Origin of the sequence: Methylomonas koyamae (assembly GCF_006483455.1) — a bacterium.
In the GTDB taxonomy this organism is placed as follows: domain Bacteria; phylum Pseudomonadota; class Gammaproteobacteria; order Methylococcales; family Methylomonadaceae; genus Methylomonas; species Methylomonas koyamae_B.
On the sequence record NZ_PPPU01000017.1, the window covers coordinates 1 to 57,282 of the forward strand.

At 55.9% G+C, this 57,282-nt stretch carries 58 protein-coding genes and 1 tRNA gene (1 of these 59 only partly in view); 31 read left to right on the forward strand and 28 right to left on the reverse strand.

Features of this window, described 5'->3' with window-relative positions:
• Nucleotides 1–129: 129 nt before the first annotated feature.
• Nucleotides 130–1,320: a tyrosine--tRNA ligase gene (gene tyrS / locus C2U68_RS10390; protein WP_409563850.1), complete on the reverse strand. Its 1,191-nt coding sequence runs from the start codon at nt 1,318–1,320 to the stop codon at nt 130–132.
• Between the two features lie 148 nt (nt 1,321–1,468).
• On the opposite strand from tyrS, the gene C2U68_RS10395 reads away from it, so the two are divergent.
• A complete protein-coding gene (locus tag C2U68_RS10395) occupies nt 1,469–2,764 on the forward strand; it encodes a peptidoglycan DD-metalloendopeptidase family protein (RefSeq protein ID WP_140912425.1) in 1,296 nt (431 codons plus the stop codon).
• 4 nt (nt 2,765–2,768) lie between these two features.
• A complete protein-coding gene (locus C2U68_RS10400) occupies nt 2,769–3,884 on the forward strand; it encodes an anhydro-N-acetylmuramic acid kinase (protein WP_140912426.1) in 1,116 nt (371 codons plus the stop codon).
• On the opposite strand, the gene erpA is transcribed toward C2U68_RS10400, so the two are convergent.
• A complete protein-coding gene (gene erpA, locus C2U68_RS10405; RefSeq protein ID WP_064020540.1) occupies nt 3,876–4,208 on the reverse strand; it encodes an iron-sulfur cluster insertion protein ErpA in 333 nt (110 codons plus the stop codon). The genes C2U68_RS10400 and erpA overlap by 9 nt on opposite strands.
• A 162-nt stretch (nt 4,209–4,370) precedes the next feature.
• On the opposite strand from erpA, the gene C2U68_RS10410 reads away from it, so the two are divergent.
• Entirely contained in the window at nt 4,371–4,856 is a 486-nt protein-coding gene (locus tag C2U68_RS10410; protein WP_140912427.1) for a SixA phosphatase family protein, read from the forward strand.
• On the opposite strand, the gene nirJ is transcribed toward C2U68_RS10410, so the two are convergent.
• The 9 genes from nirJ to C2U68_RS10450 form a co-directional block, all read right to left on the reverse strand.
• Nucleotides 4,816–6,027 (reverse strand): heme d1 biosynthesis radical SAM protein NirJ, encoded by a 1,212-nt coding sequence (nirJ, locus tag C2U68_RS10415; RefSeq protein WP_140912428.1) that lies wholly within the window; start codon nt 6,025–6,027, stop codon nt 4,816–4,818. The two genes, C2U68_RS10410 and nirJ, sit on opposite strands and share 41 nt — an antisense overlap.
• Nucleotides 6,028–6,029: 2 nt before the next feature.
• Nucleotides 6,030–6,509 carry an Lrp/AsnC family transcriptional regulator gene (locus C2U68_RS10420; RefSeq protein WP_140912429.1) on the reverse strand — a complete coding sequence of 160 codons (480 nt, stop codon included), beginning with the start codon at nt 6,507–6,509 and terminating at the stop codon, nt 6,030–6,032.
• Nucleotides 6,509–6,952, reverse strand: a complete 444-nt coding sequence (locus tag C2U68_RS10425; protein ID WP_140912524.1) for an Lrp/AsnC family transcriptional regulator — start codon at nt 6,950–6,952, stop codon at nt 6,509–6,511. The genes C2U68_RS10420 and C2U68_RS10425 overlap by 1 nt, the downstream gene beginning before the upstream one ends.
• Nucleotides 6,953–6,956: 4 nt before the next feature.
• Nucleotides 6,957–7,514, reverse strand: coding sequence for an AsnC family transcriptional regulator (locus C2U68_RS21195; RefSeq protein WP_186289577.1), 558 nt, complete (start codon nt 7,512–7,514; stop codon nt 6,957–6,959).
• Nucleotides 7,507–7,962 carry an Lrp/AsnC family transcriptional regulator gene (locus tag C2U68_RS21200; RefSeq protein WP_186289578.1) on the reverse strand — a complete coding sequence of 152 codons (456 nt, stop codon included), beginning with the start codon at nt 7,960–7,962 and terminating at the stop codon, nt 7,507–7,509. Before C2U68_RS21200 ends, C2U68_RS21195 begins: the two co-directional genes overlap by 8 nt.
• Nucleotides 7,963–7,964: 2 nt before the next feature.
• A complete protein-coding gene (locus C2U68_RS10435) occupies nt 7,965–9,137 on the reverse strand; it encodes a cytochrome D1 domain-containing protein (protein WP_140912430.1) in 1,173 nt (390 codons plus the stop codon).
• A gap of 73 nt (nt 9,138–9,210) precedes the next feature.
• A complete protein-coding gene (locus C2U68_RS10440; RefSeq protein ID WP_140912431.1) occupies nt 9,211–9,510 on the reverse strand; it encodes a c-type cytochrome in 300 nt (99 codons plus the stop codon).
• A gap of 3 nt (nt 9,511–9,513) precedes the next feature.
• Nucleotides 9,514–9,825, reverse strand: coding sequence for a c-type cytochrome (locus C2U68_RS10445; protein WP_140912432.1), 312 nt, complete (start codon nt 9,823–9,825; stop codon nt 9,514–9,516).
• Entirely contained in the window at nt 9,822–11,348 is a 1,527-nt protein-coding gene (locus C2U68_RS10450) for a cytochrome D1 domain-containing protein (RefSeq protein ID WP_409563851.1), read from the reverse strand. The genes C2U68_RS10445 and C2U68_RS10450 overlap by 4 nt, the downstream gene beginning before the upstream one ends.
• Nucleotides 11,349–11,613: 265 nt before the next feature.
• On the opposite strand from C2U68_RS10450, the gene C2U68_RS10455 reads away from it, so the two are divergent.
• The 4 genes from C2U68_RS10455 (at nt 11,614) to rsmA (ending at nt 15,926) form a co-directional block, all read left to right on the forward strand.
• Nucleotides 11,614–12,177, forward strand: coding sequence for a MarR family winged helix-turn-helix transcriptional regulator (locus tag C2U68_RS10455; protein ID WP_260839299.1), 564 nt, complete (start codon nt 11,614–11,616; stop codon nt 12,175–12,177).
• Nucleotides 12,178–12,240: 63 nt separating this feature from the next.
• Nucleotides 12,241–13,224, forward strand: coding sequence for a 4-hydroxythreonine-4-phosphate dehydrogenase PdxA (pdxA, locus tag C2U68_RS10460; RefSeq protein WP_140912435.1), 984 nt, complete (start codon nt 12,241–12,243; stop codon nt 13,222–13,224).
• Nucleotides 13,225–13,235: 11 nt separating this feature from the next.
• Entirely contained in the window at nt 13,236–15,101 is a 1,866-nt protein-coding gene (locus tag C2U68_RS10465; protein ID WP_140912436.1) for a tetratricopeptide repeat protein, read from the forward strand.
• A 39-nt stretch (nt 15,102–15,140) separates the two neighbouring features.
• Nucleotides 15,141–15,926, forward strand: coding sequence for a 16S rRNA (adenine(1518)-N(6)/adenine(1519)-N(6))-dimethyltransferase RsmA (gene rsmA, locus C2U68_RS10470; RefSeq protein WP_140912437.1), 786 nt, complete (start codon nt 15,141–15,143; stop codon nt 15,924–15,926).
• An 18-nt stretch (nt 15,927–15,944) separates the two neighbouring features.
• Here rsmA and C2U68_RS10475 read toward each other — a convergent pair whose 3' ends face one another.
• Nucleotides 15,945–18,980, reverse strand: coding sequence for an ABC transporter substrate-binding protein (locus C2U68_RS10475; RefSeq protein WP_140912438.1), 3,036 nt, complete (start codon nt 18,978–18,980; stop codon nt 15,945–15,947).
• 280 nt (nt 18,981–19,260) lie between these two features.
• Between C2U68_RS10475 and adk the strand changes: the two genes are divergently transcribed.
• From adk to C2U68_RS21730, 6 genes are all read left to right on the forward strand, one after another.
• Entirely contained in the window at nt 19,261–19,899 is a 639-nt protein-coding gene (gene adk / locus C2U68_RS10480) for an adenylate kinase (RefSeq protein WP_140912439.1), read from the forward strand.
• A 96-nt stretch (nt 19,900–19,995) separates the two neighbouring features.
• Nucleotides 19,996–21,402, forward strand: a complete 1,407-nt coding sequence (gene leuC, locus C2U68_RS10485; protein WP_140912440.1) for a 3-isopropylmalate dehydratase large subunit — start codon at nt 19,996–19,998, stop codon at nt 21,400–21,402.
• 3 nt (nt 21,403–21,405) lie between these two features.
• Nucleotides 21,406–22,044: a 3-isopropylmalate dehydratase small subunit gene (gene leuD, locus C2U68_RS10490; protein ID WP_140912441.1), complete on the forward strand. Its 639-nt coding sequence runs from the start codon at nt 21,406–21,408 to the stop codon at nt 22,042–22,044.
• A 22-nt stretch (nt 22,045–22,066) separates the two neighbouring features.
• Complete coding sequence (gene leuB / locus C2U68_RS10495) at nt 22,067–23,146, forward strand: 3-isopropylmalate dehydrogenase (RefSeq protein ID WP_140912442.1); 1,080 nt, start codon at nt 22,067–22,069, stop codon at nt 23,144–23,146.
• Nucleotides 23,147–23,152: 6 nt separating this feature from the next.
• Nucleotides 23,153–24,175 carry an aspartate-semialdehyde dehydrogenase gene (locus tag C2U68_RS10500; RefSeq protein ID WP_140912443.1) on the forward strand — a complete coding sequence of 341 codons (1,023 nt, stop codon included), beginning with the start codon at nt 23,153–23,155 and terminating at the stop codon, nt 24,173–24,175.
• Between the two features lie 65 nt (nt 24,176–24,240).
• Nucleotides 24,241–27,222 (forward strand): FimV/HubP family polar landmark protein, encoded by a 2,982-nt coding sequence (locus C2U68_RS21730; RefSeq protein ID WP_140912444.1) that lies wholly within the window; start codon nt 24,241–24,243, stop codon nt 27,220–27,222.
• 53 nt (nt 27,223–27,275) lie between these two features.
• Here C2U68_RS21730 and C2U68_RS10510 read toward each other — a convergent pair whose 3' ends face one another.
• The 3 genes from C2U68_RS10510 to groES all read right to left on the reverse strand — a co-directional run bounded on the left by C2U68_RS10510 (nt 27,276) and on the right by groES (nt 30,146).
• Complete coding sequence (locus tag C2U68_RS10510) at nt 27,276–28,007, reverse strand: response regulator (RefSeq protein ID WP_140912445.1); 732 nt, start codon at nt 28,005–28,007, stop codon at nt 27,276–27,278.
• Nucleotides 28,008–28,161: 154 nt separating this feature from the next.
• Nucleotides 28,162–29,802 (reverse strand): chaperonin GroEL, encoded by a 1,641-nt coding sequence (gene groL, locus C2U68_RS10515; RefSeq protein ID WP_140912446.1) that lies wholly within the window; start codon nt 29,800–29,802, stop codon nt 28,162–28,164.
• Nucleotides 29,803–29,858: 56 nt separating this feature from the next.
• Complete coding sequence (gene groES, locus C2U68_RS10520; RefSeq protein WP_054760220.1) at nt 29,859–30,146, reverse strand: co-chaperone GroES; 288 nt, start codon at nt 30,144–30,146, stop codon at nt 29,859–29,861.
• Nucleotides 30,147–30,348: 202 nt separating this feature from the next.
• On the opposite strand from groES, the gene C2U68_RS10525 reads away from it, so the two are divergent.
• Complete coding sequence (locus C2U68_RS10525; protein ID WP_140912447.1) at nt 30,349–31,110, forward strand: HesA/MoeB/ThiF family protein; 762 nt, start codon at nt 30,349–30,351, stop codon at nt 31,108–31,110.
• Between the two features lie 43 nt (nt 31,111–31,153).
• Here the strand turns inward: C2U68_RS10525 and C2U68_RS10530 are convergent, their stop codons facing one another.
• Nucleotides 31,154–31,360 carry a hypothetical protein gene (locus C2U68_RS10530; protein ID WP_140912448.1) on the reverse strand — a complete coding sequence of 69 codons (207 nt, stop codon included), beginning with the start codon at nt 31,358–31,360 and terminating at the stop codon, nt 31,154–31,156.
• A 189-nt stretch (nt 31,361–31,549) separates the two neighbouring features.
• On the opposite strand from C2U68_RS10530, the gene C2U68_RS10535 reads away from it, so the two are divergent.
• Nucleotides 31,550–34,243, forward strand: coding sequence for a cation-transporting P-type ATPase (locus C2U68_RS10535; RefSeq protein WP_140912449.1), 2,694 nt, complete (start codon nt 31,550–31,552; stop codon nt 34,241–34,243).
• Here the strand turns inward: C2U68_RS10535 and C2U68_RS10540 are convergent.
• Nucleotides 34,211–34,822 carry a TetR/AcrR family transcriptional regulator gene (locus tag C2U68_RS10540; RefSeq protein ID WP_140912450.1) on the reverse strand — a complete coding sequence of 204 codons (612 nt, stop codon included), beginning with the start codon at nt 34,820–34,822 and terminating at the stop codon, nt 34,211–34,213. The two genes, C2U68_RS10535 and C2U68_RS10540, sit on opposite strands and share 33 nt — an antisense overlap.
• A gap of 96 nt (nt 34,823–34,918) precedes the next feature.
• Here C2U68_RS10540 and C2U68_RS10545 point away from each other — a divergent pair, with 96 nt between their 5' ends.
• Nucleotides 34,919–35,386 (forward strand): DUF1348 family protein, encoded by a 468-nt coding sequence (locus tag C2U68_RS10545; RefSeq protein WP_140912451.1) that lies wholly within the window; start codon nt 34,919–34,921, stop codon nt 35,384–35,386.
• Between the two features lie 88 nt (nt 35,387–35,474).
• Here the strand turns inward: C2U68_RS10545 and C2U68_RS10550 are convergent, their stop codons facing one another.
• From C2U68_RS10550 to C2U68_RS10565, 4 genes are all read right to left on the reverse strand, one after another.
• Entirely contained in the window at nt 35,475–36,704 is a 1,230-nt protein-coding gene (locus C2U68_RS10550) for a pyrophosphate--fructose-6-phosphate 1-phosphotransferase (protein WP_140912452.1), read from the reverse strand.
• A gap of 41 nt (nt 36,705–36,745) precedes the next feature.
• Nucleotides 36,746–37,147 (reverse strand): hypothetical protein, encoded by a 402-nt coding sequence (locus C2U68_RS10555; protein WP_140912453.1) that lies wholly within the window; start codon nt 37,145–37,147, stop codon nt 36,746–36,748.
• Nucleotides 37,148–37,250: 103 nt separating this feature from the next.
• Nucleotides 37,251–38,027, reverse strand: coding sequence for an alpha/beta fold hydrolase (locus tag C2U68_RS10560; RefSeq protein WP_140912454.1), 777 nt, complete (start codon nt 38,025–38,027; stop codon nt 37,251–37,253).
• 2 nt (nt 38,028–38,029) lie between these two features.
• Nucleotides 38,030–38,752, reverse strand: a complete 723-nt coding sequence (locus C2U68_RS10565) for a DUF445 domain-containing protein (RefSeq protein ID WP_140912455.1) — start codon at nt 38,750–38,752, stop codon at nt 38,030–38,032.
• 199 nt (nt 38,753–38,951) lie between these two features.
• Between C2U68_RS10565 and C2U68_RS10570 the strand changes: the two genes are divergently transcribed.
• Complete coding sequence (locus C2U68_RS10570) at nt 38,952–40,475, forward strand: B12-binding domain-containing radical SAM protein (RefSeq protein WP_140912456.1); 1,524 nt, start codon at nt 38,952–38,954, stop codon at nt 40,473–40,475.
• On the opposite strand, the gene C2U68_RS10575 is transcribed toward C2U68_RS10570, so the two are convergent.
• Complete coding sequence (locus C2U68_RS10575) at nt 40,451–41,293, reverse strand: SDR family oxidoreductase (protein WP_140912457.1); 843 nt, start codon at nt 41,291–41,293, stop codon at nt 40,451–40,453. The two genes, C2U68_RS10570 and C2U68_RS10575, sit on opposite strands and share 25 nt — an antisense overlap.
• Before the next feature lie 119 nt (nt 41,294–41,412).
• Nucleotides 41,413–41,916: a hypothetical protein gene (locus C2U68_RS10580; RefSeq protein WP_140912458.1), complete on the reverse strand. Its 504-nt coding sequence runs from the start codon at nt 41,914–41,916 to the stop codon at nt 41,413–41,415.
• Nucleotides 41,917–42,627: 711 nt separating this feature from the next.
• Here C2U68_RS10580 and C2U68_RS10585 point away from each other — a divergent pair.
• Nucleotides 42,628–43,275 carry a hypothetical protein gene (locus C2U68_RS10585; protein ID WP_140912459.1) on the forward strand — a complete coding sequence of 216 codons (648 nt, stop codon included), beginning with the start codon at nt 42,628–42,630 and terminating at the stop codon, nt 43,273–43,275.
• Nucleotides 43,276–43,381: 106 nt separating this feature from the next.
• Here C2U68_RS10585 and C2U68_RS10590 read toward each other — a convergent pair.
• From C2U68_RS10590 to flgA, 5 genes are all read right to left on the reverse strand, one after another.
• Nucleotides 43,382–43,458 (reverse strand) — tRNA-Arg (locus C2U68_RS10590).
• A 39-nt stretch (nt 43,459–43,497) separates the two neighbouring features.
• Nucleotides 43,498–44,277, reverse strand: coding sequence for a flagellar brake protein (locus C2U68_RS10595; protein WP_140912460.1), 780 nt, complete (start codon nt 44,275–44,277; stop codon nt 43,498–43,500).
• A gap of 34 nt (nt 44,278–44,311) precedes the next feature.
• Nucleotides 44,312–44,806 carry a flagella synthesis protein FlgN gene (locus C2U68_RS10600; protein ID WP_140912461.1) on the reverse strand — a complete coding sequence of 165 codons (495 nt, stop codon included), beginning with the start codon at nt 44,804–44,806 and terminating at the stop codon, nt 44,312–44,314.
• Nucleotides 44,807–44,810: 4 nt separating this feature from the next.
• On the reverse strand, nt 44,811–45,113 hold the full coding sequence (gene flgM, locus C2U68_RS10605) for a flagellar biosynthesis anti-sigma factor FlgM (protein WP_140912462.1): 303 nt from the start codon (nt 45,111–45,113) through the stop codon (nt 44,811–44,813).
• Between the two features lie 69 nt (nt 45,114–45,182).
• Complete coding sequence (gene flgA / locus C2U68_RS10610; protein WP_140912463.1) at nt 45,183–45,872, reverse strand: flagellar basal body P-ring formation chaperone FlgA; 690 nt, start codon at nt 45,870–45,872, stop codon at nt 45,183–45,185.
• Between the two features lie 115 nt (nt 45,873–45,987).
• On the opposite strand from flgA, the gene C2U68_RS10615 reads away from it, so the two are divergent.
• The 13 genes from C2U68_RS10615 to flgL form a co-directional block, all read left to right on the forward strand.
• Entirely contained in the window at nt 45,988–46,920 is a 933-nt protein-coding gene (locus tag C2U68_RS10615) for a chemotaxis protein CheV (protein WP_140912464.1), read from the forward strand.
• 27 nt (nt 46,921–46,947) lie between these two features.
• Nucleotides 46,948–47,814, forward strand: a complete 867-nt coding sequence (locus tag C2U68_RS10620; protein WP_140912465.1) for a CheR family methyltransferase — start codon at nt 46,948–46,950, stop codon at nt 47,812–47,814.
• Between the two features lie 178 nt (nt 47,815–47,992).
• Nucleotides 47,993–48,388, forward strand: coding sequence for a flagellar basal body rod protein FlgB (gene flgB, locus C2U68_RS10625; RefSeq protein ID WP_140912466.1), 396 nt, complete (start codon nt 47,993–47,995; stop codon nt 48,386–48,388).
• A 2-nt stretch (nt 48,389–48,390) separates the two neighbouring features.
• Nucleotides 48,391–48,807 carry a flagellar basal body rod protein FlgC gene (gene flgC / locus C2U68_RS10630; RefSeq protein WP_140912467.1) on the forward strand — a complete coding sequence of 139 codons (417 nt, stop codon included), beginning with the start codon at nt 48,391–48,393 and terminating at the stop codon, nt 48,805–48,807.
• An 8-nt stretch (nt 48,808–48,815) separates the two neighbouring features.
• Entirely contained in the window at nt 48,816–49,499 is a 684-nt protein-coding gene (locus tag C2U68_RS10635) for a flagellar hook assembly protein FlgD (RefSeq protein ID WP_140912468.1), read from the forward strand.
• A gap of 10 nt (nt 49,500–49,509) precedes the next feature.
• Nucleotides 49,510–50,835, forward strand: a complete 1,326-nt coding sequence (flgE, locus tag C2U68_RS10640; protein WP_140912469.1) for a flagellar hook protein FlgE — start codon at nt 49,510–49,512, stop codon at nt 50,833–50,835.
• 16 nt (nt 50,836–50,851) lie between these two features.
• Complete coding sequence (gene flgF, locus C2U68_RS10645) at nt 50,852–51,595, forward strand: flagellar basal-body rod protein FlgF (protein ID WP_140912470.1); 744 nt, start codon at nt 50,852–50,854, stop codon at nt 51,593–51,595.
• Nucleotides 51,596–51,646: 51 nt separating this feature from the next.
• Nucleotides 51,647–52,435: a flagellar basal-body rod protein FlgG gene (gene flgG / locus C2U68_RS10650; protein WP_140912471.1), complete on the forward strand. Its 789-nt coding sequence runs from the start codon at nt 51,647–51,649 to the stop codon at nt 52,433–52,435.
• A 15-nt stretch (nt 52,436–52,450) separates the two neighbouring features.
• Complete coding sequence (flgH, locus tag C2U68_RS10655; RefSeq protein ID WP_140912472.1) at nt 52,451–53,164, forward strand: flagellar basal body L-ring protein FlgH; 714 nt, start codon at nt 52,451–52,453, stop codon at nt 53,162–53,164.
• A gap of 17 nt (nt 53,165–53,181) precedes the next feature.
• Nucleotides 53,182–54,267, forward strand: a complete 1,086-nt coding sequence (locus tag C2U68_RS10660; protein ID WP_140912473.1) for a flagellar basal body P-ring protein FlgI — start codon at nt 53,182–53,184, stop codon at nt 54,265–54,267.
• Nucleotides 54,268–54,310: 43 nt separating this feature from the next.
• Nucleotides 54,311–55,363, forward strand: coding sequence for a flagellar assembly peptidoglycan hydrolase FlgJ (gene flgJ, locus C2U68_RS10665; protein WP_140912474.1), 1,053 nt, complete (start codon nt 54,311–54,313; stop codon nt 55,361–55,363).
• A 9-nt stretch (nt 55,364–55,372) separates the two neighbouring features.
• Nucleotides 55,373–57,052, forward strand: coding sequence for a flagellar hook-associated protein FlgK (flgK, locus tag C2U68_RS10670; protein ID WP_140912475.1), 1,680 nt, complete (start codon nt 55,373–55,375; stop codon nt 57,050–57,052).
• Between the two features lie 9 nt (nt 57,053–57,061).
• Nucleotides 57,062–57,282: the start of a flagellar hook-associated protein FlgL gene (gene flgL, locus C2U68_RS10675; protein ID WP_140912476.1), read on the forward strand. 688 nt of this gene lie beyond the right edge of the window; only the first 221 of its 909 coding nucleotides appear in the window; it begins with the start codon at nt 57,062–57,064; the stop codon falls past the right edge of the window.

Below are 57,282 nucleotides of genomic sequence, written 5' to 3' on the forward strand. Positions count from 1 at the left end.
AAATCACCAGCTCACCAACTCCAAAACAACAGAGCCAGTAAAGCCACCGCCAAACCAGGATCCAACTTTCAAATCCCAAAACCGCCAGCAGTGAAGAGCCGCTCATTCTAGCCATAACTCTCCACTCTGTCAACATTTTAATTTCACTTTGGCAAATTTTCTTTTGCCGACCTGGTAAACATGCGAACCAGCACCGATCACTTTTTTCGCATCCTCAACCTTTTCGCCATCGATTTTCACAGCGCCTTGCTTGATTAAACGCAACGCCTCCGAAGTACTCTCAACCAGTCCAGCATTTTTCAGTAGATTAGCAATTGGCACACCTTCGCTCCCTGCATCCATCTCTATTTCAGCCAGATCTTCTGGTATAGCCCCTCTCTGAAACCGCGCTTCGAAATTTTCCAGCGCCGACTTGGCAGCAGCGAAACCATGAAACCGCTCGACGATTTCCTGCGCCAACGCGACTTTATAATTCCGCGGATTGTCTCCATTCTCGCACGCTTGCCGCCAACCCTCGATCTCGAGCATCGGCCGAAAACTCAATAGCTTGAAATAACGCCACATCAACTCGTCGGATATCGACATGATCTTGCCGAACATATCATCTGCCGCATCAGCAATACCTATATAGTTGTTCAGAGATTTCGACATCTTCTGCACCCCATCCAAGCCTTCCAGGATCGGCATGGTCAGGACTATCTGCGGCTTCTGACCATAAATCTCCTGCAATTGGCGCCCGACCAGCAAATTAAACTTTTGATCGGTTCCACCCAGCTCCACATCCGCCTTCATGACTACAGAATCGTAACCCTGAATCAGCGGATATAAAAATTCATGAATCGCAATCGGCTGACCACCTTTATAACGCTTGCTGAAATCGTCCCGCTCCAGCATCCTGGCCACCGTGTGTTTTGCAGCCAACTGAATCAATTCCGCACTGGTCATTACCCCCATCCACGCCGAATTGAATTTCACCTCGGTTTTTTCCGGATCCAATATTTTAAAAACCTGAGCTTGATAAGTCTTGGCATTCTCCAGCACCTCTTCCCTGCTCAACGGCTTCCGCGTGACATTTTTACCAGTCGGATCGCCTATCATCGCAGTGAAATCGCCGATCAAAAATTGAACGTTGTGGCCGGCATCTTGAAACTGCTTCAGCTTGTTGATCAGTACGGTATGCCCCAAATGTAAATCCGGAGCGGTCGGATCGAATCCGGCCTTGATCGTCAACGGTCGACTCTCTTCCAACTTCTTAACGAACTCGGATTCCAACAAGATTTCTTCAGCACCGTAACGCAGCTGAGCCAAGGTTTCTTGCAACAAAACACTCTCCTAATAGCCTTCAGTTTTAGGGCGCGCATTATAAGTGATGCAACTGTGTCAACGGATAAAAAATCCCCATTTGTTAGCCATGAACCATAAAATTGCCTACAATTGGGCATTCGACAAACAATGAAAAGTGATTGCTGTGAAGAACAGAATACTCAAGTCGGCGCTGTTAGGCGCTTGTACCGTTGTTGCCGCAAGTGCAAGTTACGGATTGATCCCGCACAAAGGCTTGGAAGACGCCAAAAGTCTGGAGCAAGACAAACTGATCTCTTCCAGGCTCGATCGATACACCAATTACAATCAAGCCAAACCCAAAATCGAACACCTCGACGTAACCGAGGAACTGGAACACACCGTCAAAACCGGCGAAAACCTTTCCAGCATTTTTTCGGACTTAAACCTGAACCGCGAGGATCTGCATAAAATCATCCACGCCAACCCAACCGGCAAGCAATTCGCAGCGGTCGAGCCCGGTCAAGACGTGGTTGCCACGCTGAACGCCTCGGGAGAACTTGAACGCCTAACCTACGCCAAAAACCCGTTCGAAACCCTGATTGCAACCCGTCACGACGATGGCTTCGATGTCGAATTGCTCAGCAAAAAAGTCGATTATCAAGTCGCCAGCGCCAAGGCTACGATCCATTCCTCGCTGTTCGAAGACGGCACACAAGCAGGATTGCCGGAAAAGATCATTCTAAAACTGGCCGACATCTTTGCCTGGGACATCGATTTTGCGTTGAATTTGCGCGACGGCGACGAGTTCACCGTGGTCTATGAAAAGCTGTTCGTAGAAGGCCGCGAATTCGACACCGGCGACATCTTATCGGTGGAATTCGTCAACCAAGGCAAGACTTACACCGCAGTACGCTTCGAAGACAATCAGGGCAATACCGGTTATTACACGCCGGACGGCAATGGATTACGCAAAGCCTTCCTGCAAACGCCGATGGACTTCGCCAAAATCAGTTCGCATTTCAACCTGCACCGCAAGCATCCGATATTGAACACCATTCGCGCTCACAAAGGCGTGGATTATTCCGCCGCCATCGGCACGCCTGTCAAAACCACCGGCGACGGCAAAATCGTGTTCCGCGGCGTCAGAAACGGTTACGGCAATGTGGTCGAAATCGAGCACGGTCAAAAATATTCGACGCTTTACGCCCATCTGTCGGGCTTCAAAACCGGCCAAAAAGTGGGTGCCAGCATCAAACAAGGCGACGTGATCGGTTACGTCGGCAAAACCGGCTTGGCCACCGGTCCGCATTTGCATTACGAATTCCGCATCGGCGGCCAACACGTCAATCCAGTCACGGTAAAGTTGCCTCATTCCATGCCGATGGACAAAGCCCTGCTGGCCAAATTCAAGGCCCAAACCCAACCGCTGGTCGCGCAACTCAAACAAGCCAAAGGCGACGCCCAGGTCGCGCAGAATTAAACCGATGGCCGAACTTTATATCGGCTTGATGTCCGGGACCAGCATCGATGGCATCGATGCCGGCCTGGTCGACTTCGCTGGTAACAAGATTACGCTTGTCGAGTTCCATTACCAACCCTTCCCGCCGGCACTGAGACAATCCATTCAGGCAATCAGCCAAGCCAATCAGGCAGTGCGATTGCTAGATTATGGACACCTGGACAGCCAAATCGGCCGTTTATTCGGCGAAGCCGCCAATGCATTACTAAAAAAAACAGGAATACCGGCGAGCGCGATCAAAGCCATCGGCAGCCACGGCCAAACCGTTTGCCATGCTCCGGACGGCAGCGACGGTTTCACCCTGCAAATTGGCGATCCAAACCGGATTGCGGAAATCACCGGCATCACTACGGTTGCCGACTTTCGCCGCCGCGACATCGCCGCCGGCGGCCAGGGCGCACCGCTGGTACCAGCGTTCCACCAAGCGCTATTTACCGATCCGAACCAGGCCAGAACGGTGGTCAATATTGGCGGCATCGCCAATATCACCGTACTCGACGACAAACCGGCCATCGGTTTCGATACCGGCCCAGGCAATGGCCTGATCGACTATTGGTATCAGCAACACCATTCCGGCATGTTCGATCAGTCTGGGGAGTGGGCGGCCGGAGGCCACACTAACCAAGAGCTACTGGCCTCACTCAAAGACGACCCTTATTTCGATTTAACGCCGCCGAAAAGCACCGGCAAAGAGTATTTTTCCGCAGCCTGGCTGAAGCGAAAAATCGAATCATTCGGCAACTTAACGGCTCAGGACGTTCAAGCGACGCTTTGCCAATTCAGCGCAGATACGATTTCCGATGCCATCAGCCGGCACGCACCGGAAACCAAGCAAGTGTTCATTTGCGGCGGCGGCGCACATAACCGGCATTTGCTGCAGCTGTTGGCGGAAAACTTAAGAGTTTCAATCGCATCGACAGCCGCCATCGGCGTCGATCCGGATCACGTCGAAGCGATTGCGTTCGCTTGGCTGGCCCGGCAAACTTTGAATCGCTTACCGGGTAACCTATGTAGTGTCACCGGCGCCAAGGCGCCGGTGATTTTGGGCGGAATATATCCTGGCCGAAACGGTTTAGGCTGAGAAAGACGAGCCGCAGCCGCAAGTGGTGGTGGCGTTGGGATTGCGGATCACGAATTGCGCACCCGACAAATCTTCCTTGTAGTCGATTTCTGCGCCGTTTAGATACTGGATGCTCATCGAATCAATCAATACCGTCACGCCGCCGTTGACGATCTGCGTATCGTCCTCGTTCACTTCTTCATCGAAAGTAAAGCCGTACTGGAAGCCGGAACAGCCGCCGCCACTGATATAAACCCGCAGTTTAAGATTGTCGTTACCCTCTTCTTGAATCAAACCCGCGACTTTTTGCGCAGCGCTATCGGTAAATACAATTGGATCGGCCATATAAAACTCTTAAGCAATTGAATGGGTAGGGAATTATGACTATCCCCAGTATTTTGGTCAACAATTATTGTGATACCTTGACCCGGCTGGCCTTTTAACCCACCGGCAACTCAAATCGCAGTAAAATCAGGGTCCGTTTCCGCTGCAATCGAGGAGATACCGATGCTGATCACGTTTCTGAGACATGCTACGGCGGAGGATCGCACCTTATCAAAAGCCGATAGCGATCGAGCGCTCACCGAAAAAGGCGCAAAACAGGTCAAACGGCTGGCGATCTTCTGTGAAAGAAATCGACTCTTGCCAAGCAAGCTATATTGCAGTCCGGTGCTACGGGCCCAACAGACCGCAACTTTACTGCATGACCACTTGCCCAACTGTCCCGCTGCGCTTAGCGCCGATTGGCTGACCATCGGCACCGAACCGCAACAACTGCTGGCACAACTTAAACGGCTGGCCGATCTCGGCGAAGACGATGTCTGGTTAGTGGGGCATGAACCCGATCTTTCCGAGGCTACCGCCTCACTCTTAAACATGTCGGCCACGGCATTGTGCATCAAGAAAGCGTCGTTAACCCGCCTCAATGCCGACTTCAGTAATCCGCAATCGGTCACGCTGCTGTGGAGTCTGCCGTGCGGCTTGATGCGTTGATCTGTTGTGACTGGGCTTGATTCGGTAACAAACGGCCGGCAATTTCCTCGTCTTCCAGGTAGCACCCCGGATCTTCGGCCCAAAAATCGCCGGTCAGTTGCTGCGCCCGAACCCGGGTGTTGCCGTTGCATATAGACTGGTAGCCGCAACTGCCGCACCGCCCCTGCAACGGCCGCGGCGAAGCTTTCAGGCCGGCCATTAGGGGATCGGACACATCCTGCCAGATTTCGGAAAACGGCCGCTGACGAACATTGCCCAAGCCGTAATGCCACCAAAACGTGTCGGGATGGACATTACCCAGGTTATCGATATTGGCGACATTGACACCGGAAGCGTTGCCGCCCCATTGCCGCAGTTTGGCCTGAATGTGCTCGGCCCGCTCCGGGAAGCGGCGTTTGACCCAGTGCAGGAAATAGACGGCGTCGGCGTCGTTGTTGCCGGTCACCACTTCCCGGTGCAGGCCTTGTTTTTCCCAGCTCAACGACTTTTCAAACAGGCTATCCATTACTTTGCGGGTCAACTGAAACTCGGCATCGTCCTTGCGATTCTTGTTACCTCGTCCGCCGTAATTCAAGTGCGACAGATAAAATTTGTCGATGTCCTCGTCGTCCATCAACTGCAACAAATTCTCGAAATCATGGGCGTTATCTTGGGTCAGCGTGAAGCGCACGCCAGCCTTGATACCGTGGTCGCGACATAAACGAATGCCGGCCAGCGAGGCATCGAACGAGCCCTGTTTCTGGCGAAATTTGTCGTGTGCGTCGCGCATGCCGTCGAGACTGACGCCGATGTACTGGTAATCGATCGCGGCTATTTGCTCGATATTGCTGGAGTTGATCAACGTGCCGTTGCTGGATAAGGCCACGTAAAAGCCCATGTCCCGCGCGCGTTGCGAAATCGGAAAAATATCGGGATGCAACAGCGGTTCGCCGCCCGACAAAATCAGCACCGGCACCTTAAAGGCCTTTAAATCGTCCATCACCGTGTAGATTTCCGGCGTCGACAATTCCCCGGGAAAGTTGATGTCGGCCGAAGTCGTATAACAGTGCTTGCAAGTCAGATTGCAGCGGCGAATCAGATTCCAGATCACCACCGGCCCGGAAGGCTTGCGCGCCGGTTTTAACGGTGTTGGCTCAAGTACCTCACGCATGTATTGGCTGAGTCTGAACATGCTTATCCCCCGATACGCAAACCGGTTTTTTTCAAAATTTTGCTGCTGTACAGTACCTCGTGCCCGCGCGCGTGATCGCCCAACAGCTCGGCAATGATGGCGACCTGGCGTTCGGCATCCTGCTCGGTCTTACCGTGTACCATCGCAAATAAGTTATACGGCCAGTCCGGTAAGTGGCGCGGGCGCTGGTAACAATGACTGACGAATGGCAACGCAGCAATCTGCCGGCCCAAGCGGTCGACATCATCATCGCCCACATCCCAAACGGTCATGCCGTTGTGGCGATAGCCCAGTTTGTAGTGGTTGGGCACCGCGGCGATCCGGCGGATGACGCCGGTCTGTTGCATTTCGGCCATGTGCAACATCACGACCTGGACAGACAAACCCAATTGCTCGGCGACGGCTTGATAGGGCTCGGCAACCAACGGTAAGCCGGCTTGGGTAACCTGGATAATTTGGCGGTCTATCTCATCAATACTCATCAAGCTTCCAATTGCAAACCGACGTAATATTCATTGATTTTCGGCATGTTATAGACGGTCAGACCGGTCAGCCGTTCGATCTCGGCAATCACGCTCGCCACCTGTTGCGGCTGTTCGGTGGCCAAGACAAACCACATGTTCAAGGCGTGGTTGCGAGCGTAGTTATGGGCGACCTCGGGAAAGGCGTTGACGATTTCGGCGACTTCGTCAAAACGTTCCTCCGGTACCTTGATGGCGGCCAGGGTCAACGCGCCGCCCATCTGCTCGGCGTGGTACATCGGCCCGAACCGCGACAACACGCCATCGGCCAGCAAGGCCCGCAGGCGCGCCAACAAGCACTCTTCGGTCAAACCCAGTTCTTCGGCGACCCCTCGATAGGGCGATTCGCAGATCGGAAAACCTTGCTGCAGGCGATTGACGATGCGTTTATCGATGGTATCCATGGCGTCAGACATTTTGCCATTCGCATGCAGCGGGAACGACCGCATCCCGTTCGACACGGTTTTGTGGGTCGTTGGCGGCCTCCGCTGGCGCCGAATAGCGCGCACCACGTTGTTTAAAGCAGCGCCGGCTAAACAATACTTCGTAGGGATAAGCCGCCAGCGCGCAATCATGTCTTAACACCGCCCATTGCTCCAACACCACTTCCCGGCTTTTGCCATGGATCATGCAATACAGATTGTAAGGCCAAACCTCGCCCTGGCGCGGCCGCTGATAGCAGAGATTGACGCAGGCTTGTTGACTGATCAGCGCGCCGACGTCGGCGACACGCTCGTCCGGAACATTCATCACGATCATTGCATTGGCCCGGTAGCCGAGTTGGCGATGCTTGACGACCACCCCCCAGCGCTTGATCAAACCTTGCGCACGCAAGCGCGATAGACGCTGGATCACGTCCTGTTCGGTCAAACCCAAATCCTCAGCAATTGCCGCATAAGGTCGTGCCGTGATCGGCAGACCGGCCTGGACGGCGGCAATCAAACGATGGTCAACGGCATCAATCATGCAAATTCAATTCAAAACCGAGATTGATGAAATAGTCGGCCAACATCGGCAATAACATCGCCGGATAACCGCTGCGGTTTTCGATATCCGCAATCACGGCGCGCAAATGCGCCTCGTCGTCGGCCACCGCTACAAACCACAAGTTAAAACGATTTTCCCGTTCGTAGTTATGATTGACTTCCGGACAAGCGCTGACCAAGTCGGCAACCCGCGCCAGATCGTGATCCGGCACCGCCATCGCCACCAGCGCGCTGCTGCCGATGCTGTTCGGCGCAATGACCGGACCGATGCGGCTGATCATCCGTTGCGCCGACAATTCTTCAAAAGCGTGCAGTACAACCTCTTCGCTGACGCCGAGTTGATCGGCAATATCGCGATACGGTGTGGGGCTGAGTGGAAAATCCTGCTGGTAATCGTTGAGCAGGCGTTTGTGCAAGGGTGCCAGCATCGTCACCAACCTATGCGATTGGCTCGGTCGGTGAAAAAAATGCCGCTGGGTTTTTGGGCGGGCAGACGGGCTATTTCGGCCAGGGTTTCCGTATCGTAAACCATCAGCCGATCGTCGTCGCGCACCGCCAGCCATACTGTTTCGCCGCGCGGACTGAATTCCATGTGCAACACCGCCTTGCCGGGTTGCAAGGTTTTGACGATGTTGAAATTCTTAACGTCGATGACCTGCACGGTCTGGTTATCGGGAAACGCGAAATTCACCCAGATTTGGCGGCCGTCGGGCCGAGCACTGACGAAAACCGGCTGGCCGGCCAGCGGAATGCGCTTGACCAGTTCCCAATCGGTTTTATCGATGACCAGCACCTCATGCTGCCCGATGGCCGGCACGAACAGCCAGTCGCCGGCCATCGTCCAGCCCTCCAGATGCGGCATTTTGTAGACTGGTAGTTGCTCGTCGTCCTTGCCGTAGTCTTCCAGTATGTGCTCGACGCCTTTTTCCGGCTGCCATAAATCCAGGAGCGCCAAACCTTTCTCGCCAAACAGGCCAGCCGCGTAAAAATGGCCGTCCGGGCTCAACAACGCATCGTAGGGCTGCTTACCGATGTCCTGGTATTTTTTGACGACTGGTTGACGCGGATTTTTGGCGTCGATCAGCCAGATTTCGTTGGCTTCGAACAAACTGCAAACAAAGCGCTGGCCCGGCGCATCGACCAGACCGACCACTTTGGACAACTTGCTATCGTCGCCGTAGACCGCCGGAATCTCGGCCAATTGTTCCAGAGTTTCGGCATCAAACAGCTTCACCCCGCCCGGCGTGTAATTGGAGACGGCAATCACTTTACCGTCCTGAGATATGGCGCCGCCGATACTGTTGCCGGCCTGCACGTTCCGTTTGTCGATTTTGTCCTGCAACAGATCGATTTTGCTTAATCCGCCGTCACGACCGAATACATAGGCGTAACGCTGATCGCGGGAAAATACCACCGAGGCATGCGACAAATCGCCCAGACCTTCGATTCGGCTCAGCATAGCTGGTTTGGTAGTATTGACGATTTGAATAGTGCCGGCTTCGCGCTCGATCACGACGCCCAAATCGCCGGTCGCCCGCAAATCGGCGCAAGCCGAGCCGGCAACGGCGAGAGCAGACAACAACACGGAAGCCAAAAGTTTCATGAAAACCCTGTTCTGAAAATTATTCCGTTCCAACAAATCCGCAACCGGCCGCTGCCCTTTAGCTAAGCCGACTTCAGCGTTGGCGCAGACGCGCAACCATCCAGCTGATCTCGGCATCGTTCAAAAACGGTTGCCACGCCGGCATAGCCGTGCCGGCCCGGCCGTTACGAATCGCGTCGAACAATAACGCATCGCTTTTGTCGGCCAAGGCGTCCGGCATCAACGAAGGCCCCAATCCACCCTTGGGCGGCAGGCCATGACAGGAACCGCAATCGTGCTTCAGCATATTGGTCAATTCCTGCTGGCGCCCGGCGCCCGGCTCTTCGGCGTACACGCCGAAACAAAACGCGCCGAGCAGCCAGACAATCCGCATCGCTTAAGGCTTGACGCTGCCGTAATAGGCGGCGATATCCGCAATCTCGCTATCGGTCAGCGAACCGGCTATCGCGTTCATGATGTCCGACTTGCGGGTCTTATCGCGGTATTGCTTGATCGCGGTTTTCAAATATTCCGGATCGCGCCCACCCAGCGGCGGGAACGGCGCATCGGCGCTGGGCATACGAATGCCATGGCATTGTGCGCAAACCATTCCGGCTTTATATTGACCGACATATAAACTGACCGCCTGGGCATTGCCGGCGACCAACATCGTCGCCAGCATTGCAGCACTGTAACGGGCTATTTTCATTTGTGTTGCTCCATTTCGTCAGGCGACAAACCGCGGGTCATGTATTTGACCCGGCCTCTGGAGAAAATCCCGGCCGGGCTTTCCATCGGAATGCTGGCGACTTTCTGCAGGCTGTTGGAATCGTAAACCACGACTTCGTCACCGTTATAGCCAGCCGAAATGTAAAGGAATTTACCGTCGGCGCTGTATTCCGGGAAATAGGCATGGCCGCCGACATCCAGGGTTTTGGCGACTTCCAGGGTTTTCTTGTCGATCAACTGCACGGTGCGGGCGCGCCGGTCTTTACTGATGATATCTACCGCGACATAAGGTGCGTTGGCATGAGCGGCCGGCGATTCGGTACCGCCGGAGACCGGCACTTGCTTGACGACTTCCATTTTGTCCAAGTCCCAAACGCTGACCACGGTTTTGTCGCAATCGCCGAAATTGGTACCAAAGCCCAAGGTACGACCGTCCACCACCACCGCCGAGCCGCCGCCAACGTGCGGCACGCAACCGGCCGGCAGTTGTTTGATCAATTCGCGTTTTTCCAGATCGATCGCGGCAACGATGCTGTCGTCATAGGACGCAATCATCAATTTTTTGCCGCCGTGGGTCAGGAAGGCATCGTGCAAGTGACGACCGACTTTCTCGATCTTGGTCACTGGAAAGCCGTCTTTTTTATAATCGACCACCCAGACTTGGCCGGCGTTTTCCAAGGCAATCGCGAAAATATCGGCGTACGGCGTACCGATGATCATGCCGGAATCCGAGGACACGTGTTTGCCGTCCGGATCGATACCTTCCAATTCGAAGGTTTTCAACGGCTCCAACGTGTCGGCGTCCAGGATCACGGCGTTATGCGGCACGAACGAGCCGGCCATGATGTATTTGCCGTCGCGCGATACGCCCATGCCGGGCCCGTTCCAGCCGGTTTTGATGCTGCGCACCGCTTTCATTGAGTACAAATCGACTTTAAAAATCTCGGCGGTGTCGGTTTTGACATAAGCCCAGCGCGGATTGGCCGGATTGAAATCGATAATGTGTGCTGCGGTGCCGGTCGCAACCTCACCAACTTTCTGGTGAGTCGCACTATTGATGAAGATGGCTTTAGAGCCTTCGCCACGGCCGTATTTGCCGCGGGCAGCGACGCCGATCAGGTTTTCGAATTTATCGTCGATCTGGAAGGTCGGCTTGGCTGGCAACGTGCTTTCGTCTTTGACATAGACTTTCAACGACTTTTTCATGTCGTCTATGGTCCAGGCCGGATTCGGTTGTTTCGGCGTCTCCTGCAAGTGCTTGATCAGGCCGCGGATCTCGTCGTCGCTCAATCGGCCGTAGAACGGCGGCATCAAAGTGTCGAAGCTGCCGGCCATGACGATGGTGCGCAACGCGGTCGGACTGCGGCCTTTCAACGTGGCCGAGTTCAACGCCGGCGCCAAATAGCCGCCGTGGTCGGAGCCGTGGCAGCTCGCGCAATTGTCCTGATACAACTGATGCATGTCTTCGGTCTTGGCTAACGCCACTCCGGACGACAAGAGCATGATGATGGAACTCGCCAGTAATTTTTTACCCATTATTGTTGTTTTTTTCATCTAAATTTCCTGCCATCCGCAAGTTAAAAAAAGAGCCAACTTGGTGCATTAAACCATAAAAGACCGCAACGGGCAGCGCAGCGGATTCCCATGATAAAATGACAGCTTGTTGACTCCAGGCCGAATGTTATAAGCTAAAGTTTCGATTCGCTATCAATTTACCGCTTGATAGACGCCCTTGTCAACCCGACGCGGCTCAAACAGAATGCAATTTATGCAAAAGACTGATATCTACGAACTTATCGAGTGCATGACCACGTTAATCCGCTCGGAAGAACGGAAAAAGTGCACCGAATTAGGCCTGCAACCGGTCCACTTCCAAGTATTGAACTACTTATCGCGCTGCAATAAGTACAGCAACACGCCGGCCGCGGTCGCCAATTATCTGGGCATGACCCGCGGTACGGTGTCGCAATCGCTGATCATTTTGGAAAAAAAGGGCTACATCGGCAAAACGCCGGACACTAACGACAAACGCGTCGTGCACTTGCACCTGCTGCCCGACGGCGCCGAAATCCTGAAGCAAGCCCGGCCCTCCGACCTGTTCACCAGCGCCACGGCGATTTTACAGCAAAGCGAGTCGCCGCCATCCGACGCCAACGTATTCCAACAAGCCCTGACCGCGCTGCAAAAAGCCAACCAGTCGCAATCCTTCGGCGTGTGTAAAACCTGCCGCAATTTCAGCGAGAAAGACGGCGGCTTTTTTTGCCTGCTGACCCAGGAAAAACTCAGCGTCGACGACAGCCAACAAATCTGCCAGGAACACAACCCGGTCTAAGACCAGGGAGCACGGCATCCCGGCTAGCGTGCGCACGGCAACACCCGATTCCGGGGAAAAATTATGACGATAGCCAGAATAGCGATAACGCCGGGCGAACCGGCCGGCATCGGCCCGGATTTAACCGTACAACTCGTGCAACGAGCGCTCCAATGCCAACCAGTGGCCGTCGCCGACCCGGAACTATTGGCGCAGCGGGCCGAAAAACTGGGACTGCCGTTAACCATCGAAGCGTTCGAGCCCGACCGGCCGGCCCTGCCGCATCGCTCCGGCACACTGTCGGTGTTACCGCTAAAGCTCAGCGCAGCGGCGGTCTGCGGCCGGCTGAATCCGGACAACAGCCACTACGTGCTGGAAACCATCCGCCAGGCCACATTAGGCTGCCTGAGCGGCACGTTCTCGGCCATGGTCACCGGGCCGGTACATAAAGCCGCGATCAACGATGCCGGCTTCCGCTTCAGCGGCCATACCGAATTCATCGCCGAACTGTGCGCCGCCGATCCGGTGATGATGCTGGCGACGCCGGGGCTGCGGGTCGCGCTGGCCACCACCCATCTGCCTTTGGCCCAGGTCAGCGCCGCGATCACGGCCGAGTCTTTGCGCCGAGTCATCAGAGTACTGGACCACGATTTGCGCCGGCGCTTCCGCATCGCGGAGCCGCGGATTCTGGTATGCGGGCTAAACCCGCACGCCGGCGAAAACGGCCACCTCGGCCACGAAGAAACCAAAATCATCGAACCGACGCTGGAGCGTCTGCGCAGCGAGGGCATCCATCTTTACGGCCCATTGCCCGCCGACACCCTGTTCACCCCCAAATACCTGGACCATGCCGACGCCGTACTGGCGATGTACCACGACCAAGGCCTGCCGGTGTTGAAATTCAAAGGCTTCGGCCAAGCCGTCAACGTCACCCTCGGCCTGCCCATCGTCCGCACCTCGGTCGACCACGGCACCGCACTGGAACTGGCCGGCACCGGCAAAGCGGAACTCGGCAGCTTGCAATTTGCATTGCAGACGGCGTTGGATATGAGCATAGGAACAAAATAAAGGAAGCGGCGATGACTGAATCGATACCGGAACCCGAGCACTGGAGTACCCAAAGTTTTCTGGCGCATTTCATGCGAGTTCACGATCAAATGCCCGATCGCTCGTTTGCTTTTATCCTCGGTGCCGGGGCATCGCGGGCTTCCGGCATTCCGACCGGCGGCGAGCTGGTGCAAAAATGGCTGGCAGAATTGCATCAACGCGCCGAGACGCAAGACGCGCTAACGGACTGGGCCAAGTCCGACAATCTGCAAATCCCAGGCTTCGATTACACCCGGAAAGCCGAGTTTTACCCGCAAATTTACGAACGCCGCTTTCGCCGCGATCCGGAAGAAGGCTATGCCGATTTGGAAGCGGTAATGGCGGACAGGGAACCCAGCTTCGGATACTCGGTACTCTCCAACATCCTCCACCAAACCCGGCATAAAGTGGTGGTTACCACCAACTTCGACAATCTGGTCGCCGAGGCCTTGTCGATTTATACCCGCTCTTATCCTTTGGTATGCGGCCACGAATCGCTGGCCGGCTTTGTTCGCACCCGTTTGCGTCGACCGTTAATCGCTAAAATCCATCGCGATCTGTTGTTCGCGCCGATCAACGACGGCGATGGCGTCAACCACTTGGCGGATGGTTGGGAACAGGCCTTAACCCGGCTGTTTTCCCACCACACCCCCATCGTGCTGGGCTACGGCGGCAACGACGGCAGCCTGATGGATTTTTTGCGCGCCATGCCGAGCGGAAGCATTCCCGGCGGCATTTTTTGGTGTTACCGCAAAAACGACGGCCTACCCAGTGATCGAATCCGGCTGTTAGTCGCCCAGCACAACGGCGCACTGGTGCCTGTGGTGGGTTTCGACGAATTCATGCTGCAATTACACAACCAATTTGAATATCAATTTTTGGCGGATGCGGTCAGACAACGCGCAGAGGATCGCGCCAAACACTATCAAACCCAAGTGGACGAGATTCAAAAACGACTGGATAGCGCCACCGGCGATCAATCGCCAGAAACCCAGGCCGTCAAACAAGCCTTGCACGACAGCGTTGCCCGGCAAAAACTCAACAACTGGTGGGATTGGGAACTGAAAGCCCGTCAGGAAATAGATCCAATAGAACGCGAACGGATTTATCGTGAGGGATTGGCCCAATTCCCAAACAGCGCGGAATTGACCGGCAATTTCGCTATCTTCATGAAAAAAAAATGCCGGGATTATGACGAAGCGGAACGCCTCTACCGTAAAGCCATAGAACTCGATCCGAATGACGCAGATTACGCCGGCAATTTCGCTAGTTTCATGGCGTATAGCCGCCAAGACTACGACGAGGCAGAGCGCTTGTACCGTAAGGCTTTGGAACTCTATCCGAATGGTCACGACCATACCGGCAATTTCGCTTTCTTCATGGCGAATATCCGCAAGGATTACGACGAAGCCGAACGCCTGTACCGCAAAGCCTTGCAACTCGATCCTAGTAATGCCGACCGCAACGGCAATTTCGCCTGTTTGAAGCTGATACAAAACCAATTGACTGAAGCGGAAACCTTGGCAAGGCAGGCCTGGCAACTCAACGCCGGCCAAAGCGAACAAATCGGCGCCGAAGCGGCGTTTTATCTGGGTTTGATTGCACGATTGCGACAAGGCGATGACAGCGCCGCCTTGGGCCGAGCGAAAACCTTGTTAAGCAATGGCTTTACCCGCAGCGATTGGTGTTTCGACGCACTCTTGGCGAGCGTGCAAGGCCGGTTGGCTAAAGGAGATTATTTACTATATACCGCGCTGAGCGCCGCGATTCTCAATGCCGACGAAGTTGCCGAACTGGAGCAAATTCCGCGTTGGCAAGCAATCGAGCCTATCGCACTCGACACGCCTTGGATCGATTAACGCGTTCCGTAGATTTCGAATTACCTAAACGGCAACATCATGACCCACACCGCCCGCAAACGCTTCGGCCAAAACTTTCTGCAAGATTACCGCATCATCCAAGACATTTTGGATTATGCCCACCCGCAAGCGGGCGAACACTGGGTCGAAATCGGCCCCGGCCTGGGCGCGCTGACCAAACCGCTGCTGGACAGCGGCGTGAAATTGGACGTGGTCGAGCTGGACCGGGACTTGGTGACGCGCTTGCAAAAGCAGTTTGCCGGCAACGCCAACATCAACATCCACAGCGCCGACGCGCTGAAGTTCGACTTCAGCGGCTTGGCCGGGGCCGGCGAAAAATTGCGGGTGATCGGCAACCTGCCCTACAACATCTCCACGCCGCTGATGTTTCATTTGCTGGAAACCACGAGCTGCATCGAAGACATGCATTTCATGCTGCAAAAAGAAGTGGTGGACCGGATTTGCGCGGAACCGGGCAGTAAAAAATACGGCCGGCTCAGCGTGATGATGCAGTACTACTGCGAGGCGGAGTGGATGTTCGACGTGCCGCCGGAAAGCTTCGATCCGGTACCGGCGGTGATGTCGGCCATCGTCCGACTAGCGCCGCATGCCGCGCCGCCGGCCGCCGTCGGCAACCTGGACGACTTCAACAGCTTGGTCAGCCAAGCGTTCTCGCAGCGGCGCAAGACCATTCGCAATTCCTTGAAAAACCTGGTCGAAGCGGAGCTCCTGGACGAGCTCGGCATCGACAGCAACTTGCGCGCCGAAGCCGTGACGCTGGAGCAATTTGCCGCGCTAAGCCGGCGCATTGCCTCTCCCCGCTAAGCAAAACAGCGGCAATGTTTAGGCCTGCCCGGCTATGCAGCGGCGGATCAAGCCGATCAACTCTGCGATATTGAACGGTTTAGTGACGTAGGCCTGGAATCCGGCCGCCATGTAGCGGGCTACATCCTCGCTCATGGCATCCGCACTGATCGCAATCACCGGAACGGCGGCGGTCGCCGGATCGCGGCGCAAATCGCGCAAGGCAGCCTCGCCGCTCATACCGGGCAAATTGATGTCCATCAACACCAAATCCGGTTGCAAGGCCCGGATCATGGGCAAGGCTTGCTCTGCGCTGGCGGCGACGTCAAGCTGCAACTCCGGCAGCCGCCGGAATACTTGGCGCATCACGTCGACGTTCACCGAGTTGTCCTCGACATACACCACCTTGCCGCAGACACCCGCGCCGACAACACCATTCACGCCGGCGTCTTCGGCGTCCACCGCCTCGGAAATGTACTCTGGCTCGGGCTCGGCCACGGCCAACTCCACCCAGAAATGGCTGCCGACGCCCTCCCGGCTTTCGCAGCCGATACGCCCGCCCATGACCTCGGCCAATTGTTTGCAAATCACCAAACCGATACCGGTACCTTCGATGGAGCTGCGCTCCGCACCCAGGCGCTGAAACGGCTTGAACAATTCGGACTGGTAGCGCTCCGGGATGCCTATTCCGGTGTCTGTCACATCGATTGTTACGGTCTTCCCTTGAATCCGATAATCCAAATCGACCGTGCCGCCGTCCCGGTTGTATTTGACGGCATTGGAGACCAGATTCAGCAACAACTGCCTGAGCTTGTCGAGATCGGCCTTGACCGCTAACGCCGGGCTCTGTGCCGCCGGCTGGCTTTCAGCGGCGGTATCGTCGCGACGGCACAGACGCAATTCAATGCCGCGGGCCGAAGCCATGGTCGACAACAACAGGATGACTTCCTTGAACACCGGCAGCAATGCCACCGGCACCAATTTGAGTTCGGTTTTACCGGACTCGATACGAACCAGATCCAGAATTTCGTTGACCAGTTTCAGCAAGTGCCGGCCGCTGCCGAGTATCATCCGCACCGAACCGAGCTGCCCTTCGGTCAAAGGTTCGTCTGTATCGGACTCCAGCAGCTGGCTGAATCCGATGACGGAATTCAAAGGCGTACGCAGCTCGTGGCTCATACTGGATAAAAACACCGACTTGGCGCGATTGGCCGACTCTGCGACCTCCTTGGCCTGTGCCAATTTTTCCTCAGCCTGCTTCCGCTCGGTGACATCCAGCATGATGCCGGTCCACACCACCGATTCGCCGTTGGCCGCCGGATTGGGCTGGGCGGTCAATTGCAGCCATTTCAAGCGGCCGGACAGCGCGATGATGCGAAACTCGACATTGAAATAACGCCCTTCCCGGCTGGCGTTTTGCTCTTCGACGGCCAGCCGCGGCAGATCGTCGGGGTGAATCAAGCGCGTGAAAGCCCTTGCGTCGCCGAGCACAGCCTCCGGCTCCAGCTCCAAAATGTCGCGACAGCGCGGACCGACATAGAGAAAACCGGCATCGGGCCGAGGTGGCAACACGTAATCGCAGAGCATGCCCGGCACCGTGGCGGCAATGTTGCGAAATCGCGCTTCGCTCTTACGCAAGGCTTGCTCCATTGCTTTGCGCTCGCTGATGTCGGTAATAAAACCGTGCCACAGAACATCACCGTTTTCCAACCGGGTCGGCGTAGCATGGCCTTCCAGCCAAATCTCGCCGTGCTCGGGATGGATCACGCGGTACTCGTCGCGCCAGACATTCAGGCTCTCGGCAGAAAGCGCGATACTCCCCCGTACTCTTTCCAAATCGTCCGGATGCAATACCTCGAACATCGGCGCCGCGTCGACACGCACGGCAGCGGGATCGACGCCGTAAACACCGTAAATGCCGGCACTGGCGTAGGGAAAGCAGGAACGGCCATCGGCCCGCAGCAGGAACTGGTAGATCATGCCCGGCAAGTTGGCGGCCATTTTCTCTTGGCGACTCAGCACGCGGAATATTGCGCGACGGCTCCGCATTTGCAGATAGGCAAATCCGCCTAGCAGTATCAGTATGGTCAGCGTACCGGCCAACCAAGGATACAGCCAGGACAGGTCCTGGCCGTCGGGATGGTAGATCATGCCGCTAAAATCGAATCTTTCCGGCAGCATACCCAGGCGGGTGTAAATATCGGCGATGTGCTGCCAGCGCGACTCGCTGTTGTGGCCGAGTTCAATCAGGTCGGCCATGATGAAGCGGCGGTATTGTCTGGCCTCCCACTTCAGATGTTCCAACGGCCGTTCGGGGATGTATTCGCGCTGAATCAACTCGGCGATTTCGTCAGGATGCTGCAACGCATAGGCCCAGCCCTTCAAGCTTGCCGCCCGAAAGGCCCTGACGCGCTGGGGGTGCCGTTTGACTTGTGCCTCGCTGGTAAACAGGGTATCGCCGTAGAAATCGATACCGGCGTCGATAGCCCGCAACTCGGTGTAACCGATGCCGGCCTGATGCAGCGTGTAAGGCTGATCGGGAGAGTAGGCGGAAATCGCGTCGGTACGGCCTTCGATCAGATCGTCGATGTTTTGGCTATGGGTTTGGCGCTGGTAATCGGCAGGGTGCAGACCGGATTGAATGAAATACGCCAGCAATTCGGCGTCGTTCGGCCCGTACATTACCCGCTTGCCGGCCAAATCGGCAACGTCGCGGATGCCGCTGCCGTGGCGCACCACCAAGCTCAGCGGCGAATGTTGGATGATGGGAGCCAATACCACTACCGGCAATCCGCTGGCTCTATCCAAAATCAACTGGGAATTGCCGACCCCAAACTCGGCCTGTCCCGATGCCACCGTTTCCGAAACCGAACGCTCCTGACCGCCTTCGACGATGCTGACCCGCAGCCCGGCGTCCTGGTAAAACCCCTTGTGTAGCGCCGCGTAGTAGCCGGCGAACTGGAATTGGTGTTTCCACTTCAGTTGCAGCGTTACCGTGTCCGGGGCTTGCACGGCGCCGGCAATCCGGACGATCGCGAACAGCAACACTATCAAACCGATTCTCGATACAGCCATGCCGACTGGCCTCCTATATTCCAAGACCGATATCCGGCATAGGCAGCGAATCGCTCGCGGGATTAGCGGTTTGGCATAAGCATAACCCGTTTTCCGGAAAGCGCACCTCCGCCAGCCGCCGGCTTGAGCGATCGACACCCGAAACTTACGACGCCGGACAAATCAGCAAGCCTTCGATAAATGCGTTAAAATGCGGCATTTTTCTTAAACGTTAACCAAGCCGGATTTCCCGTATACGGCGGTATTTTCTAACCACACAATATCTTCCGGAGATGTTGCAATGCGTATTATTTTGTTAGGCAGCCCTGGGTCGGGCAAGGGCACCCAGGCACAGTTCATCACCGAAAAATTCGGCATCCCCCAAATTTCGACCGGCGACATGCTGCGCGCCGCGGTCCGTGAAGGCACACCGCTGGGTATCGAAGCCAAAAAGGTCATGGATAGCGGCGGTCTGGTTTCCGACGAAATTATTTTAGGCCTGATCAAGGAACGCATTGCCCAGGACGACTGCAAAAACGGCTTTCTGCTGGACGGCTTCCCGCGCACCATCGCCCAGGCTGAAGGCTTGGCCAAAATGGGAGTCGAGCTGGACTACGTCGTGGAAATTGCCGTCGACGACGAGGAAATCATCAAACGCATGAGCGGCCGCAGGGTACATCCGGCTTCGGGCCGCAGCTACCATGTCGTATTCAACCCGCCGAAACAGGAAGGTGTCGACGACGTTACCGGCGAGCCGCTGATCCAACGCGACGACGACAGAGAAGAAACCGTGCGCAAACGCCTGAGCGTCTATCACGAGCAAACCAAACCGCTGGTGGGTTTTTATTCCGCAGCCGACCAAGCCGCCAAATTCGCCTCGATCGCCGGCGTCGGCTCGGTGCAGGACATCACCGACAAGCTGTTCGCAGCGTTGGCATAACAAAAGTTCAGGGTACGCATTTATGCCCTTTCGGGTATCGCGTACCTTTTAGTTAGAGACGGTACGCCGCGCGTACCCTACCAGAGAGAAACCAAGATGGCAGGTAAAACCTTATACGACAAATTGTGGGACGACCACGTCGTTCACACCGAAGACGACGGCTCGTGCTTAATCTATATCGACCGCCAGTTGCTGCATGAAGTGACTTCACCGCAAGCCTTCGACGGCATGCGGATCTCGGGCCGCAAACCCTGGCGCGTGGCGCGCAATCTGGCGGTGGCCGACCATAACGTGCCGACATCGGGCCGCGCCCAAGGCATTGCCGATCCGGTTTCGAGATTGCAGGTGCAAACCCTGGAAAACAACTGCGCCGAGTTCGGTATTACCGAATTCGACATGGCCGACATCCGCCAAGGCATCGTGCATGTGGTCGGCCCGGAACAAGGCGCCACCCTGCCCGGCATGACCGTGGTCTGCGGCGACTCGCATACCTCGACTCACGGCGCATCGGCCGCGCTGGCCTTCGGTATCGGCACCTCTGAAGTCGAACACGCCCTGGCGACGCAGACGCTGGTACAAAAGAAAGCCAAAAACATGTTGATCAAGGTCAACGGCAAAACCGGTCCCGGCGTCACCGCCAAAGACATCGTGTTGGCGATCATCGGCCAAATCGGCACTGCCGGCGGCACCGGCTACACCATCGAATTCGGCGGCGACGCCATCCGTGAGCTGAGCATGGAAGGCCGCATGACCGTCTGCAACATGGCCATCGAAGCCGGCGCCCGCGCCGGTTTGATCGCCTGCGACGAAAAAACCATCGAGTTCTACCGCGACCGCCCCTATTCGCCGAAAGGCGAAGACTGGAACATGGCGGTGCGTTACTGGGAAAAACTGCATTCCGACGCCGACGCCAAATTCGACAAAGTGATCGAATTCGACGCCGCCGCGATCAAACCGCAAGTGAGCTGGGGCACCTCGCCGGAAATGGTATTGCCGGTCGACGCCAGCATTCCCGACCCGACTCAAGAAGCCGATCCGGTCAAAAAGCAAAGCATCGAACGCGCTTTGCAATACATGGGCTTGCAGGCCGGCCAGAAGATCACCGACATCAAATTGGACAAAGTCTTCATCGGTTCCTGCACCAACTCGCGCATCGAAGACCTGCGCGCGGCGGCAGCGGCAATCAAAGGCCGCAAGAAAGCCGCTTCGGTCAAGCAAGTACTGGTCGTGCCCGGTTCCGGCCTGATCAAGCAGCAAGCCGAAGCCGAAGGTCTGGACAAAATCTTCATCGCGGCCGATTTCGAATGGCGCGAACCCGGCTGCTCGATGTGTCTGGCAATGAATGCCGACCGGCTGGACGCCGGCGAACATTGCGCCTCGACCTCCAACCGCAACTTCGAAGGCCGCCAGGGTTACGGCGGCCGCACCCACTTGGTCAGCCCCGCGATGGCTGCCGCGGCAGCGATTGCCGGCCACTTTGTCAACGTCGCCGAGGAGGCTTAAACCATGCAGGCTTTTACCACTTTGACCGCTTTGGTTGCACCGCTGGATCGAGCCAACGTCGACACCGATGCGATTATTCCGAAACAGTTTTTGAAGTCGATCCGCCGCGCCGGTTTCGGTCCGTATTTGTTCGACGAATGGCGTTATCTGGACCGCGGCGAGCCGGAAATGGATTGCAGCAACCGGCCGCTGAATAAAGACTTCGTGTTGAACCAACCGCAGTACCAAGGCGCGCAAATCCTGTTGACCCGGGAAAACTTCGGTTGCGGCTCGTCGCGCGAACACGCGCCGTGGGCGCTGGAAGATTTCGGTTTCCGCGCCATTATTGCGCCGAGCTTCGCCGATATCTTCTTTAACAACTGCTTCAAGAACGGCATCCTGCCGATCGTGCTGCCCGCTGAAACAGTGGACCGCTTGTTCAAGGAACTGGCTGACGGTTACCAATTGACCATCGACCTTGAAACCCAAACCATCACCACGCCCGGCGGCGAGGCGATTGCCTTTAGCGTCGACGAAAACCGCCGCTACCGTTTGCTGAACGGCTTGGACGACATCGCACTGACCTTGCAACACGCGGACAAGATCAAGGCTTACGAAACGGAACGCGCCAAACGCGCGCCCTGGTTGTTCAGAGAAGCTTAAACCGCAAGCATAAGGTCGATTGATGCCCAAAAAAATCGCCGTGTTACCGGGTGACGGCATAGGCCCGGAAATCGTCGCCGAAGCCCTGAAGGTGTTGAGTTTTGTCAACACCGACATGGGCCTCGGCCTCAGTTTCGAGACTGCGCTGGTTGGCGGCGCCGCTTACGACGCCTTCGGCACGCCGCTGCCGCAACAAACCTTGAACCTGTGCAAGAACGCCGACGCAGTGCTGCTGGGAGCAGTGGGTGGCCCGAAATGGGAACCCTTGGCGCACGCGATCCGGCCGGAACGCGGCTTGCTGGGCATCCGCTCGGAGCTGAACCTGTTCTCCAACTTGCGGCCGGCGATTTTGTACCCGCAACTGGTGCACGCCTCGACGCTAAAACCGGAAGTGGTTTCCGGCCTGGATCTGATGATTGTCCGCGAATTGACCGGAGGCATCTACTTCGGCCAACCGCGCGGCATCCATATTGCCGAATCCGGGGAAAAGGTCGGCGCCAATACCGAAATCTACAGCGAATCCGAAATTCGCCGTATTGCCCATTCCGCATTCCGTATCGCTCAAAAACGCCACAAAAGGCTGTGCTCGGTCGACAAAGCCAACGTGCTGGAAGTCACCGAATTATGGCGCAACGTGATGACCGAAGTCGGCAAGGACTATCCCGACATCGAGCTGAGCCACATGTACGTCGACAATGCGGCAATGCAGTTGGTGCGGGCACCGAAACAATTCGATGTCATCGTTACGACCAATATGTTCGGCGATATCTTGTCCGACGTTGCGGCGATGCTGACCGGTTCGATCGGCATGCTGCCGTCGGCTTCGCTGGACGCCAATGCCAAGGGCATGTACGAACCGATCCACGGTTCGGCGCCGGACATCGCCGGCCAAGGCATCGCCAATCCGCTGGCGACGATTTTGTCGGTGGCGATGATGCTCAGATACACCTTCAACCAACCCGAAGCGGCCGAACGCATCGAAGCGGCGGTCAATGCGGCGCTGGATTCCAACGTGCGCACCGCCGATATTTACTCCGACGGCATGACCCAAGTCACTACGTCCGGCATGGGCGACGCCGTTCTCAAAGCTTTACAAGGATAATCCACGATGTCTAAAACCTACGATGTAGCGGTCGTCGGCGCCACCGGCGCGGTCGGCGAAACCATGATTTCCATTCTGGAAGAGCGCAATTTCCCGGTCGGCAAAGTGTATGCGCTGGCCAGCGAACGTTCGGCGGGCAAACGCATTCCATTTAAAGACGGCTCGCTGGTCGTTGAAGATTTGGCTACATTCGATTTTTCCAAAGTCCAGATCGGCCTGTTCTCGCCCGGTGCCTCGGTATCGGCCGAATACGCACCGAAAGCCGCGGCGGCCGGCTGCGTCGTGATCGACAACACCTCGCAATTTCGCTACGACGACGACATCCCGCTGGTGGTACCGGAAGTCAATCCGGAAAAAGTCGCCGACTACAAGAACCGCGGCATCATCGCCAACCCGAATTGCTCCACCATTCAGATGCTGGTGGCCTTGAAACCGATTTACGATGCAGTCGGCATCAGCCGCATCAACGTCGCCACTTACCAGGCCGTATCCGGCACCGGCAAGGAAGCGATCGAAGAACTGGCGACGCAAACCGCCAATTTGTTAAATGCGAAACCGGTTTCGCCCAGCGTTTATCCGAAACAGATCGCCTTCAACGTATTGCCGCAAATCGACGTGTTCATGGACAACGGCTACACCAAGGAAGAAATGAAAATGGTCTGGGAAACTCGAAAAATCCTGGGCGATGCCGATATCCTGGTTAATCCTACCGCAGTGCGGGTGCCGGTATTTTTCGGTCACTCCGAAGCGGTACATATCGAGACCAAACAGAAAATATCCGCGGCACGCGTGCGCGAATTGCTGAGCCATGCGCCGGGCGTCACCTTGCTGGACGAACGAGAAAACGGCGGCTATCCGACTGCAGTAACGGAGTCCTCCGGCCACGACGACGTCTTCGTCGGCAGGATCCGCGAAGATATCTCGCATCCAAGCGGAATCGATCTGTGGGTAGTCAGCGATAACGTCAGAAAGGGTGCCGCGCTTAACAGTGTGCAGATTGCCGAACTGCTGGTAAAAAGCCACATCTAGTCTAAGCTTAGCTCTGTTTTTTGTGAGGTCGTCGCACCGAGGTGTCACCAGTGAAGGAAAGCAATGTGAGCAATTTAACTAAAGCTTTAGCGGTTGTCTCGCTACTGGCACCGGTTAACGCCCTGCCGCTCGGCATCGGCGAAATACAATTGCATTCCGCGCTGAATCAACACCTCAATGCCGAAATTAAACTGACCGTCGACCCGAGCGAAAATCCGTCCGACGTGTCGGTTCGCTTGGCGCCGCCGGAGAAGTTCGACCAAGCGGGCGTAGTCTGGAATTATTTTCTGTCGAAAATCAGGTTCGAGCCTGTCGTTCAGGCCAACGGCTCCATCCTTGTCAAAATCACTTCGCGGGAAGTGTTGACCGAGCCGTTTCTGGACTTCCTGTTGGAAGTCACCTGGCCGCAAGGCAGCATGACCCGCGAATTCACGCTGCTGATAGACCCGCCCACCGCCTACAACAAAGCCACGATCCCGGTCGTCCAAAGTCCGAGTTATTCCGAGGAACCGCTTGAAATACCCCCCCGCCCTGCCCGGAAGAGCCGCACCGCACCGCGGCGAGCGGTCGCAGCGGAGCCGGGTGATAGCGCCAATCAGCAAATTGCTACCGACGGCGAATACGGTCCCATACAAAAAACCGACACGTTATGGAGTGTCGCCGCTCGACTAGGCCAAGAACGCAATGTGCCGACGTATCAAATGCTGAATGCATTGCATAGAGCCAATCCCGAGGCATTCAATAACGGCAACATCAACTCGCTGAAAGAAGGCGCCCTGTTAAAAATCCCGAACCTGGAGCCGGGCCAACAACCGCTGCGGGCAGAGTCCAAACCAGCGGCCAAACAGGCAAAGACCGAACCGGCAGCGACAGAAAAAGTCGCCAAACCGTTGGAGCTGATCGCCCCGTCGGAAGCAAAACTTGGCACCAATACCGCTATTGGCGAGAAAGCCAAATCCGGCTCGCATTCGACGGCCCCGCATGCCGGCGCGGAAAGCGCAGCAGAAGCCTCCGGCGACGGCAAAGATCTCGAACTGCAAGCCCGCATCGAAAAGCTGGAACAACAGCTGAACATGATGCAGCAGTTGCTGGCTTTAAAAGACCAGCAACTCGCGTCGCTACAAAACAATAAACAAACACCAGCGCAAGCCGAAACTGTGCCGTCGCCAGCTCCGGCTCCGGCTCCGGCTCAGACAGCGCCTGCGGTAACGCCACCAGCAAAAGCGGAACCCAGCCAGACGCAAGCGCCAACCCCTGCTCCAGCTCCAGCACCAACAGCGGAACAACCTGCGCCACAGCCGGCTCCGCCACCAGCGCCGAAACCGGTAATAAAAGTGGCGCCGCCGGCTCCGGCTCCGGCTGCCGAAGAGGAAGGGCTATTTTCGTCCGATGCTTACTATTGGGTCATCGGCGGCCTGGGCAGCGGCGTGCTCGGATTACTGGGCTGGTTACTCTGGCGCAAGCGGAACATAGACGAACGCATCAACACCGAAAGCATGTTTGCTTCGGCCAGCCAAATCCAAATGCCGGATTCTGAAAGCAGTCTCTCGGTGCCGATCATGGACATCAGCAACACGTCAGAATATGACGTCGGTACTGTCGGGGAAAGTTCGTTTATCAGCGATTTCACGCCGAGCGATTTCGACGCGTTCGACACCGACCAAAACGAAGTCGACCCAATCTCGGAAGCCGACGTTTATCTGGCATACGGCCGCTACCAACAAGCTGAAGAACTGATCCGGCATGCGATTCAGGAACAGCCGAACCGCGACGAATGCAAACTGAAACTACTGGAAATCTTTTACGCCAGCGAAAATAAAGACGCTTTCTGCGCTTACGCCAGAGAGCTGGCCGACGCCGGCAAAAAAGCCGACAAGCCGTTCTGGAAAAAAATCGCGGACATGGCCAAAGAAATTGCGGCGGACTCGCCCCTATTCGCTGCCGAAGCCGACCATTCCAGCGCAGCTGTTGCGGCAGTTGCGGTCAACGAATCATTCGAGCCCACCTTCGTTACAGCCCCCTCGACCGAAGCCGAAACGGCCACTCTGGAAGATGACTCGGTGTTCGCGCTACTGGATAACGAATTGGCGGATCTGGACCTGGATCTCGATAAAAACCTGGAACTGGACGATAACGGCCTGGATTTCGATTTAGGCGAATTCGACAGCGGCGCGAAATCCAAAACGCCGGACCTGAAAAGCGTATCCCTTGACCACGCCGCCCCTGCGGATCGGGACGAACCGACTGTCGACGATAAACATATCGAATCCTTTGATTTCAATTTAGATTTCGCCGCGCCGGGAGTGGACGAGAAACCCCAATCCGCCGCCGTCAGCGACGACCTTGCGCTGGAGACCATAGAATTCTCCAGCATTGCCGACGACGAGCCGCAAACCGCAGACAGCTCGTCCGTTGCAAACGCCAGCATCGATAGCTTCGATTTTAATTTCGAGCTGGAAGCGCCAAAAACAGCTAAGTCCGAGCAGGTTGCCGACAATGGACTGGCATCTGCCGAGGAATCGACGCTGGAGATTGAAGGTTTCGATTTCAGCGACGTGGTTACGGAAGTGACGCAAGCTGAACCAGCAGCAGCGGAGCCGGTTGTAGCGGATATCGAAAGCTTCGATTTTAATTTCGATGCAGACCTAGCGGCTGCCGAGTTGGCAAGCACTGCCCACAAAGCCGATTCGCCGCTGAATCTGGAATCGGAATTAAAACTGGAAACATTCGACTTCTCCGACTTCGACAGTCTGAGTCCGAAACCGGCCGAAACCAGTGACACGGCTAAATCCGACGCAATAGACGATTTTAATTTCGAATTCGATTTCGACGCGCCGATTATCAGCTCCGGCAGCGACGACAAATTCGAAGTCGGCGTATCCGATCTGACCGACATGGACGAGTACGAAACCAAAATCGACTTGGCAAAGGCCTATATCGACATGGGCGATTTGGACGCGGCAAAAACGATTGCCGAAGACGTGCTAGCCAAAGGTTCCAAGCAACAACAGCAGGTGGCGCAGGCCTTGTTGGACGAATTGAAATAACCCGTAACTGTTTCGCCCGTTTATTCCGCCGCCAGAGCTGTAGCAGCCGCCGTTTAACCGGCGGCCAACGATTGCAATACCGCAGCCTGATTATTCAACAACCACACCGATTTTTGCTTCAACGCCTCGAAATGCTGGTCGGCCTGTGCCAATTGGTTGGACAGCAAGGCCTGCTCCAGACTTTCGGTCACGGTCCGACAATCGGCAAAATCGAAAAAACAAAAGGTACCGTGCAATTTATGCACAATTTCCCACGCTTGCTGATTAGCCGATTCACCTAAAAGGCGTTCGATATCGGCCAATTGGACCGGCAATTCGGCAAATAACTTGCCGATCAACATTTGGCTGAGCGGCTTGTTATCACGGGTTTTGCCCAACAATTGCCGGGCGTAATAGTCCACACCAACGTCTTCCGCTTGCCACCGTTCTAAGATTTCCTGCAGCCGCGCCAAACGGATCGGCTTGACCAGATAATCGTCAAATCCGACCGCCAATGCCTGTATACGCTGACTTTCCTGCGCATGGGCAGTGACGGCAACGGCCGGCGTCTGGCAGTTCGGACCTGACTGGGAGCGCAACCGGCTGATTAAATCGAAGCCGCTCAGAAACGGCATATTCAAATCCAGAAATAGCAGGCTAAATCGGTGCTGCGCCAATAAACTCCACGCCTGGCGGCCGTCGCCGGCCAACATCACATCCTGAGTCCATTGCGACAATTGCTCGCAAAGCAGCCAAAGATTGGTTTCGTTGTCGTCGGCTATCAATATTTTACAGTCAGCAGCCATGGTTAAATCCGCTATTGCGCCGTCCGGCTCAAGTCGATTGGAAAGCTCAGTTTAATTTCGGCCGATCTGGAATTCAATTCGCCCGCAGACTGCAAGCATAAAAAAACCCCGGTTCCTTACGGAGACCGGGGTTTCTGGCCAAAGCTGGGATGAATTACATCATGCCGCCCATGCCGCCCATGCCGCCCATATCAGGCATTGCAGGGCCTTTGTTGTCGCTAGGTGCGTCAGCGATCATCACTTCGGTGGTGATCATCAGACCGGCAACGGAAGCGGCGTTTTGCAGCGCTGAACGAGTCACTTTCGCCGGATCCAGAATACCCATCGCGATCATGTCGCCGTATTCGCCGGTTGCAGCGTTGTAACCAAAGTTGCCACTGCCTTTTTTGACTTCGTTCAGAACGACCGAGGCTTCATCGCCGGCATTGCTGACGATTTGACGCAAAGGCTCTTCCATCGCGCGGCGCAGGATGCTGATACCGACGTCTTGGTCGTGGTTGATGCCTTTCAGGCCTTCCAGAGCAGACAGGGCACGGATCAGCGCAGTACCGCCGCCGGCCACCACACCTTCTTCAACCGCAGCGCGAGTTGAATGCAGGGCGTCTTCGACGCGGGCTTTTTTCTCTTTCATTTCCACTTCGGTTGCGGCGCCGACTTTGATGACCGCAACACCGCCAGCCAGTTTGGCCAGACGTTCTTGCAGTTTTTCACGGTCGTAATCGGAAGTCGCTTCGTCGGCTTGAGCGCGGATTTGCGCAACACGGCCTTTGATTTGGTCTTCGTTACCAGCGCCATCGATGATGGTGGTGTTTTCTTTGTTGATTTGGACGCGTTTTGCAGTACCCAATTGGCTGATGTCGGCTTTTTCCAGAGACAGACCGACTTCTTCAGAAATCACCACACCGCCGGTCAGTACAGCAATGTCTTCCAGCATGGCTTTACGACGATCGCCGAAGCCTGGGGCTTTAACCGCAGCCACTTTAACGATACCGCGCATGTTGTTGACCACCAGAGTAGCCAAAGCTTCGCCTTCGACGTCTTCAGCGATGATCAACAAAGAGCGACCGGATTTGGCCACGCCTTCCAGAATCGGCAACATTTCGCGGATGTTGGAGATTTTTTTGTCGTACAGCAACACGAAAGGATCGTCCAATTCGACGCTCATGCTTTCTTGTTTGTTGATGAAGTATGGTGACAAATAGCCGCGGTCGAATTGCATACCTTCGACGACGTCCAAATCATTATCCAGACCGGTGCCTTCTTCAACGGTGATGACGCCTTCTTTACCGACTTTTTCCATCGCTTCGGCGATGATGTCGCCGACAGATGCATCGGAGTTAGCTGAAATAGTACCAACTTGAGCGATGGCTTTGCTGTCGCTGCACGGAATAGAGGCCTCTTCGATGGCTGCAACCGCTTTAGTTACCGCCAGATCGATACCGCGTTTCAGGTCCATCGGGTTCATGCCCGCTGCGACTGATTTCAGGCCTTCGTTGACGATGGCTTGCGCCAGCACGGTTGCAGTGGTGGTACCGTCACCGGCCACGTCTGAAGTTTTGGACGCCACTTCTTTAACCATTTGCGCGCCCATGTTTTCGAATTTGTCTTTCAATTCGATTTCTTTCGCAACAGACACACCGTCTTTGGTGATGGTCGGTGCGCCGAAACTTTTGTCCAGCACGGCGTTACGGCCTTTAGGGCCCAGGGTTACCTTAACCGCGTTCGCCAGAATGTTGACACCGGCTACCATCAAAGCACGAGCGTCGCCACCGAATTTCACGTCTTTTGCTGCCATTTTTTAATTCCTAAATATTTAAAGAGATTGAAAAAGATAAATGAGGTGAATAGGGCTTAGCCCAAGATGCCCATGATGTCTTCTTCGCGCATGACGATATATTGCTCGCCATCGACTTTAACTTCGGTGCCGGAATATTTACCGAACAATACTTTGTCACCGACTTTGACTGCCATAGGACGTACTTGGCCGTTGTCTAACGGTTTGCCTGAGCCAACAGCCAGCACTTCACCTTCGCTCGGTTTTTCGGCGGCAGAACCCGGCAGCACGATACCGCCAGCGGTTTTGGTCTCTTCCTCAACACGTTTTACGACTACACGGTCATGTAACGGACGAATTTTCATCAATGTCTCCTCGATTAATAAAGTTAAAGGTTAAAACTGATAAGCTTTTTAAAAAGCCGTCCGCTCCAGAGCGGACTACGCGTTTTTTAAACAACTTGCAATTTATTAGCACTCTCCAATAACGAGTGCTAATAATATCCGGGTTTTGCACTCTGTCAAGCTCTTTGGCATCATCTGCGGCCTAGCCACCACTATCCGCGTTATGAACGACGAACAACTGCTCCGCTACAGCCGGCAGATCATGCTGCCGCAAATCGACATCACCGGTCAGCAAAAACTGCTGGACGCCAAAATCCTGATCGTCGGTGCCGGCGGCTTGGGTTCGCCGGCCTCGATGTATCTCGCCGCTGCCGGTGTCGGCAGCATTACCTTGTACGACGACGATCAAGTGGACCTGAGTAATTTGCAGCGGCAAATAGCCCACGACACAGCCGATATAGGGTTGGATAAAGTAATTTCAACCCGGCAGACGCTGGAAAAAATTAATCCGGAGGTGGCTGTGGTGGCGCGCAAGCAAAGGCTAGCCGGCGCCGAATTGCGGCACGAAGTCGAATTAGCCGACGTGGTGCTGGATTGCAGCGACAATTTCGCCACCCGTTTCGCCATCAACCAAGCCTGCGTAGAACAACGGACCCCGTTGGTATCCGGCGCCGCGATCCGTTTCGAGGGCCAAATCAGCGTGTTCACGCCCGGCCGCAACCAAAGCCCGTGCTACAACTGCCTGTACCAAAGCGACGGCGAAGAGTTGCAAAATTGCGCCAGGAACGGCGTGGTCGCCCCGATCACCGGCATCGTCGGCAGCATGCAGGCGCTAGAGACGATAAAATTGCTGACCGGAATCGGCGATCCGTTGACCGGACGCTTATTGATGCTGGACGGCCTGAGTATGGAATGGCGCACGATGCGGTTAAAGAAAAACCCGAGTTGCCCAACCTGCGGCGATACGGCCGGCGGACACGCATAAAAAAGCCGGGATAAGCCCGGCTTTTACCGATCACGTTGGCGACTCAGCTTTTGCCAAGTTTGCCTTTGAGCGCGTCAATCGCTTTGGCCACCGCGTTCAACACCGGCGATTCGCTGTCGCCGTGCGGCTCAATGTCGCCGAACGGCTCGCCGTTTTTCATTGTGTACATATAAATGAAATACCCTAACGGTGCGAACGCGAAGATGGCAATAATCAGCATCAAAACCACCAGTTCGATAACTCCGCCCATAACTACCTCCAACTATTTGTTTTTATTTTAATTTAGAATAAGGCCACAGGCCTCGGTTACGGACTATAACCCCATAACCAACAAGGAACAAGCAGAAGATGACGATTGTCAATCCGAAGCGCATGCCGGCCCGAATCGGCGCCGAAAAACCGCGCACAGCCCCTCTGCCACAACCGTTTTTCTGAGACCATGAAGCAAAATCCGCAAACCCTTTGGCACAACCTGGCGCCGGAGCAGTTACTGTCGCAATTGGACGTGCAACTCGGCGCCGGCCTGTCCAGCCAAACCGCCCAGTCCAGACTGGAACAAGCCGGCCCCAACCGCCTGACGCCGCCGCGCGGCAAGGGTCCGTTGCGCTTACTGCTCAGCCAATTCCACCAACCGCTGATCTACATTCTGCTGTTTTCCGCCGCCACCACCGCCTTCCTGGAAGAATGGGCCGACAGCAGCGTCATATTCGGCGTAGTGCTGGTCAACGCCATCATCGGCTTCATCCAGGAAGCCAACGCGCTGAAAGCGATCAATGCCCTCGCCCAAACCCTGAACGTCAGCGCCAACGTGCTGCGCGACGGCCAACGTCGGACAATAGCCGCCGCCGACCTGGTTCCCGGCGATCTGGTTTATCTGCAATCCGGCGACAAAGTCCCGGCCGATTTGCGACTGCTGCAAACCCGGGAATTGAAAATAGACGAAGCGGCGTTGACCGGCGAGTCCGTCCCAGCCCAAAAACAGGCCCAGACCTTATCCGCCGCGACCTTACTGGCCGACCGCGCCAATATGGCTTATTCGTCAACGCTGGTCAGTTACGGCAGCGCCTTGGCTGTGGTAGTCGGCACCGGCGACGACACCGAAATCGGCCGCATCAACCGTTTGATCGCAGGGACCGAACCGTTGGAAACGCCGCTGACCCGGAAAATGAGCCAATTCAGCCAATTGCTGTTGTGGGTCATCGTCGCCTGCGCGGCACTGACATTTGCCGTCGGCGTTTGGCGTGGCCAAAGCGCGCTGGATATGTTCATGGCCTCCGTGGCATTGGCGGTCGGCGCGATTCCGGAGGGCTTGCCGGCGGCGCTGACCATCACGCTGGCGATCGGCGTCTCGCGCATGGCCAAGCGCAACGCGATCATCCGCAAACTGCCCGCCGTGGAAACCTTGGGCAGCACCACGGTGATTTGTTCGGACAAAACCGGCACGCTGACCCAAAACCAGATGACGGTGCAATTCGTTTATGCCGGCGGCGAGCAGTTCGCCGTCAGCGGCAGCGGCTACACGCCGGACGGCGAATTTCACGCGGCCGGCCAACCGGTCGATCTGCAACAAAAACCGGCGCTGCTCGAATGCCTGAAAGCCGGCCTGCTGTGCAACGATGCCCGTTTGATCGCCGACGTCGATAACTGGCGAATCGAAGGCGACCCGACCGAGGCGGCATTGCTGGTATCCGCCCATAAGGCCGGTTTGCACCACGCCAGCGTCAGCAACGGCCACCCGCGGCTGGACGCCATTCCGTTCGAGTCGCAATACCAGTTCATGGCGACACTGCACCATAATCTGGCGCAGGACGAACGCCACGTTTACTTGAAAGGCTCGCTGGAAAGCTTGCTCGACCGTTGCGACCTTGGGTTTTCCGCCGATTTGCAACCGGTTCCGCTCGACAAACACCAACTACAACGCCAGGTCGAGATCCTGGCCGCGCAAGGGCTGCGCGTGCTGGCTTTCGCCCGCACCGACCACGGCGACGATGCCGTCGCTCACAGCGAAGTCCGCAGCGGCCTGACGTTTCTCGGCCTGCAAGCGATGATGGATCCGCCGCGGCCGGAAGCGGCCCGGGCGATAGCCGCCTGCTACCGGGCCGGCATCGCCGTAAAAATGATCACCGGCGACCACCCGGTCACAGCTTTGGCAATCGCCAAACAACTCGGCATGCGCCACAGCGAAAAGGCCATTACCGGCAGCGAATTGGAAAATTTCGCCGAAGCCGACTATCTGCAGCAAGTAGAACACTGCAACGTGTATGCCCGCATCGCCCCCGAGCAAAAACTGCTTCTGGTCCGCGCCTTACAAGCCAAGGGCCACGTCGTGGCAATGACCGGAGACGGCGTCAACGACGCGCCGGCCTTGCGTCAGGCCAACATCGGCGTGGCAATGGGGCTGGGCGGCACCGAAGTCGCCAAGGAAGCGGCAGCGATGGTGCTGACCGACGACCATTTCGCGACGATAGAAGCCGCCGTCGAAGAAGGCCGCGGCGTATTCGACAATTTGGTGAAGTTCATCGCCTGGACCCTGCCGACCAATCTCGGCGAAGGCCTGGTCATCACTGCGGCAGTATTCGCCAACGTGGCATTACCGATCACGCCGCTGCAGATTTTGTGGATCAACATGACCACGGCAGTACTGTTAGGCTTGATGCTGGCCTTCGAACCCAAGGAACCGGGCTTGATGCAGCGTCAGCCGCGCAACCCGGAGCAGCCGATCCTGACCCGGCACTTGCTGTTCCGGATTTGCTTGGTCGGCGTGCTGTTGCTGGCCGGCGCCTTCGGCTTGTTCGAATGGGAATTGACGCAGCAAGCAACCCTGGCCAAAGCCCGTACGGTCTCGGTAAACGTGTTCGTATTCGGCGAATTGTTTTATTTGTTCAATTGCCGTTCTTTACGTTATTCGATGTTTAAAGTCGGCGTATTTTCCAATCCCTGGGTCTTGGTCGGCGTCAGCGCCATGATCGCCCTGCAGTTATTGTTCACTTACTGGCCGGTCATGCAGCAATTGTTCGGCAGCGCGGCGATCGGCCAGGACGAATGGCTATTGATTTTGGCGGTCAGCCTGGCGATTTACGCCATCGTCGGTCTGGAAAAGTTACTGCTGCGCCGCTTCGGCCGCCGCCGTTGACGTCGTCTGCAATGCCGACAACAGCAAGGCCAAACTATCCAACGACTGTTTGGCATCCGCGTCCCGGGCTTCGGTCTGGGCGCGGACGATAGCGCCGTCTATCGCGACCGCCGCCGCTTGCGCCAGCGCATCGCGCTGAGGCGTATCAACCAGCAATTCCCGAATCGCCATCGCCATGTCCTGCTTATGGCTATGGCAAATCTCGACGACATCCGGCAACGCGCCGCCCAGTTCGGCAACGCTATTGATAAATGCGCAGCCGCGGTAAATCGGCTTGCGGAACCATTCCGCCATCACCTCGACCAGCGGCAATAGCCCGCTTCCCGCATAGCCGCCATGGCGCCGGATCGCGTCGGCAAACCATTCCATCCAGATCCGGTGCCGGTAATCCAGAAACGCCCGAATCAAAGCGTTCTTGCTCGGAAAGTGGCGGTAGAACGTGACTTTGGTAACGCCCGACTCGGCGATCACTTTATCGACGCCAGTGGCGCGAATACCTTCGCGGTAAAACAAGTCGTGCGCCGCCAGTAAAATTCGCTCGCGCGCGGGTAAGTCGGAAGCGGTTTTCGATGAATCCATGGCCATGGCTCGATTGTAGACAACTCTGTCTACTATTGCTACCATGGCCATGTAGACAAACCTGTCTACACAATCCTCATCTTTCGGGAGCGCACTATGGAAACCAAACCACCCCTTCCCCCGTTTACCGCCGAAACCGCCGCGCAAAAAGTGCGGATGGCCGAAGACGCCTGGAACAGCCGCGATCCTGATCGGGTCGTGCAGGTCTATACCGAACACAGCCGCTGGCGCAATCGCGCCGAGTTTCCGGTGGGCCGGCAACAGATCAAAGAATTTTTGCAACGCAAATGGGCCAAGGAACTGGATTACCGGTTAATCAAGGAATTGTGGGCCTTCAGCGATAACCGCATCGCGGTTCGGTTTGCGTACGAATGGCGCGACGACGCCGGCAACTGGTTCCGTAGTTACGGCAACGAAAATTGGGAATTTAACGAATTTGGCCTGATGCAGCGCCGCTTTGCCAGCATCAACGATTTGCCGATCACAGACAACGAGCGCCTGTTTCACTGGCCGCTGGGCCGCCGTCCCGACGATCACGCCGGGTTGACCGATTTGGGTTTGTGAATTGTTGATAGAGGCGAATCTATTCGCCTTTCCCAAACAAAAAGGGGCGGTTAAACCGCCCCTGCCGTTCTTCTAAGGCGAAAACGACTTAGTGGCTAACGTCGACCTTGCCGCCTTTGGGCTGGCCGATCTCGCCCAGCATTTTGTTGAACCAGTCGGCATCGATATTGAACGGCTTGCCGCCTTTGATGCGCGGGAATTCGATCGCCCGCAGCACGTTGCCGTTGTCTTCGTCATGGCCGATCACGCCGGATTCACGGCGGAAGGCGCATTCGACCGCCAAGTCGGCGCAGGATTTGATCAAGCGCATGTCGTCGACGTTGGATGCCGCAGCGCGGGCAAAGTAACCGGATTTTTGCACCAGAGTTTTTTCGGCGCCGACCATTTGCGAGAATTGCTCACCGAACCATTTGCCGGGGTTGACCGCATCCAGTTTGATGTGGCCGAAGGCGTCGCGCGGCACTTCCTGACCTTTGGCCTGCATTTCGGCGACGATAGACTCGACGCCGGCACCTTCGGAAACGAAGATGTTGACGCAATCGACTTTGTCCATCACCTCGCGCAGACGCTTGGCTTCGGCTTCCAGATCGATCGCCATTTCCGGGACGAAAACGGCATGGACTTCGTAAGACTCGCGGCTCAAGCCCAATTCCGGCAGCCAGTCGGCTTTATCCAGCAGTTTGCGGTATTCCTGGGCGGTAGCAGCGGTCAACCAGCCGCAGTTGCGGCCCATGACTTCGTGGACGATCAGCATGCGCGGGTTGGCGTTGTTCTCGGCCACCACGTTCATGAAGTAGCGCGCGCCTTGCTCGGCGGCAGTCCAGGCACCCAGCGATTGCTTGATCGGGAACACGTCGTTGTCGACGGTTTTCGGCAAACCGATCACGGTCAGACCATAGTTGTTCTTCGCCAAAAATGCCGCCAGATCCGCCGCGGCGGTATTGGTGTCGTCGCCGCCGATGGTGTGCAGAATGTCGACGCCATCCTTGATCAACTGGTCGGCCGCGACTTTTTGCGGGTCTTCGCCTTCTTTAACCAATCCGCGTTTGACGCAGTCTTTGACATTCGTCAGTTTGACCCGGCTATTGCCGATCACGGAACCGCCGAAACGTTGCAGTAAACCGGCTTTTTGACGCACTTCCGCGGTGACAGGGTATGAATCTCCCAGCAACAGGCCTTTGTAGCCGCCGCGGTAGCAGATGATTTCGATACTCGGATCGATTTCCGTGTAACGTTCAATCAAGCTGCCGATAGCAGAGTTCAGACATGGCGCCAAACCGCCAGCGGTAAGAATTGCGACTTTTTTTGGTTTACTCATGAGCGTTTCGAATAAATAGTTATGAAAAGGGATGGCTAGAGTTATGCGCCATCGGCATTGGAGCCGCCTCTGCGCCGGCGTTGCCCGCCTTTGGTGCGCAGCGTCAGCCAAATCGGCGCAAGCCGCGCGATTCTAACACAAGCTTTTCGTTTCTCGGCCACCGAACTGAAATCGCTTAACTCGCCCAATTTAAACGGTTGCGCCACAAACACCAGGGTCTGCCAATCCGGGGTCATCGCGGCCGGCACCAGCGCCGAGTAGGTAACGGGTTCCGGACCGACGGTAGTTATGCTGATTTTGGTGAAGTCGCCTTCGCTGCTAAACGACAGCGACAGATAATCGCTGAGCGCCGCTTCCGTTTGCGACGCGATAAAATCGTCCAGAGAAAGCGCAAGCCGGTGGTTTTTTCGGTTCGGCGACTGCCGACAGGAATGGTTGGACATATCATTACTCCGCAATGCTCTAGCTTCGAGGCATGCCGGATGATAGCCGCTATCCGGGAGCAGGCTAGTGTACCAAGGTTCTAAACCCTAAAAAATCAAGCTGTTAGCGCTTACCCGACAACCAATCCTCCACCAACCGGCAGAAGGTTTCGGGCGCTTCGACATACAGCCAGTGCCCGGTATCCGGGATGGTGCTGATCCTGGCGGCGGGAAATGCTTGGTACACGGCCTGCTCGTCGATGTATTTCGAGCGCTCGCCGCCGATAAACAAGACCGGCCCGGCAAACGCAGCGGTATCGGCGTCGGGAAAACCGACGATATGGTGGGCGTTGCGCCGCATGATATCCAAGTCGATCCGCCAGTAGTACTGGCCGTCCTTTAACAACAGGTTTTGCAGCAAGAACTGGCGGTAGGCCAGATCCGGAATCGCGTCGGCCAGGGCTTCCTCCGCTTGCTTGCGGTTGCCGATACTATCTACCGGCAAGCTGCCCAACGCGTCGATCAACGCATCGAAGCTGTGCTGGTAACTGACCGGAGCAATATCGGCAACGATCAGGTTGGCAACGCGCTGGGGATACTGCAAAGCCAACCACATCACCGCCTTGCCGCCCATGCTGTGACCGAGCAAATCGGCGGCGGCGATGCCATGCCGATCCATAAAGGCGATCAAATCGCCGGCCATGCTCGGGTAGTCCAGATTCTCAGCCTGCGGCGAGCTGCCGTGGTTGCGCATATCCAGCACATAAACATGGCGCTTGGCGGCCAGGCGCTTGGCGACGGTGCGCCAATTGCGCGCCGCCGCCAAGAAGCCATGCACGATGATCAGCGGAGTCCCGGCCGGTTGGCCGTGGCTTTCGTAAACCAATTCGACGCTGGTCATGCTCAGGCAAATCCGAACAATGCGCCCAGCAGGCCGCCGAATACCCCGCCCCACACCACCAGCCAGCCCAGGTGCTTTTTGATGATGGATTGCACCATTTCTTTCACCAGCTGCGGCGTCAACTCGGCGAGGCGCTTGTCGATCACCGCTTCGATTTTGCCGGTCAGGTCTTCGCCGATTTTGTGCGCGTTCAGGCCGTTTTGCAGCGCTGATTTGAAAGTATCCGAATCGACCATCTCTCGCAGCGTGTGCTGCATTTTTTCGCAAAACGGTTCCTTCAGCGGCAGCAAGGCCTGCTCGCCGCCCATCATCAGCAACATCCCGCCGAACGACGAAGCCATGATCGAGCTGACCAGGCCTTCGTACACCTTGTCGTAGTCGACCGCCCCCAGCAGCGGTTCCACATTCAGAATGCTGCCACCCTGCCGTTCTTCGGTTTCGATGAATTGCTCGATATTTTCCACGGTGAAAAATTGCTCCATCATCAAGGCCTTGATCGAGGCTTTAAACTCCTCGAACCGGGCCGGAATGATGCCGGAACCGTACAAAAACGGCACTTTCTCGAACAGCATGTGGATTGCCAGCCAGTTGGTAATCGCGCCGGAAAACGCAAAGAAGCCGATGGCCTTCAAGGTCTCCGCGTAATAAGGGCTGAGGTAGCCGGCAGCGATAATCAACAAAGAGATGAAATTGGTTAAGAAACTTTGATTCAGTAATTTTTTCATGGCGATACAAACTGGGTTCGAATTGGGGACACGTCCCGCTGGCATTTTATCAGGCCGGTATAGGCTCCGGCCCCCACTTAATGGCAGTCGATGCGGAATATTTCAAGCGGCAACCGCACCCGGTCACGGTTTATCGTGCCCGACAATCGATGTTATGCTCGCAGCCCGCCCAGCTACAGACCAGTAAACCCGACCGAACATGCCCGATATCGTCATCACCACTCTGAACGCCCGTTACATCCACAGCGCGTTTGGCTTGCGCTACCTTTACGCCAATATGGGCGAATTGCAGGTACGCACGGCGCTACTCGAATCCGGCATTCAGCAGCGCCCGCTGGAAATCGTCGAAAAATTGCTGGCGCAGCAGCCGCGAATTATCGGGTTTGGCGTCTATATCTGGAATGTGGCGGAAGTCGGCGCGATTGCGGCGATTTTGAAGCAGGTCGCACCGCAGATCGTTTTGGTAGCCGGCGGTCCGGAAGTCAGCCATCCGCCCGACTTACCGGCCTGGGCGGAGTTGGCGGATTACATCGTCACCGGCTACGGCGAAGTCAGTTTCCCGGACTTATGCCGCCAACTGCTGGCCGGCAACGAGCCGCCGGCCAAAATCATCGCCGGCCAAACCGTGGCCTTGCAAAACCTGGCATCGCCCTACCCTTATTACAGCGATACGGATATCCGCCAGCGCATCGTTTATGTCGAGGCCTCGCGCGGCTGCCCGTTCAAATGCGAGTTCTGCCTGTCCTCGCTCGACCTGACCGCGAAGCCGTTTGCGCTGGAAGCTTTTTTAACCAGCATGTCTGAATTGCATCGCCGCGGCGCCCGCAATTTTAAATTCATCGACCGCACTTTCAATTTGAAGACCGATACCAGCGTGGCGATTCTGGAGTTTTTTCTGGAACGGCTGAGCAGCGACCTTTATTTGCATTTCGAAGTCATCCCGGACAATTTACCGGAGCGCTTGAAAGCCGCCATTGCCCGCTTTCCGCCAGGGGTGTTGCAATTCGAAATCGGCGTACAAAGTTTCGATCCGGCCGTGCAACAGTTAATCAGCCGCAGGCAGGATAACGAGAAAACCAAAGCCAATCTGGCTTGGCTCCGGCAGCATTCACACGCCCACATTCACGCCGATCTGATCGCCGGCCTGCCCGGCGACACGCTGGCAAATTTCGGTAACAGCTTCGATGCGTTGGTGGCCTTGCAGCCGCAGGAAATCCAGGTCGGCATCCTGAAACGGCTGCGCGGCGCGCCGATCAACCGCCACACCCAAGCGTTCGATTTACGTTACGATCCGAATCCGCCTTACACCTTGCTCAGCAGCAGCACATTCAGTTTCGCCGCGATGCAAGGTATCGGCCGCTTTGCCCGCTTCTGGGATTTGATCGGCAACTCCGGCCGCTTCGCCCACACCTTGCCGCTGATTTTAGCCGACCGGCCGTTTGCCCGGTTCATGCAATTCAGCGAACACCTTTATGCGCTGAGCGGCAGTACCTGGCAAATAGCGTTGAAGCGTTTGTTCGAACTGACCTACCAGGTGATGATTGGCCCTATGCAGCTAGATCGAACTAGCGCGCTGGCTTGCCTGCGCGAAGACTTCAGGCTCAGCGGCGAGAAGGGTGTACCCAATTTTCTCGCCACCGCAACGGTATCGCCGACGGCGAAAACCGTCACTGCCAACAAGCGACAAAGGCAATCGATTCAAGCGGAATACGGCGACAAATAACCGTCCTTGTAACTCGGATAGAGCCAGCGATAGCCCAAGGCATTGAGCCGAGCGTTACTGCAGCGCTTGTTTTGCGGCGCGCCTGTCACCGGCGGCAAAGCCTGCGGCGGCGGATAGCCGAATTGCGCCGCGATCCAGGTCATGACGTCCCACAACGGCGCCGGATCGTTGTCGCTGGCCACATAACACGGGTCGAGTTTGGTTCCATCCAGCATTTTGCCAATCAGAAACAACAGCACCGCGACGCAATCGTCCTGATGGATGCGATTGGTGTAGCTGGGCGGATCGCGCTGGATCGCCTCTCCGGCGGCCGCCCGCCTCAACAACCAGTCGCGACCGGGGCCGTATATGCCGGAAAATCTGACCACACAGTTACGCTCTCCGGCCTGCCACAAGCGCTGCTCGGCTTTTACCAACCACTCAGCAGTTGCGCTGGCCGGTTGCGTCGGACTGGCTTCGTCGACCCATTCCCCGCCGTTTTGGCCGTAAACGCTGGTGGAAGAAACCATAAGAAAGGGGGGCGTCGCTCCGGCATCGGCAAAATGATGCAAGACGTTGTTAAGACCGGTTCCATAAAGCGCTTGATATTGCTCATGCTGCCGACTGTCCGCGGATACGACAAACACGACCAAGTCGTAGTCGGTAGGAATTAAGGCTGACGATAACGGCCGCGTAATATCGCTTAACCGTAGCGGAAATGGTGGCGGAACCGCCAAGGGCGTGCGTTTTAACCCAGTCACGGAATGACCGCTACAGCTCAATGCGGTAGCCAAACCAAAACCAATCTTACCGCATCCAACAATCAGAACCCTTGCCACCGACTCACCTACAGGAGAATAAAGCTCGGATTATCGCTGATATTGCGCGGTATAAATAAACACCGGGTTAATTAGATAAAAATGCCGGATCAAACAAGACTGTTTGATCCGGAGAAAAATCAAGCGACCAGATTAGATTTATTGCGTCCCACATACAGGAAACCCAGCAACGCACTGGTCATAAACCAGATTGAGGCAGGTAGAGGCACACCAGACACCGGATCTTGGTCAGCGGCCGGTTTGATATCGAAGCCATACAGCAGGCTTAGCGTATTGCTGATACCCGGTTTAGCAAAACTCAGCAAATAAGTGTTACCAGCTAGATTGGAATTAGCACTCTCGCTGACCCAGCCACTGACAGTCAGCAAACCCAATTTGAACGGGCTTGATGTGGCAAAGTTACCGACGCCCGAAAAAGTGTATAACGGTGCCGCACTCGACAAATCGGCAGTAGCCGAGAAGATGCCAAAAGTATCGCCAGTCGGAAACGGTGACGAAAATCCGACGGACAAGAAATTGATATCTCCATCCGTCGATTCCCAGATAATGCCGGCCGAGCTTGCAGTCGACACTGCAAACAGGCAAACGGCAAGCCAAAGCCTAAAATATGAAATCATTTTCATTGATTTTCTCCGTACATTTACGTTAACAAACGGCCGTCCTCGGCCAACTTACTCTAGCCCGCCTGTCTACAACATTGCCGAAGACAGGTGTTCAAAGAGTTCTTGCGCGGAGGCCGATCGGAATTTGGACACTTCCAAATTGTTGAACCGCCTCGCCAAACCTTTGCAGAGCCTAACGCTCAAATTAATCCGACAGGAAATGGTCATATGCCCGTTGGCACCCGTCGTTCTTCAACGTCAAGTACAACCTGACTGCAACGCACACATCGCCGCGAAGCCAACGCATGACTGCTGATCCGCTGAGCGGTGGCCAAGACATTCACCCCACAAAAACCATGTAAAAGATTCTATCCCTTATTTCCGGACCATTGATTAGTAACAAATTAAGATTCGATTAAAGTTCATCAACTTACGAATTTCCCCACTCTTGCTGTCTATAATTCTGTCCAGACAAAAAGGCCGACAAACGGGTAAAAACACCTGGGAACAACCGCACCAGGAAATGACGTTTACCCTTCGGAGCATGGGGGACAGGAAAGGGACGGCACCTGTATGGGAGCGACTCGCCCGCCTCCTAACTTATCGATGTGTCAGATCGCACTTTGATGCTTGAACCAGACCCGCTGTTATGAGCGTCTGCACTTTTGTCTGATGCCGGCTAAAGAATGGTTCAGAGGCCTTGGCACAAATTTACTCTCGTGAGAATCGACTATGAAACAAAACAAAATAAGTTATCTTTTGACGGGCTGTCTGGCACTGACCGGCGCGGGCTATTTGCCTGAGGCGGCAGCGTCGACCCTACTTACACCGGCCGCTGCGACGGTGATCGACAATACCGTAGGTGTAGGTCCGTTCAGTAAAATCTACGACTTTGTGATTGACGATGTTTACGATGCCTACAATTTATCAGGGGCAGTAAGTTTTCAAAACGTCCAAACATTGGTTAGTCTGACGACCGATTTCAGCAACGCTACTGTAACCAGCACTAACGGTATCTCTAGCGCCAGCGTGGAATTGCTCGACGCCACATCGGCAGTTATAGCCACTGGTTCGTTGACGTCGTTTTCGGTTGCATCGACTCCGACCTTGGTTAATTTGCCTTTCCCAAATGTTCCGCCGTTTTACCAGGAACTATTGACCACGTTTAACTTGATTTCGTTGAACAACATACCCGTTTTAGGGGCCGGCAATTACCAGCTTGCGATCAAAGGCTTGTCGAAGGAGGGCACCTATACCGGCAGCTTAAGCGTATCGCCAATTATTCCGACCGTGGTGCCGTTGCCAACAGCGACATGGCTGTTTCTCAGCGGCGTAGTAGGCGTCCTGGGTTGGAAGCGCAAAAACAGCCCATCCGCCTAACCAAACCTACCGCAAGAAACAAAAAAGCCGGCTGCGTGCCGGCTTTTTTATGTGTAGTCAAACCTGCGACTGACGTCGGGATTCAATAAAATCAGGATCAGATTCATGGCGTCCCGGATACGATTCGAACGTACGACCTGTCCCTTAGGAGGGGACCGCTCTATCCTACTGAGCTACCGGGACTAAGTGATTAATCAGGCGAATTTTACCATAGCAAGCGGCTCAGGCTTTCTGTTTTCGAATCTCGACCCGTTCGAGCGATGTGATGAAATAGGATAGTTTCGATTGGCTTCTCGCGGAAAGCCCTTCGAAAATTCCGCCGATTTGCACTTTGGGAGACGTCGCGGAAACCGGCTTTACAAAGCGGACGGCAAATTCGAAATCCATCACGTAATCGTCGAAAGTAAGCTGGCAATTTTTGATCACATCGCCGCGCTGCACCCGCGCTCTGTTGATGGGTACGCTGACACCGGCCCCACCTCTCGAAAGATCGAACAGGTAACCGCCGATCGATATCCCGGTACGCTGAACCACACCGCTAAAAGGGATATCTATGGCGCTGATTTCCAGCCGCGGCGAACGTCGGCGTTGCGGATAAAACACTCGATCCGGCAGGGGTGCCTTGTAGTAGTTGATGCCTTTGGAGTGGCCGACCTCGATATTGGCCAAATGGAAGGACAAATGTATCCCTTTATGAAAGGTCGATAACTTCAGCGCCCGGGAACGCAGCAACAAATCGTTGCCGTGCTGGGGCATCAATTCGTCCAAAATGATGGCGTTTTTGTCCAACTTGATGCTCAAGACCGACGAGCTGAAATCTTCTGCAAAACCTTCTATTTGAATGGTGCACAACGGCGAACTGCTTTCGATTTCTCCGAGCAGGCGGGCGATTTTATCGGGATCGGTAATGAAATTGGGATTTTCAAAAGCCAATAAATCGTCATCGACTTCAGGCGTGGATGCGCTGGCTTTGGAAAAAAGATGCTTCAACTTACTCAGCATGGCGAGCGGCCCGTAAAGTAATTCGGCGCTCAGTCTACACTGAAATTAAAGTATGCGAAAACAGCTCGTTACGGGTTACGCCATCCGGTCCGTAAGTGGCCGCAAGCGGCGATTTGCCGCGCAGTATTTGCAAAGAACGCTGGGTATGCCGGCTTAGCAACGCGATACTTGCACCGTTTTGCTCGTTCAGCGCTCGGCAATTTTCAGATAACTTGGCGAGATCGGCCCAACTGGTCCAAGTGCCATCGACATGGATACCGGCAGCGCCGGCTTTGGCCAGATATTTTTTGATGCCGTCACTACCGACGGTCAACTGCTCGGTTGCTAAAACTTGGCCCAACTGTTTGGTGAATTGCTCCAACTGCGCCACCAAGTCTCTTTTACCGGCCGCGATGGAGGCTATCGCTTCCGGATCGATTTTCTGCTTGAGTTTATCGGACTCGATGGTTAACAACTCAAACAAATTTTGGGCCGCTCTTAATCCGTTGGCGAGCAGTTTTTCAGTGATCGGGTATGTTTTCTCTATCATAAAGTCATGTACTGTCGGGTAACTGTTGATCGAACTGCAGCATCTTTTCCGCCACGCGCTCTGCGTTGACTTGGTAGCTGCCAGCCTGAATAGCCGCTTTAATCGCCGCTACGCGGTCTTCATTGACCAGTGGCGCCGAAACGCCGGTAGCAGCCGTTTTGATATCTTGGGCGGTGGCGGTGATCTCGACAGTGTCGGTAACGGCGCTGGTCTCGGTCCGTTGTTTAGGCTCGGCCGCATCTTTAACCCCGGCTTTTGCGGGTATTGAAGTGGTGACAGGCTTGCCGCTGATTGATTCGATAGCCATGGCGAAATTCCCAGGTGAGTTTTATCTAAAGCAGTTAGCGGCATCATAGTAAATTCCTTTAGCAACATTTTAAAAATTAACCGAAACCTGGCCGGCATTCACCACGACGGCTTGAATCACGCGATTGGAGGACAGGTTCCGCACGCTGATTTTCTGCCCTTTCGCGCCGTCGCCCAGCGCTGCTCCCATCGCACTGATCACGACACCCGCCTTACTGGACTCGATATTGACCCGTTCGCCGCGGCGAACCACTGTAGGGTCCGCTACGTGCTGCCGATTCAAAACGCTACCGGCAGGGATGTTGCGGGCTGCCTGCTTATCCAATACATCGCTCATGTCGGCGAGGTATCCCTGCGGCAACATGCCGGCATCGCGGGTCTCCACAGTCAAATGTTCCGCCCGAATAATGTCGTTTCGCTGCATAGACTTATTCAACACCAGCACGTCTTTAAATGACTTCAACAACACGGTGCTGTATATCGTCCAGCCCTTGTCGCCGTAGCAACGGACGCCGACGGTGTTACGCCCGGGTTTGATTTCGCCGGTTTGAGCAAACACTTGCAATGCTTGTTCGCAGACGGGCAATTGCAGACGCGGATCGAGTGGCGTCAGATTAATCTCGTATTTCCCCCCAGATTCCAATGTCGACCTGACAAATTGGTTAATTGCATCCTGAATCTGTTGCCCGGACTGGGTCGAGCCTCCCCACGCAGTTGCGGACACCAACATCAAAACCAGGGCTAGCTTTAGCTTGTTCATATTAATCGCCATTTTTTTGACTTACCCGAAGCTTTCTGCATAAAACGTACCAGCAAATTTCAAGTAAACCGTAACAATGCCGCTATACTTAGGCGAACGTTATTCAGGGGGACATATGGCCGGAATCTTAGACGGAGTCGATCAACGAACCAAACTGGCTGGGCATAACCGATTCGAACTGCTTTTATTCAAACTGGTCAGCCGCCAGCGTTTTGGGATAAACGTGTTCAAAGTCCAGGAAGTCATTCAATGCCCCCCTTTGACCCAAATCCCAAACTCGCATTCGGTGATATGCGGCGTAGCCCATTTGCGCGGTAAAACCATACCGGTCTTGGATTTATCCATGGCCATCGGCATGCGCCCACTGCAGCGTGACGCGGGTTGCTACGTGATCGTTACTGAATACAACCGCTCCATCCAAGGCTTCTTGGTCGGGTCGGTAGACCGGATCATTAATATCGGCTGGGAACAAGTCAAAGCCCCGCCGACCGGCACCGGAAAAGAAAGCTATCTGACGGCGGTCACCGAAGTCGAAGGCGAGCTGATCGAAGTCATCGACGTGGAAAAAGTCATGAAGGAAGTGATCGGCGGCCGGGAAGAAGCGTCGGCGGAGTCTATAGACCAGAACGTAATGAGCCAAAACGACCACATTCTGGTCGTCGACGATTCCTCGGTAGCCAGAAACCAAGTCAAACGGGTTTGCGAACAGATCGGCGTCGAATGCACCACACTCAAAGACGGCCAGGAAGCCTGGGAACACTTGTGCGCTCTGATTGCGGAAGGCACTAAAATCGAAGACCGATACTCCCTGATTATTTCCGACGTGGAAATGCCGCGAATGGATGGCTACACACTGGCAACCAAAATCAAAGCCGACCCGAATATGAAGCACATCTACGTGATCCTGCACACGTCGTTAAGCGGTGTATTCAATACCGCGATGGTCCAAAAAGTTGGAGCCAACGAGTTTCTAGCCAAGTTCGAGCCGGATTCGCTGATGCAAGCTATTCAAGCCCAACTAAGAGTCAGCCACGCCGAGCATTCCTGAGCAGGACAGCTCGGATTTTCACCCCACATGTTGACGTCGGCGGGCACCGAAAACTCACTGGACTTCGCCGGCAGTATATCTCCGGCCGACTACCAAACCATTCAACAGTTTCTCAGCCAAAACTGCGGTATCGAACTCGGCGACAACAAACAGTATCTGGTCAAAAGCCGGTTGCAACCCTTGTTGGCCAAGTTCGAACTGTCCGGCTTCCCCGGCCTGGCGACGGCCCTGCAATCCAACGCATTCTCCGCCCAAAAACTGAGAAGCGCCGTAATCGATGCGATGACCACCAACGAAACCTTCTGGTTTCGCGACGAACGCCAATTCGCCGAATTGCGCGACACCGTACTACCTCAACTCCTGGCACAAAAAAACGGCAGTATCCGCATCTGGTCGGCAGCCTGTTCGTCCGGCCAGGAACCCTACTCCATCAGCATCTGCGGCTTGGACGCATTGCGCGCAAGCGGCAAAAACCGGACGCTGCAAATTATCGGCACCGACATTTCCGAAGCGATTCTCGAAGACGCCAAGCGCGCCTGTTATTCCGACGCCGCACTGTCCCGGGGCATAGACGAAGCGGCTAAAGCCAGATATTTCCAGAAAAGTTACGACGGTTATCTGTTAAACGAGGATGTTACCCGCCAAGTTCGGTTTCAACAGTTCAATCTCTTGAAATCCTTCACCGCTCTAGGCCGGTTCGACATCATTTTTTGCCGCAACGTACTGATTTATTTTTCCGACGCCATCAAGCGCGACATTTTGACGCGAATGGCCGACAGCCTGGAGCCGGGCGGCTATTTGTTTCTGAGCAGCACCGAAGCCATGCCGACCGGGATCGGCACATACGAATTGGTCCGTTCCGGACTTGCCACTTATTTCCGAAAACCGGACTGACACGGCGCCGACTTCTTGACGGCTCCGGCAACCGGCAAGTTTTTGCCGCCCGCAGCCCAACACTGGATTTTGACGCCAAAATAGCCCCTCATCGCCGCCACCCAACTGAAAATTAAATAATTTTTTTTTCAGGCACGCTTACTGCTTTTTTATTAAAAAAACCAGCAAGGTGGCAATCATGGCAATCAACTTCAACAACGCTTTGGGTATACACCCGCAAGCCCTGATGCTTCGCGAGAAACGCGGAGAAATACTGGCGTCCAACCTGGCGAATGCCGATACGCCGGACTACAAGGCCCGCGACCTCGATTTCAAAGCCGTATTCCAACAAACGCTTAGCGACGGCGGTGGCGAGCTGAAGCGCAGCCACAGCGGCCATCTGGCCGGACAGCACAACGTCCTCGGCGCCGACCTGCTGTACCGCAACCCGCAGCATGCCTCGCTCGACGGCAATACCGTCGAAACCCATATCGAACAAGCCAAATATGCCGAAAACGCCGTGCAATACGAAGCCAGCTTGCGCTTCATCAACGACGATTTCCTGGGTTTGATGACCGCCATCAAAGGAGAATAGCCATGACTTCGCTAAGAATCTTCGACGTCGCCGGCAGCGGCATGAATGCCGAGAACCTGCGCCTGAATCTGGTGGCCAGCAACATGTCCAATGCCAACAGCGTCAGCAGCAGCATCGATCAGGTCTACAAATCGCGGCAGCCGGTGTTTGCCGCCGAATTAAAGAACATCATGGATAAAAACAACACCGCCAGCGGCGTCAACGTGTTGGGCGTTGTCGAAAACCAGGCGCCGCCGATCATGGAATACAACCCCAACCACCCCATGGCCGACGCCACCGGCTACATCTACAAACCCAACGTCAACACCGTCGAGGAAATGGCCAACATGATGTCCGCATCGCGCTCGTACCAAAACAACGTCGAGGTATTGAACACCGCGAAAAATCTGATTTTACAAACCCTGAAAATGGGCCGCTGAGGTGAACCATGAGCACAAGCGCTATCGACACATTTAACAACCTCGGCCTGGCCACGACCAACTCGTCCTCGTCGGCGAGTAGCCAAAAACAAACGCTGGGCCAAGACCAATTTCTGAAATTGCTGACCACACAGATGACACACCAGGATCCGTTGAAACCGATGGACAACGGCGAATTCCTGGGCCAGATGGCCCAGTTCAGCACCGTGTCCGGCATCCAGGACCTGCAGGCCTCTTTCAAGGAATTCGCCGGCTCTATCAGTTCCAATCAGGCCTTGCAAGCATCCGGACTGGTCGGCCGTTACGTGTCGGCACCAAGCGAAAGAGCCTTACTCGGCGCCGGCGGCAGCGTCTCCGGCGATTTCGAAGTGCCGGCCAGTTCGCCGAATGTCGGCGTCAAAATCATCGACCCGGAAACCGGAGCAACCATCCGCGAAATCGATCTCGGCGCCGAATCCGCCGGCACAACCCGTTTCGAATGGGACGGGAAGGACAAGGCCGGAAATCTGGCCGACCCCGGCGTTTACAAGATTCAGGCATATGCCTACTTGGAGGGCAAAAACACCGTATTGCCAACCAACATCAAGTCCTTGGTGAAAAGCGTAACCATGGCCAACGGCAACACGGCCATGCAAGTCAACCTGGACGGCCTGGGCCCGGTTAAATTCAGCCAAATCAAACAGATACTGTAGGAGAAACGACATGCCATTTACCACAGCCCTCAGCGGCTTGAACGCCGCATCCAACAATCTGGCGGTGACCGGCAACAACATTGCCAACTCCAATACCGTCGGCTTCAAAAAGTCGCGTTCCGAATTCGCCGACGTCTACGCCGCCAGCTTGGGCGGCGTCAGCAGCATTACCCCCGGTGCCGGCGTCAAAGTCGCCAACGTCGCCCAGCAATTCAATCAGGGCAATTTGCAGTTCACCGACAACAACCTGGATTTGGCGATCAGCGGCGAAGGTTTCTTCACATTGGCGAAGAGCCCGACCGAAACCAACGACCTGTCGTATACCCGCGCCGGCGAATTCAAATTGAACAAGGAAGGCTATCTGGTCAACAACCAAGGCAAGGCATTACTGGTTTATCGCCCCAATACCACTAAAGTCGAAGACGGTTTCAGTACCGGGGTCACCACGCCGGTACAAATCAATACCCTGACCGGCTTACCGTCAGCGACCGATAAGGTAGCCATCCAGTTAAATTTGGATGCGCAAGACGACTTCACTCCCAGCACACTGCCCTTCGACCCGGACGACAGCAACACCTATAACTCGCAAACCTCGACCACGGTCTACGACACCCTGGGCTCCCCGCATATCTTGACCACCTACTTCGTCAAACTCGACCCGTCCACGGCGCCGACCACCGGTACTTCGGAATGGCTGGTCTACCACTACATGAGCGAACCCGCCACCCCGAATACCAAAACCGCGGTACCAGTCACCTCTGGCCCGTTAGGCGGCACCACCCCGGAATCGGCTAAATTGACATTCGATTCCGGCGGCAAACTGATCACCCCGTTGGACGGCAAATTCGGCTTGTCCAGCTACGTGATCAATCCGCCAACCGGAGCCGCCGATATAAAAATCGACACCATGAACTTCTTCGGCACCACTCAGGTTCAGCAAAAGTTCAGCGTCAACGGTATGACGCAAAATGGTTTACCCGCGGGGCGTCTGACCGGTATCGACATCGACGACGAAGGCGTGATATTTGCCCGCTTCAGCAACGGCGGCTCGCAAACCATGGGTAAAGTCGCGTTGACGCGTTTCGCCAACAACAACGGGTTGGCCAAACTGGGCGACACCTCCTGGGGCCAAAGCGCCAATTCCGGCGAACCGATTCCGGGCCAGGCCGGCGCCAACAACTTCGGATCGATTCAAGCCGGCGCCTTGGAAAGCTCCAACGTCGATTTGTCGGCGCAGCTGGTGAACCTGATCGTCGCGCAACAGGCCTACCAAGCCAACGCCCAGACCATCACCACCGAAAACAGCATCATGCAGACCATCTTGCAGATTCGATAATTAAAGGAGGCCGCTCATGGACCGTAGCCTTTACATTGCGATGAACGGCGCCAAGCAAACCCTGATGGCGCAATCGGCCAACGCCAATAATCTGGCGAACGCACAAACCACCGGCTTCAAGTCGGACTTCGAGCAATTTCGGGCCATGCCCAGCTTCGGCCCGGGCTATCCGGCCCGGGTGTACTCGATGGCCGAACGCCCGGGCACGGACTTGTCGAACGGTTCGATCTACCATACCGGCCGCGAACTCGATGTCGCAGTGGAAGGCCAGGGCTGGATCGCCGTCACCGGCAAGGACGGCAAAGAAGCCTACACCCGGGCCGGCGACTTGCGGTTGACGCCGGAAGGCCTGCTGCAAACCGGCGCCGGCCTGTCGGTGCTCGGCGAAGCCGGCCAACCGATCGCGGTACCGCCGGCACAGAAGGTCGAGATCGGCAAGGACGGCACCATCAGCATCGTGCCGCAAGGGGTCAATGCCACCAATACCGTGCTGGTAGACCGGATCAAGCTGGTCAATACCGACCTGGCCAACCTGGAAAAACTGGAAGACGGCCTGATGCACCCTAAGCAAGGCGGCGTGTTGCCGGCCGACGCCAACGTCACCCTGGTCCAAGGCGCGCTGGAATCCAGCAACGTCAACGCCATGGCGGCGATGGTGGAGATGATCGAGCTGTCCAGAAGCTTCGACATGCAATCTAAGGTCATGAAAGATATAGACGAAAACGCCGCTGCCGCCGCCAAGTTAATGCAAGTGGCATAAAACCTGCTTTACTCCTGATAAGACAAAAAATCGTCAGATCAGGAGGCTGTCATGACAGAACGAGCACTATGGGTCGCAAAGTCCGGATTGGACGCCCAACAAACCCGCATGGCGGTTATTTCCAATAACCTGGCCAACGTCAACACCACCGGCTTCAAGAAAGCCAGACCGATATTCGCCGACCTGATGTACCAAAACGTACGCCAGGCCGGCGCCCAATCCACCCAGAACACCCAGTTACCCACCGGCCTGCAACTCGGTACCGGGGTGCGCACCGTCGCTACCGAGAAAATCCATACCCAAGGCAATATCTTGCAGACCGGCAACTCGCTGGACATTGCCATCAGTGGCCGCGGCTTCATCCAGATTCTGCAGCCGAACGGCGACATCAATTACACCCGCGACGGTTCGTTCAAGATGGACTCCACCGGCCAATTGGTGACCTCCAACGGCATGCTGCTGGAACCGGCCATCACCATCCCCCAAGACGCCCTCAGCATTACCATCGGCCAGGACGGCACGGTTTCGGTGACCCAGCCCGGCGCCGCCGCCGCCAACCAGATCGGCCAGATCCAGATTGCCGATTTCGTCAATACCGCCGGCCTGGAACCGATCGGCGACAACCTGTTTCGCGAAACCGTCGCCAGCGGCGCACCGATCATCGGCAATCCCGGCGAGAACGAACTGGGCCAGATGATTCAGGGCTCGCTGGAGACTTCCAACGTCAACGTGGTCGAAGAACTGGTGAATATGATCGAAACCCAGCGCGCTTACGAAATGAACTCGAAAGCCATCTCCACGACCGACCAGATGCTGTCCTTCGTCACGCAACAACTCTAATTCAGGACCAAGGCCATGAAAAACCGTAACCACATCCAGCGGCAAGCCGGCGGCAAATTTTTGCTGCTGGCGGCAATACTGTCGCTCCTGGCCGGCTGCGACACGCTGCCGAAACGCGACCCGGACTTCGCCCCGGTCCAACCCGCCGATCTGCGGCCGCCGCAACAAAACAACGGCGCCATCTACCAGGCCGGTTACGACATGCGTTTGTTCGAAGACCATGCCGCGCGCCGGGTCGGCGATATCCTGACGGTAACCTTCGACGAAAATACCAACGCCACCAAGCAGGCCAATTCCAAAGCCAGCAAGAACAGCGATATCAAAGCCAGCGGCAGCGCGCCGACCATCTTCGGCCTGGCCAGTTCCGCCCTGCTCGGGCACGATTTGGCAACGTCGCTGGATTACAGCATGGACCGGGCGTCGGAAGGCAAAGGCGACGCACGGCAAAGCAACCGTTTGACTGGCGACATCAGTGTCACTGTTGTCGACTTACTGCCCAACGGCAACCTGCGGGTCCGCGGCGAAAAACGCGTGACCCTGAACGACGGCAGCGAATACGTCCGCCTGTCCGGCATCGTCCGGCCGATCGATATCAACGTTGCCAACACCATTCCTTCCAGCAAAGTGGCCGACGCCACCATCATGTACACCGGCGACGGTGCGCTGGCCGACAGCAGCAAACCCGGCTGGATCACCCGAATTTTGTCCAGCCCGATCTTCCCGTTCTGATCGGCCAGGAGAACATCATGAAACATTTAATTTTTCTGCTTCTGCTGCTCGGTGCCGGTCAGGCCCAGGCCGAACGCATCAAAGACATCGCCTCCATTGCCGGCGTCCGTACCAACCAGTTGGTGGGCTACGGCCTGGTGACCGGCCTGGACAAAACCGGCGACAAAACCAAGTTTACCGGCCAGAGCTTGCGCAGCATGATGGGCAAACTGGGCATGACCTTACCGCCGGATATCGACCCAAAATCGAAAAACGTGGCCTTGGTCAGCATCCACGCCGATTTGCCGGCCTTTGCCAAACCCGGCCAAAAAATCGACGTTACCGTATCGTCGATGGGCGACGCCAAAAGCCTGCGCGGCGGCTCGTTATTGATGAGCCCGTTACGCGGCGCCGACGGCAACGTCTATGCCATGGCGCAAGGCAATCTGGTCGTCGGCGGCCTCAGCGCCGGCGGCCAGGACGGTTCCAAAGTTACGGTCAACAATCCGCTGGTCGGCCGGATTCCAAGCGGGGCGACGGTGGAACGCATCGTCCCGACTTCGTTCGATCAAAGCCCGGATATGGTGTTCAACCTGAACACCTCCGACTTTACCACCGCCCAGCGCATGGCCGATTCGATCAACAAAACCTTGGGGGCCGATACCGCGCAAGCCATAGACGCTACCTCGATCAGCGTCCGCGCCCCGGTCAATCCGGCGCAACGGGTCGGCTTCGCCTCGGTCATCGAAAACATCGAACTGGCACCGGACGATGCGCCGGCCAAAGTGATCGTCAATTCGCGCACCGGCACCGTCATTATCAACAGCAAGGTGCGGGTACAACCGGCAGCGGTATCGCACGGCAGCCTGACGGTGACGATCAGCGAGAATCCGCAAGTCAGCCAACCCAATCCGTTGTCGGGCGGCAGCACCGTGGTGACTCCGCAATCCAACGTCGAGGTCAAGGAAGATAAGAACCACATGTTCGTGTTCAATCCGGGCGTGTCTTTGGACGAAATCGTACAGGCCGTCAACGGTGTCGGCGCCGGCCCCAGCGACTTGGTGGCGATCCTGGAAGCGCTGAAATCGGCCGGCGCGCTACGCGCCGAATTGATCGTGATTTAACGCTCACCGGCACGTTGATTTAATCCGGTTTGGGGGATTCGTTATGTTGAATGCAGATAGCGCCGCGGTATACACCGACTTTAATAGTCTGGCGAAATTGAAACAGAGCGCCCGCGAGCAATCGCCGGCCGCCGTCAAGGAAGTCGCCAAGCAATTCGAATCGCTATTTCTGAGCATGATGATGAAGAGCATGCGCGACGCCAAACTGGCCGACGGCATTCTGGACAGCCAGCAAAGCCAGTTTTACCGCGATATGTACGACCAGCAAATGGCCATGCATCTGGCCGGCAAACCGGGGGTAGGCTTCGCTGATTTGATCGCCAAACAACTGTCGCCGAAAGCTGCGGAGGAAGACGAAAAAGATCCGAAGCTGGCCACGAACGAAGTGTTGAACCGGGCCGCAGGCACCGGCAGCGCTACGCAACCCGACCGCCCGCAAACGCTTTCCGGCGGCGGCGCAAGCGACGGTGAACCCTTGGAAAGCTCCGGTCTGGATAGCTTGGAGCGCAGTCTGGCGATGCTCGAACGCAGCCAGAATGCGATGGCCGACCGCTGGCAACACCTGGAACAGGATTTACGAGCCGTACAAACCGCCGGCAGCGACGCACTGTCCTCCAAAGACGAGTTTATCGGCCAATTGCGGCCGCACGCCCAGGAAGCCGCCAAAGCGCTGGGCGTCGACCCTAATCTGTTGCTGGCGCAAGCGGCACTGGAAACCGGCTGGGGCCAAGCCGTGATTAAAAACGGCCGCGGCGAGAACAGTTTCAACCTGTTCAACATCAAAGCCGACAAGTCCTGGCAGGGCAAGCAGACCAAAGCCTTGACGCTGGAGTTCGACGGCGCCAGCGCCAGAAAAGAAATGGCCGGGTTCCGCGCCTACGGTTCTTACAAACAAAGTTTCGACGATTACGTGAACTTCATCAAAAGCAATCCGCGTTACAGCGAAGCGCTGAAAAAAGCCGGCAATGCCGGCCAATACATCCGCGAACTGCAACAGGCCGGCTATGCCACCGATCCGCGCTATGCGGAAAAAGTGATGAGTATCTACCACAACCAAAGCGCCGCCGGAGTGGCGGCTTTACCCGACGCGGGCTAGGAGACGATTATGTCGATGGGCATCTTGGGTACGGCTCTTTCGGGTCTGACTGCGTTTCAACGCTCGCTGGAAACCACCAGCAACAACATCGCCAACGCCAATACCGACGGCTACAGCCGGCAGCGGGTGGAACTGGCCACCCGGCCGGAGCAATTCAACGGCGCCGGCTACATGGGTAACGGCGTGGACGTGGCCAACATCACCCGCAGCTACGACCAATTCATCACCAACCAAGTCCGGTCCAGCACGGCAACCTACCACGACCTCAACAGCTTTTACGGCCTGTCGGCGCAAGTCGACAATATCACCGCCGATAATAAAACCGGCTTGGCGCCGGCGCTGAAAAGCTTTTTCGACGCGGTAGACGGCGTTGCCAACGATCCGACCTCGATTGCCGCCCGGCAGGTGATGCTGACCCAAACCCAGTCGTTGACGCAACAGTTCAATACCATGAGCGAGCGTTTCGGCAACCTACGTACGCAAGTCAACCACAACCTGGCCAGTGCGATAGACGAAGTCAACGGTTACGCCAAAACCATTGCCGAGCTCAACGTCAAAATCGTTGCAGACATCGGCCGCTCCAGCGGGAAACAAATGCCGAACGAGCTATTGGACCAGCGCGACCAATTGCTGACCAAAATGGCCGAAAAAGTCGACGTCAGTTACGTGACTCAAGCCGATGGCTCGATCAACGTGTTTATCGGTAAGGGCCAATCGCTGGTATTGGGCAGTTATGCCGCAACCCTATCCTTGCAAGGCGACAGCATGGACGCCGACCACAAACAGCTGATCCTGAACGGCCAAGACATTTCCAAACAAATTTCCGGCGGCAGCATCTACGGCAATCTGCGGTTCCGCGACCAGGTGCTGGACCCGGCGCAGCAACAACTGGGCCTGTTGGCGACCGGCCTGGCAACCGAGTTTAACAACCTCCATCGCGCAGGTTACGATCTAAGCGGTCCACCGGCAGCCACCGGGGTGGATTTATTCGACCTCGGCTCACCCAGCGTGCAAGTACAAGGGCCTCCGGGCAACAATGCCGGCGCCGTCGCCAGCTTCGTTGCGCCGACTTCCGCCGCTAACCTGGGTGCTTCCTACAAACTGGAAGTCACCAGCACCGCTCCCGATACGTTTACCCTGACCAATCTGAGCGACAACACGGTCTACACACCGCTCAGCGCATCGGATCTGAGCGATCCGGCGCCGGCGGTAGCAGCGGCCAACGGCTTTAACATCAGCTTCAGCGGCACATTGACCATCGGCGACTCCTTTACGATCAGCCCCAACTTCAATGCCGCCGCCAATTTGAAATTGAACAGCGCGATCACGAATCCGAAACAAATCGCCGCTGCCAGCGCTGCCGATTTACCGGGCGATAACAGCAACGCCTTGAAATTGGCCAATCTGGAAACCAAGACCAGCATGCTGAGCGGTAAAGCCAGCTTCGGCCAAGTCTACGGACAACTGGTGGCCGACGTCGGCTCGCAAACCCACGCCGCCTCGGTCGGTCGCGAAGCTCAGGATACCTTGTTGAAACAAGCCACCGGCGCCCAACAAAATATCTCCGGAGTCAATCTGGACGAGGAAGCCGCCAACTTGATCAAATTTCAGAACTCGTACCAAGCCGCTGCTAAAGCGGTATCGGTCGCCAATGCCATGTTCGACACCCTGATTGGGGCCTTTCGTTAGGAGATTAGCATGCGTATTTCAACTTCCTGGAATCATCAGCTCGGCTTGAGTGCGATGCTGGATCAACAATCGAAGCTCAACGAAACCCAGTTGAAACTGTCGTCCGGCAAAAAATATTTGAACCCGGCCGAAAACGCGGTGGCGGCGACCAGCATGCTCAGCCTGGAGCAAAACATAAAGGAAAACCAGCAATACCAAACCAACATCGGAGTGGCGCGGCAACGGCTGGA

Coding starts and splice junctions, on each gene's coding strand:
- flgE (WP_140912469.1), top strand. CDS start 49,510: ATGCCATTTACCACAGCCCTCAGCGGCTTGAACGCCGCATCCAACAAT.
- flgC (WP_140912467.1), top strand. CDS start 48,391: ATGACTTCGCTAAGAATCTTCGACGTCGCCGGCAGCGGCATGAATGCC.
- C2U68_RS10540 (WP_140912450.1), bottom strand. CDS start 34,822: ATGGATTCATCGAAAACCGCTTCCGACTTACCCGCGCGCGAGCGAATT.
- C2U68_RS10535 (WP_140912449.1), top strand. CDS start 31,550: ATGAAGCAAAATCCGCAAACCCTTTGGCACAACCTGGCGCCGGAGCAG.
- C2U68_RS10500 (WP_140912443.1), top strand. CDS start 23,153: ATGTCTAAAACCTACGATGTAGCGGTCGTCGGCGCCACCGGCGCGGTC.
- C2U68_RS10450 (WP_409563851.1), bottom strand. CDS start 11,348: ATGCTCTTGTCGTCCGGAGTGGCGTTAGCCAAGACCGAAGACATGCAT.
- flgK (WP_140912475.1), top strand. CDS start 55,373: ATGTCGATGGGCATCTTGGGTACGGCTCTTTCGGGTCTGACTGCGTTT.
- C2U68_RS10570 (WP_140912456.1), top strand. CDS start 38,952: ATGCCCGATATCGTCATCACCACTCTGAACGCCCGTTACATCCACAGC.
- C2U68_RS10410 (WP_140912427.1), top strand. CDS start 4,371: ATGCTGATCACGTTTCTGAGACATGCTACGGCGGAGGATCGCACCTTA.
- C2U68_RS10565 (WP_140912455.1), bottom strand. CDS start 38,752: ATGAAAAAATTACTGAATCAAAGTTTCTTAACCAATTTCATCTCTTTG.
- C2U68_RS10560 (WP_140912454.1), bottom strand. CDS start 38,027: ATGACCAGCGTCGAATTGGTTTACGAAAGCCACGGCCAACCGGCCGGG.
- C2U68_RS10400 (WP_140912426.1), top strand. CDS start 2,769: ATGGCCGAACTTTATATCGGCTTGATGTCCGGGACCAGCATCGATGGC.
- C2U68_RS10600 (WP_140912461.1), bottom strand. CDS start 44,806: ATGATAGAGAAAACATACCCGATCACTGAAAAACTGCTCGCCAACGGA.
- leuC (WP_140912440.1), top strand. CDS start 19,996: ATGGCAGGTAAAACCTTATACGACAAATTGTGGGACGACCACGTCGTT.
- C2U68_RS10435 (WP_140912430.1), bottom strand. CDS start 9,137: ATGAAACTTTTGGCTTCCGTGTTGTTGTCTGCTCTCGCCGTTGCCGGC.
- groL (WP_140912446.1), bottom strand. CDS start 29,802: ATGGCAGCAAAAGACGTGAAATTCGGTGGCGACGCTCGTGCTTTGATG.
- C2U68_RS10555 (WP_140912453.1), bottom strand. CDS start 37,147: ATGTCCAACCATTCCTGTCGGCAGTCGCCGAACCGAAAAAACCACCGG.
- C2U68_RS10445 (WP_140912432.1), bottom strand. CDS start 9,825: ATGAAAATAGCCCGTTACAGTGCTGCAATGCTGGCGACGATGTTGGTC.
- C2U68_RS10510 (WP_140912445.1), bottom strand. CDS start 28,007: ATGGCTGCTGACTGTAAAATATTGATAGCCGACGACAACGAAACCAAT.
- C2U68_RS10475 (WP_140912438.1), bottom strand. CDS start 18,980: ATGGCTGTATCGAGAATCGGTTTGATAGTGTTGCTGTTCGCGATCGTC.
- C2U68_RS10585 (WP_140912459.1), top strand. CDS start 42,628: ATGAAACAAAACAAAATAAGTTATCTTTTGACGGGCTGTCTGGCACTG.
- C2U68_RS21200 (WP_186289578.1), bottom strand. CDS start 7,962: ATGCTGGCACCCTTGCACAAACGCCTGCTCAACGATTACCAGCAGGAT.
- pdxA (WP_140912435.1), top strand. CDS start 12,241: ATGACGATAGCCAGAATAGCGATAACGCCGGGCGAACCGGCCGGCATC.
- C2U68_RS10620 (WP_140912465.1), top strand. CDS start 46,948: ATGTTGACGTCGGCGGGCACCGAAAACTCACTGGACTTCGCCGGCAGT.
- leuD (WP_140912441.1), top strand. CDS start 21,406: ATGCAGGCTTTTACCACTTTGACCGCTTTGGTTGCACCGCTGGATCGA.
- flgB (WP_140912466.1), top strand. CDS start 47,993: ATGGCAATCAACTTCAACAACGCTTTGGGTATACACCCGCAAGCCCTG.
- C2U68_RS10660 (WP_140912473.1), top strand. CDS start 53,182: ATGAAACATTTAATTTTTCTGCTTCTGCTGCTCGGTGCCGGTCAGGCC.
- C2U68_RS10635 (WP_140912468.1), top strand. CDS start 48,816: ATGAGCACAAGCGCTATCGACACATTTAACAACCTCGGCCTGGCCACG.
- nirJ (WP_140912428.1), bottom strand. CDS start 6,027: ATGTTCAGACTCAGCCAATACATGCGTGAGGTACTTGAGCCAACACCG.
- flgF (WP_140912470.1), top strand. CDS start 50,852: ATGGACCGTAGCCTTTACATTGCGATGAACGGCGCCAAGCAAACCCTG.
- flgH (WP_140912472.1), top strand. CDS start 52,451: ATGAAAAACCGTAACCACATCCAGCGGCAAGCCGGCGGCAAATTTTTG.
- flgM (WP_140912462.1), bottom strand. CDS start 45,113: ATGGCTATCGAATCAATCAGCGGCAAGCCTGTCACCACTTCAATACCC.
- C2U68_RS10455 (WP_260839299.1), top strand. CDS start 11,614: ATGCAAAAGACTGATATCTACGAACTTATCGAGTGCATGACCACGTTA.
- C2U68_RS10420 (WP_140912429.1), bottom strand. CDS start 6,509: ATGAGTATTGATGAGATAGACCGCCAAATTATCCAGGTTACCCAAGCC.
- C2U68_RS21195 (WP_186289577.1), bottom strand. CDS start 7,514: ATGATTGATGCCGTTGACCATCGTTTGATTGCCGCCGTCCAGGCCGGT.
- C2U68_RS10525 (WP_140912447.1), top strand. CDS start 30,349: ATGAACGACGAACAACTGCTCCGCTACAGCCGGCAGATCATGCTGCCG.
- leuB (WP_140912442.1), top strand. CDS start 22,067: ATGCCCAAAAAAATCGCCGTGTTACCGGGTGACGGCATAGGCCCGGAA.
- C2U68_RS10550 (WP_140912452.1), bottom strand. CDS start 36,704: ATGAGTAAACCAAAAAAAGTCGCAATTCTTACCGCTGGCGGTTTGGCG.
- C2U68_RS10440 (WP_140912431.1), bottom strand. CDS start 9,510: ATGCGGATTGTCTGGCTGCTCGGCGCGTTTTGTTTCGGCGTGTACGCC.
- erpA (WP_064020540.1), bottom strand. CDS start 4,208: ATGGCCGATCCAATTGTATTTACCGATAGCGCTGCGCAAAAAGTCGCG.
- adk (WP_140912439.1), top strand. CDS start 19,261: ATGCGTATTATTTTGTTAGGCAGCCCTGGGTCGGGCAAGGGCACCCAG.
- C2U68_RS10580 (WP_140912458.1), bottom strand. CDS start 41,916: ATGAAAATGATTTCATATTTTAGGCTTTGGCTTGCCGTTTGCCTGTTT.
- flgJ (WP_140912474.1), top strand. CDS start 54,311: ATGTTGAATGCAGATAGCGCCGCGGTATACACCGACTTTAATAGTCTG.
- C2U68_RS10545 (WP_140912451.1), top strand. CDS start 34,919: ATGGAAACCAAACCACCCCTTCCCCCGTTTACCGCCGAAACCGCCGCG.
- C2U68_RS10595 (WP_140912460.1), bottom strand. CDS start 44,277: ATGCTGAGTAAGTTGAAGCATCTTTTTTCCAAAGCCAGCGCATCCACG.
- C2U68_RS10465 (WP_140912436.1), top strand. CDS start 13,236: ATGACTGAATCGATACCGGAACCCGAGCACTGGAGTACCCAAAGTTTT.
- rsmA (WP_140912437.1), top strand. CDS start 15,141: ATGACCCACACCGCCCGCAAACGCTTCGGCCAAAACTTTCTGCAAGAT.
- C2U68_RS10425 (WP_140912524.1), bottom strand. CDS start 6,952: ATGGATACCATCGATAAACGCATCGTCAATCGCCTGCAGCAAGGTTTT.
- C2U68_RS10530 (WP_140912448.1), bottom strand. CDS start 31,360: ATGGGCGGAGTTATCGAACTGGTGGTTTTGATGCTGATTATTGCCATC.
- C2U68_RS10615 (WP_140912464.1), top strand. CDS start 45,988: ATGGCCGGAATCTTAGACGGAGTCGATCAACGAACCAAACTGGCTGGG.
- flgG (WP_140912471.1), top strand. CDS start 51,647: ATGACAGAACGAGCACTATGGGTCGCAAAGTCCGGATTGGACGCCCAA.
- flgA (WP_140912463.1), bottom strand. CDS start 45,872: ATGAACAAGCTAAAGCTAGCCCTGGTTTTGATGTTGGTGTCCGCAACT.
- groES (WP_054760220.1), bottom strand. CDS start 30,146: ATGAAAATTCGTCCGTTACATGACCGTGTAGTCGTAAAACGTGTTGAG.